At 61.3% G+C, this 57,671-nt stretch carries 30 protein-coding genes (2 of these 30 running past the window's edge); 9 read left to right on the forward strand and 21 right to left on the reverse strand.

The genetic code is table 11. The annotated features are described in order from the left end of the window. Positions 1-457 carry the 5' portion of an acyl-CoA thioesterase gene (locus O9H32_RS13000; protein WP_406627310.1) on the reverse strand. The gene continues 158 nt to the left of window position 1, outside the view, so only the first 457 of its 615 coding nucleotides appear in the window; its start codon is at positions 455-457; its stop codon lies off the left edge, out of view. Between the two features lie 161 nt (positions 458-618). On the opposite strand from O9H32_RS13000, the gene O9H32_RS13005 reads away from it, so the two are divergent. Continuing rightward, positions 619-1,521, forward strand: a complete 903-nt coding sequence (locus O9H32_RS13005) for a LysR substrate-binding domain-containing protein (RefSeq protein WP_406627311.1) — start codon at positions 619-621, stop codon at positions 1,519-1,521. Positions 1,522-1,950: 429 nt separating this feature from the next. Here the strand turns inward: O9H32_RS13005 and O9H32_RS13010 are convergent, their stop codons facing one another. The 3 genes from O9H32_RS13010 to O9H32_RS13020 all read right to left on the reverse strand — a co-directional run bounded on the left by O9H32_RS13010 (position 1,951) and on the right by O9H32_RS13020 (position 29,654). Continuing rightward, positions 1,951-27,498 (reverse strand): non-ribosomal peptide synthase/polyketide synthase, encoded by a 25,548-nt coding sequence (locus O9H32_RS13010; RefSeq protein WP_269866524.1) that lies wholly within the window; start codon positions 27,496-27,498, stop codon positions 1,951-1,953. 211 nt (positions 27,499-27,709) lie between these two features. After that, complete coding sequence (locus tag O9H32_RS13015; RefSeq protein WP_269866525.1) at positions 27,710-28,519, reverse strand: zinc metalloprotease; 810 nt, start codon at positions 28,517-28,519, stop codon at positions 27,710-27,712. A gap of 343 nt (positions 28,520-28,862) precedes the next feature. Then, the gene (locus O9H32_RS13020) at positions 28,863-29,654 is read right to left on the reverse strand and encodes a helix-turn-helix domain-containing protein (RefSeq protein WP_269866526.1); all 792 of its coding nucleotides are present in this window, start codon (positions 29,652-29,654) and stop codon (positions 28,863-28,865) included. 219 nt (positions 29,655-29,873) lie between these two features. On the opposite strand from O9H32_RS13020, the gene O9H32_RS13025 reads away from it, so the two are divergent. Beyond that, positions 29,874-31,568 (forward strand): M3 family oligoendopeptidase, encoded by a 1,695-nt coding sequence (locus O9H32_RS13025; protein WP_269866527.1) that lies wholly within the window; start codon positions 29,874-29,876, stop codon positions 31,566-31,568. Positions 31,569-31,715: 147 nt separating this feature from the next. Here the strand turns inward: O9H32_RS13025 and O9H32_RS13030 are convergent, their stop codons facing one another. Both O9H32_RS13030 and O9H32_RS13035 read right to left on the reverse strand, forming a co-directional pair. Continuing rightward, complete coding sequence (locus O9H32_RS13030; RefSeq protein ID WP_269866528.1) at positions 31,716-33,131, reverse strand: sugar phosphate nucleotidyltransferase; 1,416 nt, start codon at positions 33,129-33,131, stop codon at positions 31,716-31,718. A gap of 29 nt (positions 33,132-33,160) precedes the next feature. Further along, positions 33,161-33,967: a DUF6492 family protein gene (locus tag O9H32_RS13035; RefSeq protein WP_269866529.1), complete on the reverse strand. Its 807-nt coding sequence runs from the start codon at positions 33,965-33,967 to the stop codon at positions 33,161-33,163. A gap of 334 nt (positions 33,968-34,301) precedes the next feature. Between O9H32_RS13035 and O9H32_RS13040 the strand changes: the two genes are divergently transcribed. The 5 genes from O9H32_RS13040 to O9H32_RS13060 all read left to right on the forward strand — a co-directional run bounded on the left by O9H32_RS13040 (position 34,302) and on the right by O9H32_RS13060 (position 41,295). Next, positions 34,302-34,595: a hypothetical protein gene (locus O9H32_RS13040; protein ID WP_269866530.1), complete on the forward strand. Its 294-nt coding sequence runs from the start codon at positions 34,302-34,304 to the stop codon at positions 34,593-34,595. A gap of 223 nt (positions 34,596-34,818) precedes the next feature. Then, entirely contained in the window at positions 34,819-35,625 is an 807-nt protein-coding gene (locus O9H32_RS13045) for a hypothetical protein (protein ID WP_269866531.1), read from the forward strand. A 325-nt stretch (positions 35,626-35,950) separates the two neighbouring features. Continuing rightward, positions 35,951-37,225 (forward strand): chitinase, encoded by a 1,275-nt coding sequence (locus tag O9H32_RS13050; RefSeq protein WP_269866532.1) that lies wholly within the window; start codon positions 35,951-35,953, stop codon positions 37,223-37,225. 247 nt (positions 37,226-37,472) lie between these two features. Beyond that, the gene (locus O9H32_RS13055; protein ID WP_269866533.1) at positions 37,473-40,382 is read left to right on the forward strand and encodes an S-layer homology domain-containing protein; all 2,910 of its coding nucleotides are present in this window, start codon (positions 37,473-37,475) and stop codon (positions 40,380-40,382) included. 22 nt (positions 40,383-40,404) lie between these two features. Then, positions 40,405-41,295: a GNAT family N-acetyltransferase gene (locus O9H32_RS13060; protein ID WP_269866534.1), complete on the forward strand. Its 891-nt coding sequence runs from the start codon at positions 40,405-40,407 to the stop codon at positions 41,293-41,295. Between the two features lie 145 nt (positions 41,296-41,440). On the opposite strand, the gene O9H32_RS13065 is transcribed toward O9H32_RS13060, so the two are convergent. Further along, positions 41,441-42,538, reverse strand: a complete 1,098-nt coding sequence (locus tag O9H32_RS13065; protein WP_269866535.1) for an AI-2E family transporter — start codon at positions 42,536-42,538, stop codon at positions 41,441-41,443. Between the two features lie 158 nt (positions 42,539-42,696). Here O9H32_RS13065 and O9H32_RS13070 point away from each other — a divergent pair, with 158 nt between their 5' ends. Both O9H32_RS13070 and O9H32_RS13075 read left to right on the forward strand, forming a co-directional pair. Beyond that, positions 42,697-43,476, forward strand: a complete 780-nt coding sequence (locus tag O9H32_RS13070) for a TrmB family transcriptional regulator (protein ID WP_269866625.1) — start codon at positions 42,697-42,699, stop codon at positions 43,474-43,476. A gap of 76 nt (positions 43,477-43,552) precedes the next feature. After that, positions 43,553-44,350, forward strand: a complete 798-nt coding sequence (locus tag O9H32_RS13075; RefSeq protein ID WP_269866536.1) for an inositol monophosphatase family protein — start codon at positions 43,553-43,555, stop codon at positions 44,348-44,350. Positions 44,351-44,480: 130 nt separating this feature from the next. On the opposite strand, the gene O9H32_RS13080 is transcribed toward O9H32_RS13075, so the two are convergent. The 14 genes from O9H32_RS13080 to O9H32_RS13145 form a co-directional block, all read right to left on the reverse strand. Next, positions 44,481-44,720, reverse strand: coding sequence for a hypothetical protein (locus O9H32_RS13080; RefSeq protein WP_269866537.1), 240 nt, complete (start codon positions 44,718-44,720; stop codon positions 44,481-44,483). 30 nt (positions 44,721-44,750) lie between these two features. Next, positions 44,751-46,142, reverse strand: coding sequence for an MATE family efflux transporter (locus tag O9H32_RS13085; RefSeq protein ID WP_269866538.1), 1,392 nt, complete (start codon positions 46,140-46,142; stop codon positions 44,751-44,753). A 79-nt stretch (positions 46,143-46,221) separates the two neighbouring features. Continuing rightward, complete coding sequence (locus tag O9H32_RS13090) at positions 46,222-46,947, reverse strand: GNAT family N-acetyltransferase (RefSeq protein ID WP_269866539.1); 726 nt, start codon at positions 46,945-46,947, stop codon at positions 46,222-46,224. Further along, positions 46,944-47,096, reverse strand: coding sequence for a hypothetical protein (locus O9H32_RS13095; RefSeq protein WP_269866540.1), 153 nt, complete (start codon positions 47,094-47,096; stop codon positions 46,944-46,946). The genes O9H32_RS13090 and O9H32_RS13095 overlap by 4 nt, the downstream gene beginning before the upstream one ends. A gap of 111 nt (positions 47,097-47,207) precedes the next feature. Beyond that, positions 47,208-48,920, reverse strand: a complete 1,713-nt coding sequence (locus O9H32_RS13100; RefSeq protein ID WP_269866541.1) for an alpha-keto acid decarboxylase family protein — start codon at positions 48,918-48,920, stop codon at positions 47,208-47,210. A 154-nt stretch (positions 48,921-49,074) separates the two neighbouring features. Then, on the reverse strand, positions 49,075-49,269 hold the full coding sequence (locus O9H32_RS13105; protein WP_269866542.1) for a hypothetical protein: 195 nt from the start codon (positions 49,267-49,269) through the stop codon (positions 49,075-49,077). Positions 49,270-49,388: 119 nt separating this feature from the next. Continuing rightward, positions 49,389-49,769: a hypothetical protein gene (locus tag O9H32_RS13110; protein WP_269866543.1), complete on the reverse strand. Its 381-nt coding sequence runs from the start codon at positions 49,767-49,769 to the stop codon at positions 49,389-49,391. Positions 49,770-50,052: 283 nt separating this feature from the next. Continuing rightward, positions 50,053-50,346 carry a DUF2325 domain-containing protein gene (locus tag O9H32_RS13115; protein WP_269866544.1) on the reverse strand — a complete coding sequence of 98 codons (294 nt, stop codon included), beginning with the start codon at positions 50,344-50,346 and terminating at the stop codon, positions 50,053-50,055. Between the two features lie 411 nt (positions 50,347-50,757). Then, positions 50,758-53,058 carry an ATP-dependent helicase gene (locus O9H32_RS13120; RefSeq protein ID WP_269866545.1) on the reverse strand — a complete coding sequence of 767 codons (2,301 nt, stop codon included), beginning with the start codon at positions 53,056-53,058 and terminating at the stop codon, positions 50,758-50,760. Positions 53,059-53,290: 232 nt separating this feature from the next. Beyond that, the gene (locus O9H32_RS13125; RefSeq protein WP_269866546.1) at positions 53,291-53,467 is read right to left on the reverse strand and encodes a hypothetical protein; all 177 of its coding nucleotides are present in this window, start codon (positions 53,465-53,467) and stop codon (positions 53,291-53,293) included. Positions 53,468-53,539: 72 nt separating this feature from the next. Beyond that, entirely contained in the window at positions 53,540-54,640 is a 1,101-nt protein-coding gene (locus O9H32_RS13130) for a stalk domain-containing protein (protein ID WP_269866626.1), read from the reverse strand. Between the two features lie 390 nt (positions 54,641-55,030). Continuing rightward, entirely contained in the window at positions 55,031-55,327 is a 297-nt protein-coding gene (locus O9H32_RS13135; protein WP_269866547.1) for a hypothetical protein, read from the reverse strand. Between the two features lie 288 nt (positions 55,328-55,615). Next, complete coding sequence (locus O9H32_RS13140) at positions 55,616-56,881, reverse strand: MFS transporter (RefSeq protein ID WP_269866627.1); 1,266 nt, start codon at positions 56,879-56,881, stop codon at positions 55,616-55,618. 203 nt (positions 56,882-57,084) lie between these two features. Then, on the reverse strand, positions 57,085-57,671 hold the final stretch of the coding sequence (locus tag O9H32_RS13145) for an aminotransferase-like domain-containing protein (RefSeq protein WP_269866628.1). It continues 802 nt past the right edge of the window; only the last 587 of its 1,389 coding nucleotides appear in the window; its start codon lies off the right edge, out of view; its stop codon occupies positions 57,085-57,087.

The following is a 57,671-nucleotide window of genomic DNA, read 5'->3' on the forward strand; positions in this document are numbered from 1 at the left end:
GTGCGGTATTGTAAAGCAGCTGTTCTTCGTCGGTTTCGGCAAGCACCGCCGGCACTTCTGCCGGCTTGTTGTCTTCGCCCAGTGCCACGAACGTCAGGAACGAAGTGGCGCAAGTCTTGCGCTTGCCTGTCAGCAGATCTTCCGTTACGACACGGACGAACACTTCCATCGACGTCTTGTGGGACCACGTGACGAAGGCGGACAAGCTGACCGCATCCCCTTTCTTCACGGGATGCAGGAAGTCCACGGAATCCGTGGAGGCTGTCACGACGGGACGGCGGGCATGGCGGGTAGCCGCAATCGTTGCGACGTCGTCGATATAAGCCATCAGCTTGCCGCCGAAGATCGTACCGTGATGATTCGTATCGGGCGGAAGAACGATAGAGTCTTTTATGGTAAGGGACGCCGAGGCGGCCTGGGCGGGCAGTGTGGAGAATGGAAGAAGAGTATCCTTGATGTTGTTCACTTGGAAGCACCTATTTTCTGTTTGTTTTTTGAACAGAGCCTAGTTTACTCCTCCATGGAGTATAGGTAAAATACATATAACGAATAGTTTACATTCCTTTTCACTATACTTCAGGCGAACAGCCGAACGTACCCATGAGAGGAGCACCCATGATCGATCTAAGGCATTTGACCTACTTTGTGGCCGTGGCTGAAGAGGGCAGCTTCACCCAGGCCGCCCGCCGGCTCCATATCACCCAGCCGTCCTTGTCCAAGATGGTGCGGCTGCTCGAGGAAGATCTCGGCGCCCAGCTCATCGACCGCTCGGCCAAACAGATCCAGCTGACCGATGCGGGGCTGCGCATCCTGCAGTCAGCTAAGGGGATTCTGCAATCGGTCGAAAGCATGGCAAGCGAGCTGGAGGAAGTCGTCTCCTTGAAGAAAGGAACGCTGCGCCTCGGCATCCCTCCGATGATCGGGGGGTATTTTTTGCCTTCCATCATTGAAAGCTTTCTTACGGAATACGGGCAGATCCGCCTGCAGGTGATGGAACAGGGAGGCAAAAGCCTCGAACAGGATGTGCTCCAAGGCGAACTGGATTTCAGTATGGTCATTCTTCCCGTGAAGGACGAAGACAAATTCCACATCCTGCCCTGTATCAATCAGGATCTATATCTGGTCGTCCATGCGCAGCACCGCCTGGCCGCCAGAGATGCCGTCCGGCTTAGGGATCTGGAGCAGGAGGGCTTCATCCTGTTCCGCGAAGACTTCACCCTGCACCACCTGATCAAGGAGCAGTGCAGAACGGCGGGCTTCGAGCCGCGGGTCGTCTTCGAGAGCTCCCAGTGGGATTTCATGACTGAGATGGTCGCCGCCAAATACGGGATCACGCTCCTGCCCGAGGGCGTCTGCCGCGGGCTCGATCCACGCAGGTTCGCGTCCATTCCGGTAGTACACCCATCAATCCCTTGGCAGCTGTCCATGATCTGGCGGAAGGACAAATATATCTCGTTCGCCGCGCAGGAATGGATCCGCTTCGTGGAAGCCGGGCTGCAGGTGAGTCCAAGCGGGAAATAAGTCGCGTTCCTGGAACCCGTTCCAGCAGAACGTTTTCTTTATAATGGAACCCGGCGCGCAGTCTCTCCCCCAGCCTTTTTCTACAGCCACTCTACTCAGCCTCTCTCCTGCGGCAGCCACCCCGGCCCATCTTCCCGTGAATATAGTCTTTCCAACTCAGGAGGAGCGATGAATGAATTTCCTTCCATCTCCACGCTACACGCCCATGCAACGCAACACGGCTGGGATGCAAGATAAACGGCTTCGCCGTTCTTTCAGGACGATGCGCGCTTATGAGATATATAAGATTACAGGATCGAGCCCCGGCGAGATATAAATTCTTATTTATCAAGAAATTTTTCAAGAAAGACGAAGGGCTGCCTCGCGGCAGCCCTTTGCTCCTTACTCTATTTGACATGACAGGACGCCCGGCGCGGATGACGCGATTGTTCACTCCTGCCTTGGCGGCACGATGGTTTGCCCGCCTGCTTGTATGGCCTGTTGTGCCCAATCCAGGTTATCCGCAAGGAAGTCCGCGTGGAGCATGAGGTTATGCGTTCCACGGCCCTGACGGATGATAAGCTCGCCGTTAGTCATCCGCTGCCATTCGGAGGCCAGCGTGTCCCACGTATGCCGCTCCTCTGCCTGGCCTTCGGGCTCCGCCCGGATGAGCAGCACATCAGCAGCGATCTGCCCCGACTGGACCAGGGACATCAGATACGCCTGGAAGCCCGCCTGCCTGGAGCGGATCTCGTCCAGTATGCCTTCGGATTCCAAGATATCGGGCCCCGCTCCATGAGAGAGCAGATATTCCATCAGCTCATCCTCCGCCAGCTCCTCTGCTCCGGCAGCAGCTTCCATCTCAGCTTCCTTCCCTGCTTCCATCCCAGCCTCCATCCCGGCTTCCATTACCTGAAGCCGCGGGTACGCATCGAAGAGAATCAGGACCGCAACGGTTCTCCCCCGCTTCTCCAGCTCCTTCGCCACCTCGAAGGCCAGATTTCCGCCTCCGGAATAGCCGGCCAGACGGATATCGTCGTGCGGCTGCTTCTCCATGATGACAGAGGCGTACCGCGCAATCCGGTCGTCTCCATCGATATAGTCGAAGGCGAGCACCGCCGTCTGTTCCCGCAGCTCATGGGCCAACCCTGCGAACACGAGACCGAAGCCGATCACCGGCGGGAAGCAGAAGAGCAGCTCTTCCCTGTCTTCGTTCCATACCGTCCAAGGGCTGGCAGACGTATGTCCGAGCAGGTGTCCGGCGAGCCCGCGGACCGTCGGGAATCCGAAGGCGGCCCCGATGCCAAGCTCCGCCCGGAGCTCCCGGTTGACGCGGCCGACCATCTCCAGCATCCGCATGGAGTGGCCTCCGAGGTCAAAGAACGAATCGTGCATGCCGACGCGTTCGACGCCGAGCACCTCCTGCCAGATCGCGGCGAGCTTCGCTTCCAATTCGCTGCCCGTAGGCTCATAGGTCCCGCCGGTTGGCAGCGGCTGCGGCGCAGGCAGCGCGGCCCGGTCCACTTTGCCACTTGGCGTCAGCGGCAGAGACTCCAGCTGCATGAAGGCGGATGGAATCATATACGCCGGCAGCACGGCAGCAAGTGCCTGCCTCAGCTCTGCCGCGGATATTCCACGCTCCGCCGTGACGTATGCACACAGCTCCACGGCTCCACGGCTGTCCCGGTAAGGGACAACCGCCGCCTCCCGGAGTCCGGTGCAGCGCAGCAGTTGATCTTCGATCTCGCCGGGCTCGATCCGGTGGCCCCGGATCTTCACTTGGTTGTCGATCCGCCCCAAGTATTCGATCGTACCGTCCGGCAACCACCGGGCGGCGTCTCCGGTCCGGTACATGCGCTCCCCGGCCGCGAACGGATCCGCGGTGAATCTTGCTGCGGTAAGCTCGGGCCGGTTCAGGTAGCCGCGCGCCAGCCCCGCACCCGCGATGCAGAGCTCGCCGGCCGTGCCGACCGGCTGCAGGACATCTCCCGGCCCCAGAATGTAGATCCGCGTGTTGCGCAGCGGCCGTCCGATCGTAACCGGGGAATCTTCGTGCAGGCCTGACGAAGGTACAGTCCATGCCGTGGCGCACACCGTCGTCTCGGTAGGTCCGTAAGCATTCACGTAAGTCAGATGCTGCGACCATAAGTCGATCAGTTCCCTCGGCGCGGCGGAACCGGCCGTGATCAGCAGGCGCAGGGACGGCAGGCGGGCTGGATGCAGGTGGACGGCATAGGTCGGCGGCAGCGTAAGCACCGTCAGACCGGCCTCCGCCGCGTAGCGTTCGAATGCCCCGGCTTCGCGGATCGTGTCATCGCCCGGGATATAAAGGGCGGCTCCGGTAAGCAGCGCCATGCCGATCTCCCAGACCGAAGCGTCGAAGGAGACGCTCGCGAATTGGCCGATCCGGTCTTCGGGACGGATGCCGAGATCCTCGGTCCAATAAGCGGACAGATTCGCGAGGCCCCGGTGCTCCACGACCGTACCCTTGGGCCGGCCGGTCGTACCCGACGTGTAGATGAGGTACGCCGCGGAACCCGGCGAAGCCCCCGTCTCATCCAGCCAATCCGTCTCTTCTCCGGCGAAGTCGTCCTCGGCGTATACCGTCATCCCGCTCCAAGGCAGGCTGCATGCATCCAGGACGCTGCGCCGGGTAACCATAATAGCGATGCCGCTGTCTTCCATCATATAGGCGAGCCGCTCGGCCGGATACGCCGGATCCATCGGCAGGAAGGCGCCGCCGGCTTTGAGAATACCGAGCAGGCCAACGACCTGCTCCACGGACCGCCCGAGGAACAGCCCCACAGGCTGATCCTTCGCCACGCCCAGCCGCCGCAGCCGCGAGGCGAGTGCGTCGGCCCGCCGGTCCAGCTCGCGGTAGGTCAACACCTCTGCGCCGCAGGCCACTGCCGTCCGGTCCGGATGGCAGGCCGCCTGTTCTTCGAACAATTCATGAAACGTGAGACTCCGCGGGTAAGCTCCTGCCGTATCGTTGAACCCCCCGAGCAGCGCTTCCCGCTCCCGGGCGGTAACAATCTCGTAGGACGAGAGCACCCCTTCCGGATCGAGGGTAACCGCGTCGGCGAGCTCCAGCAGATGGGCCGCCATGCGCTCGACTGTCTCCTGTTTGAACAGCGCGGTGCTGTATTCGAACTGGCAGTGGAGGTTGTCCCCATCCTCCGACGCCACCAGCGTCAGGTCGAATTTGGCCACCGTATGCTCGGCCGGATAAGGCTTCATCGTCAATCCGCCCAGCACAGTTTCCTTCTCTTCGGTATTCTGCAGGACGAGCATCGTATCGAACAGCGGGTTGCGGCTCGGATCTCTCGGCGCCTGCACAGCCTCCACGAGCGCTTCGAACGGATAATCCTGATGCTCATAGGCGCCCAGAGCGGTCTCCTTCACTTCCTGCAGGTACGCTTGGAAGCTTTTGTTCCCTGCCGGGCGAACTCTCAGTGCGAGGGTGCCGACGAACATGCCGATGAGCGGCTCGAGATCCGCGTGAGGCCGGCCGGCCACCGGCGTGCCCACCACCATGTCTTCATCCCCGCTGTACTTGAACAACAGCAGACTGTAGACGGCAAGCAGGACCATGTGCAGGGTCGCTCCGCCTTCCAAGGCGAGCCGCCTCAGCCGGAGGCTCCGCTCTACGCCGAGCTCGAAGCTGACGAGCCGGCCTTCGAAGCTCTGCCGTGCTCCTCTTGTATAGTCTGTGGGCAGCTTCAGGACCGGAAGTTCCCCGCGGAACCTATCCAGCCAGTAAGCCTCCTGCCTCTCCATAACCTCGCCCGCCAGAGCTTCCTGCTGCCATACTGCGTAATCTTTATACTGCAGTCGCAGGGGCGGGAGTTCCTCACCGGCGTACAGGGCGGCGAATTCCCGGAATAGAAGGTTCATCGAAGCGCCATCCGATACGATGTGATGCATATCGAAGAGCAGCAGATGGCGCCCAGGCCCCGTCTCCAGCAGTCCGGCCCGCAGCAGCGGCGCATCCTCCAGATCGAAGGGGCGGACGAACCGGCGCACGGCCTCCTCTATCTCCAGATCACCTGCAGCGCCGGCTGACATGTATTCCGGAGCGAACTCCACATCCGCCCGGATCCGCTGAACAGGCTCGCCATCCGCGAGGCTGAAGCCCGTACGCAGAACTTCATGGCGCCGGATCAAGCCGCGGAATGCGTCCCCGAACCGCTGCGGGTCCAGCGGGCCTTCCAGCAGCAGAATGCCCGGCATGTTGTAGGCGAGCTCCCCTTCCGCCAGACGGCTCAGGATATAGAGCCGCTTCTGGGCCGAGGACAAAGGATACGACTCCCGCAGGTCTGCTTGGCGGATGGATACATAGGCAGTCCGCTGCATGCCATCCACCGCTTGGGCCATCGCCGCAAGCGTAGGTGCGCGGAATACTTCGCGGAGCGGAAGATTGCGCTGCAGCTCTTGGTAGATTCGGGCCGCCAGAGCCGCAGCGCGCAGCGAATGGCCGCCGAGCTCGAAGAAATTGTCGTTGATGCCGGGCGCCTGCTCCACTCCCAGCACTTCCTGCCAGAGCTGCGCCAGTCTCGCTTCCGTACCGGTGCGCGGAGCCGCGTATTCCGCTGAACTCCGGGAGGCCGTAAGCGGCTTGGGCAGCGAAGCGCGGTCGATCTTCCCGTTCACCGTAAGCGGCATCCGCTCCAGCTGCACATAGTAGAGCGGGATCATGTAAGCGGGCAGCTCTGCGGCCAGATGCCCGCGCACTTCTTTGGCCTCCAAGGGACGGCCGGCCGTATAATAGGCGCAGAGCTGCGTCTGGCCGCCATCGTCCCGGCAGGCGGTCACCACCGCTTCCCCGAGGGAAGGGATCCGGGCGAGCGCACGCTCGACTTCGCCGGGCTCGATCCGGTAACCGCGGATCTTCACTTGGGTGTCGATCCGCCCGAGATACTCGGTACTGCCGTCCGGCCGCCTTCTCGCCAGATCGCCTGTCCGGTACATGCGCCGGCCGGGGACGAACGGGTCGGGGAGGAATTTCTCCGCCGTCAGGTCGGGACGGTTCACGTAGCCTCTAGCCAGCCCCGGCCCGGACAGATACAGCTCGCCGGCCGCGCCTACGGGCAGAAGCTGCCGGTCATCGTCCAGCACATAAGCGGACATATTCGGGATCGGCCTGCCCAAGCTGACCGGCTCGCCTCTGCGGCACTCGCCCGCCAGCACATCCACGGAAGCTTCCGTCGGTCCGTAATGATTGAAGAGCCGGTAGCCTTGGGAGAGCAGTTCTTCCTTCAAGGTTTCTTCCAGGCGTTCCCCGCCGCTGATCAGCGCCTGCAGGGTGCCGATCCTCTCTTGTCCGGTGAGCAGCGCCTTCAGCAGCATCGGCGTCATGTTGAGCAGGGCGATGTCATGCCTGGCAACATAGGCGCGGAGGAGCGATGGCGTAAGCAGCGTCTCTTTGCGCACGCAATGCAGGGCTGCCCCGTACAGCAGCGTGCCGAACATCTGCTCCAGACTCGGATCGAACGTGTAGTCGGTCGTCAGCATGACGGCTCGGGACAGATAAGGGGCAAACGTCTCATGGAACCAGCCGATCGTGTTGAGAATGCTGCGGTGCTCGATCTCTACGCCTTTGGGCCTGCCGGTTGTGCCGGACGTATAGAGAATGTAAGCCCGATCCGAGGGGCTCGCGCCGGCTTCGGGATTCGGCTCATCCGCCGATTGGAGTTCCGGCGCATCGAGCATGAACTGCGGGTAGGCTTCCGGAATCCGCTCCCGCCACTCGCTCTGCAGGACGGCAGCTCCTGCACCCGCATCCTCCAGCATATGGCGAACACGTTCTTCGGGATGCTCTGGATCGAGAGGCACATAGGCGCCCCCGGCTTTCAGAATCCCGAGGATGCCGACGATCATCTCCGCCGAAGGTGCGGCCATCAGTCCCACCGGGATACCGGCCCTCACACCGCTGTTCCGCAGAGCCTGTGCCAGCGCATTCGCCCTGCCGTTCAGCTCGCGGTACGTCAGCCGCTCTCCTTCGAAGACGACCGCCACCGCTTCCGGCGTACGCAATGCCTGATCCTCGAACCGTCCGTGCAGCGTCGTCTCCCCGCCAAGGTCTGCGGCCGGGCCCGAGGACAACTCCAGCATCCGGGCCGTTTCTTCCTCCGTCATGAGCCTCAGCGATGAGATGTTCCGCTGCGGATCCGCCAGCACTTCATCGGTAAGCTGCAGCAGATGCCGGGCGAACCGTTCTATCGTCTCCTGCCGATACAGGGAAACCGCATATTCGAACGTGCAGAGGAGGTCTTCCCCGTCTTCCTCGGCGGTAAGCGACAGATCGAATTTGGCTGCCGCCGGCTCGCCGCCGTAAGGCCGGAGCCGCAGAGACTCGAGCTCCAGCCCGCGGCGCTCCGCGGTCTGTAAGGCAAACATCGTATCGAACAGCGGGTTGCGGCTCGTGTCCCGCTGTAGATCAAGCTTTCCGACCAGCGATTCGAACGGATAATCCTGGTGTTCGAACGCCCCAAGGGCCGTCTCCTTCACTTCCTGCAGGTACGCCAGGAACGGTTTGTCCCCCGACGGGAAGCTGCGCAGCGGCAGCGTGCCGACGAACATGCCGAGCAGCGGCTGAAGGTCCGGATGCACCCTTCCGGCCACTGGCGTCCCGACGATAATGTCTGTGCCTCCCGCGGTTCTGGCCAGCAGGGTGCTGTAGAGGGCCAGCATCGTCATGAAGAGCGTCGAACCCGTCCGCGCAGCGAGGCCTTGGATTCCCTGCGTGCGCTGCGCCCCCAGACGGAATTCGAACGTGCTCCCCTCGAAGCTGCGCACCGCCGGTCTTGCATAATCCGCCGGAAGCTCCAGTACCGGAAGCTCTCCCCGGAAGAGATTCAACCAGTAGCCTTCCTGCTCCTCCGCCTTCCGGCTTCCCGCCCCTTCCTGCTGCCATACGGCGTAATCCTTGTACTGGATGCGCAGGGGTCTCAGCTCTTCCCCGGCATACAAGCGGGCGAACTCTTCCGTCAGGATGTTCATCGAGGCCCCGTCCGAGATCAGATGGTGCTGGTCCAACAGCAGCAGATGCCGCTCCGGTGCCAGCTCCATCAGGCCCGCACGGAGCAGCGGTGCCTGCTCAAGGTCGAACGGACGGACGAACCGGCGGATGAGGCCGCGGATGGCACCATCCTCGCCGTCATCGCTGAGCTCTGGACGCATGATGCGTTCCAGCCGGAACGGCGCTTCCGCCGCAATGCGCTGAACAGGTTCGCCGTCCACCAGGTGGAAGCTGGTGCGCAGGGCTTCGTGTCTGCGGATGAGACCGAGGAAGGCGTTCTCGAGCCGCTGCTCATCCACTGGGCCTTCCAGCGTCAGGACGCCGGGCATGTTGTAGCCCAGCTCTCCGCCTTCGAGCTGGCTGAGGATATACAGCCTCCTCTGCGCGGATGACACGGGATAGGTTCCGCGCGCACCGGCCTGCGGGATCGCTTCTTCCCCAGGGCGGCCCGTCCGCTCGATGACCCCCGCCAGCCCTTCGATGGTCGGGTTCGCGAAGATCTCCCGCAGCGATACGCCGAATCCCAGGTCCTGGTGGATCCGGGCCGCCAGGGCGGCTGCCCGCAGCGAGTGGCCTCCGGCCTCGAAGAAATCGTCCCTGATGCCGATCCTCTGCAGGTCCAGCACCTCCTGCCAGATGCGGGTCAAGCTCTCTTCCAGCGCAGTGCGCGGCAGGAGGATGTCCTCGCGGTCATCGCTCTCCTCCGCCGGCGCCGGAAGCGCCCGGCGGTCCAGCTTCCCGTTCGGCGTCAGCGGCATACGGTCCACACGGAGATAATGGGCCGGCAGCATGTAACCGGGCAGCACCGCGGCGAGGCTCTTCCGCAGCTCGCGCGGCGAAAGCTCCTCATCCGATGTATAGTAAGCGCACAAGCGGGCTTCGCCGCCATCTTCCCGGGCGAGCACGGCGCATTCCTGGATACCCGGAAGCGCAGCCAGCCGGGCTTCCACTTCCCCAAGCTCGATGCGGAACCCTCGGATCTTCACCTGCGTGTCGATGCGGCCTAGGTATTCGATGGTTCCGTCCGGGAGCCAGCGGGCCAGGTCACCGGTCCTGTACATCCGGGCGCCCGGCTCGAGGGGATGATCCGCGAACTTCTCGGCCGTCAGATCGGGGCGGCCGAGATAACCTCTGGCGAGCCCGACGCCCGCGATGCAGAGCTCGCCCGGGATGCCGACAGGCAGCAGCTGTCCGTGCGGATTCAAGATATAGACCCGGTGACCGGCGAGCGGCCGGCCGATCGGGACCGGGAGGTCGCCCTCAGCCGCTTCAGGCACCGCCACGGAGGCGTCCCAGATCGTCGTGCAGATGGAATCCTCCGTCGGGCCGTACGCATTGAAGTACGACACCTTGTCCTTCCACCGGCGGACGAGCTCCCGGGAAGAAGCCGAACCCGCCGTGATCAGAATCCGCAGGCTCGGCACCTCTTCGGGCGTCAGATAGACGGCATAGGCCGGCGGCAGCGTAGCCACGCTGATCGCATGCCGGCCGATGAACGCCCGGAGCAGCCGGTAATCCATCACCTCTTCCGCCGAAGGCAGATAGAGCGGGGCTCCGCAGAACAGGGCCATCGTCATCTCCGAGATCGACGCGTCGAAGGACATGCTGGCGAACTGGAGGATCCGGTCGTACGATCGGACGCCGAACGTCTGATCGAATGCCTTTTGGAAATGAAGAATGCCGCGGTGGCCGACCATGACCCCCTTGGGCCGGCCGGTTGTGCCGGAGGTATAGATGACATAAGCCGTATCCTCCGCATCCGGAGCCTGTCCTAGCTCCGACTCCCGCAAATTCGCAGCATCCCCGTCATACGAGCTCTCTTCATCGAGCAGGAGGCGCGTACCGCCGAATGCGGCGCCTATCTCCCGCCGGCGCGTCAGCAGCAGCAGCTCCGCTCCCGAGTCTTCCAGCATGAACGAGATCCGCTCCTGCGGATAATCCGGATCGACTGGGACATAAGCCCCTCCGGCCTTGAGTACCGCGAGGATGCCTGTGATCGTCTCGGCCGACCGGTCGGCGAGAATGGCCGTCCTCCGTCCGGGACCGGCGCCCTTCGCCCGAAGGGTTCTGGCCAGCCGGTTCGCTCTCGCGTTCAGCTCCCCGTAAGTCAGCTGAATCTCGCTGGAGATGACGGCCGGCGCATCCGGCGTTCTCGCCGCCTGTCTTTCGAAGAGTCCGTGAATCGTCTGCTCCTGCAGATCAGGGACCGCCTTGCCTGGTGCATTAAAATCTTCGACAATTTCCGTAATCTCCGGCGCCGTCACCCATTCCAGGGAAGCGATGCGGTCCTGCGGCCTCTCGAGCACCGCATCGATCAGCCGGATATAATGGGCCGCCATCCGCTGCACAGTCTCCCGCTTGAACAGAGAAGTACGATATTCGAGGGAGCAGGCGATATCTGCGTCCGTCTCCACCGCATTCAAAGTGAGATCGAACTTGGCCGCCGTGAAGTCGGACGGGTAAGGCGCCAGCTGCAGTTCGGCCAGCTCCGGTTCTCCCCGCTCCACATTTTGCAGGGCGAACATCGTATCGAACAGCGGGTGGCGTCCGGTGTCTCTGGCGGCCTGCAGCGCCTCCACGAGCTCTTCGAACGGATACTCCTGATGGTCGAGCGCCTGAAGCGTTCCTTCCCGAATTTCCTGCAGGAAGGCAAGGAACGGCTTCCCGGCGTCCGGCCGGCTCCGCAGCGCCAGCGTGCCGACGAACATGCCGATCAGCGGCTCGAGGTCCGGGTGCGGCCGTCCTGCGGCCGGCGTGCCTACGATGATGTCTTCCTGTCCGCTGTACTTCGACAGCAGCACGGCATAGACGGCGAGCAGTACCATGTACAGCGTAGTTCCGGTCGAGGCAGCCAGATCGCGCAGCGCCAGGCTGCGGGCTTCGCCGATGACAAAATCCACCGCCGCCCCCCGGTGATCCGGCTGGGGAGTCCTGGCGTAATCGGCCGGCAGGTCCAGCAGCGGCAGTTCGCCGCGGAACACCTCCAGCCAATACGCCTTCTGCCTCTCCATCGCCTCGCTGTTCATCCCTTGGAGCTGCCAGGCTGCATAATCCTTGTACTGAATGTCCAGCGGGGGAAGATCCTTCCCGCCGTACAATGCCGAGAACTCCCGGATGAGAATGCCCATCGATGTCCCGTCCGAGATGATATGGTGGGTATCGTACAAGAGCAGTTGCCGGTCACCGGCAAGCGGCAGCAGTCCCACCCGCAGCAGCGGAGCCTGCGCCAGATCGAACGGCCGCACGAAGCTGCGGAGCCGGTCCTTGACTTCTTCGGCCTCTTCCCTACTGCCCTCCAGCGGCTGCAGCCGTTCGATGGACCATGCCGGTGCCGGATGGATCCGCTGTACGGGCTCCCCGTCCCTCATCTCGAATCCCGTGCGCAGCGATTCATGCCGCCGCACGAGGGACCGGAACGCTTCTTCCAACCGGTCCGGATCCAGCGCCCCATGGACCGTTAACACGCCCGGCATGTTGTAGCTGAGTTCCCCGCCGATGAGCTGGCTTACGATATACATCCTTTTCTGGGCTGAAGACACGGGGTAATACGCCTGCTCCGCTATCCGCGGAATGCTGCGGTAGGCCTGCCGCTCTCCCCTCTGGAGAAGCCCCGCCATGCCTTCCAGCGTCGGATACCGGAAAATGTCACGCAGCGTGAGGTGGCCGTCCAGCTCCTTATAGATCCGGGAAGCGAGGGCGGCTGCCCGCAGGGAGTGTCCTCCGATCTCGAAAAAGTTGTCCTTGACGCCAATGCTCCCGCGTCCCAGCAGGTCCGCCCAGATGGCCGCAAGCTGCCGCTCCAGCGCGGTGCGCGGGGCTTCAACCTCTCCCGCTTCCCGGCTGGTCCACTCCGGAACTGGCAGGGCGCTCCGGTCGATCTTCCCGTTGCGCGTCAGCGGAAGCCGTTCGAGCCGGATGAAGCAGGAAGGGATCATGTAGCCCGGCAGCTCCCGCAGCAGGGCGGCACGGATCTCCGCCTCTCCAGGCCCGCGGTCCGCGGAGCCCGTAGTATAATATGCCGCCAGCGCGAGCTCCCCTGCGGCATCCTCCCGGGCTACGACTACGGCTTCTTCGACCCCGGTCACCCGGGAGAGATGGGCCTCCACTTCGCCAAGCTCAATGCGGTGGCCCCGCAGCTTCACCTGATGGTCGATCCGCCCGATATACTCCAAGGTCCCGTCCGGCCGCCAGCGCGCCAGATCCCCCGTGCGGTACAACCTTCCGCCGGGAACCGGCCCATGCGCCGTGAACTTCTCCGCCGTCAGCTCCGCCTGGCCCAGATAGCCGAGAGCCAGGCCGATGCCTCCGATGCAGAGCTCTCCCGGCACGCCGACCGGCTGCAGTGTCCCTTGTGCGCTTAGGACATACAGAGATGTCCCGCTAAGCGGACGGCCGATCGGCACCCCGGCCGCGTCCGCTTCCAGCTCGTTCACTTCATACCAGGTGGCGAACACGGTCGTTTCCGTCGGCCCGTACACATGGATGATTTTGCCTGGCCCCAGATGCTCCAAGGCTCTGCGCACATGGGGGACGGAAGCCCGCTCCCCGCCGAACAGCACCTTCCGTACGGAAGCGAGGACCCCGATATCCGCCTCGGCCAGCGCATGGAGCAAGGCCGTCGTCATGAACAGCACGCTGATCGCTTCCCCCGCGAGAATCCGGCCAAGCGAGCGCATATCGAGCAGGTCTTCCTTGGCGATCAGAACCAGAGCGGACCCGTTCGTCAGCGCGCCCCAGATCTCGAAGACCGACCCGTCGAAGGCGCAGTTCGACAGCTGAAGCACCCGGTCCTCTCCGCCGAGCTCAATGTAATTCGTTCCCCGGACCACCCGCATCACATTCCGGTGGGTCGTCAGTATCCCTTTGGGACGGCCAGTCGTTCCCGAGCTGTAGATCACGTAGGCGGGATTGTCCGGCGACGATTCCGTCCGGAGATCCGACGCCTCCCCCTCATAGGAGGCGGCATCCTCCAGATCGATGCAGGGCAAGTCAGCCTCGGCTAACGCCGGCATCATGCTGTTCTGTACGAGCAGCAGCCTCGCTTCCGAGTCCTCCAACATGAGGCGGATCCGTGCCTCCGGATAATCCGGATCGACCGGCACATACGCCCCGCCCGCTTTGAGGATCGCCAGCATTCCCACGATGGTGTGGATGGAGCGGCCGGCGATCAGACCGGCACGCATGCCGCTGCCAAGACCGCAGCCCTGCAGCGTCCGCGCCAGCCGGTTCGCCCGGCCGTTCAGCTCCCGGTAGGTCAGCCGCTCGCTGCCGAACACCACGGCAACCGCCTCCGGCGTCCGGGCCGCCTGCCGCTCGAAAGCCTCGGTCAGCGTGACCGCCCACTCGGCTTCGTCCCCGGCAGCCCTGCCGTAATCATACAAGAGCTGCGACTCTTCCTCCGGCGTCATCATACCGAGGGACGACAGCGGCGACAGCGGCTCTCTCACCACCGACCGGATCAGCTCCTGGAAGTGGCGGGCCATCCGCTCGGCCGTCTCCGGACGGAAGAGGGCGGCGGCATATTCCAGCGTGCAGGCGATGGCGTCCCCTTCTTCCAGCGCACTCAGCGTCAGATCGAACTTGGCCGCCGGCGCTGCGACATCGGCAGGCTGCAACAGCAGCCCGTCCACATTCAGCTCCCTTCTTTCCGTATTTTGCAGGGCAAACATCGTGTCGAACAGCGGGCTGTGGGAAGGATCTCCTGCCGCGCCCAGCTTGTCGACCAGCGCATCGAACGGATAATCCCCATGCTCGAACGCATCCAGAGCGCTGTCCCGCACCTCCTCCAAGTAAGCGAGGAACGTCTTGCCGCCCGCCGGATAGCAGCGCAGAGCCAGCGTATCCACGAACATGCCGATCAGCGGCGCAAGATCCGGATGATCTCTCCCGGCGGACGGGCTGCCTACGACGAGATCTTCCGCCCCGCTGTACTTGGACAGCAGCGCCGTATAGACGGCGAGCATGACCATGTACAAGGTGGAGCCGGTGCGGGCAGCGAGCTCTCGCAGTCCCCGGCTCTCCGCCGCTCCGATGGTGAACCGTACAGCGCCGCCTTCATAGCGCTTGACCGCCCCCCGCGGAGCGTCCGCCGGCAGTTCCAGCACCGGCAGGTCCCCGCGGAACACCTCCAGCCAGTACGCTTCATGCGCCTTCATTGCGGGGCTCTGCAGACCTTCCTGCTTCCACGCCGCATAGTCTTTGTATTGAATCGCCAGCGGCGGCAGTGATTTCCCTGCATACAGGGCCGAGAACTCGTCGATGAGGATTCCCATCGAGACGCCGTCCGAGATGATGTGGTGCATGTCGAAGAGCAGCAAATGGTTGTCAGCGCTTAGTTCGAGCAGGCCTGCCCGCAGCAGCGGAGGCTGCTCCAGATCGAACGGGCGGACGAACGCGTCCAGAACCGCGCCGGTGCCGCCCTCTGAACCGCTGACCGGCTCCAGGAGCTCTACATTAAAGTCCACTTCCTCCCGGATCCGCTGGACCGTCTCCCCGTTCACCGTGCCGAAGCCGGTACGCAGCGTCTCATGGCGCCGGATCAGCTCCCGGAAAGCGTGCTCCAGCCGGTTCTTGTCGAGCGGCCCACGTACGGTCAGCGCCCCCGGCATATGGTAACTGAGCTCGCCGCCCTCCCAGTGGCTGAGGAGATACATCCTCTGCTGGGCGGACGAGACGGCGTAGTAATCCTTCTCCGGGGCTCTCGGGATGGGCGTGTAAGTCTCCGGGGCCAAGCTGCCGAGCACCCCGGCCAACCCCTCGATCGTCGGATACCGAAAAATCTCCCGCAGCGGGAGCGCGCAGTGCAGCTCCTTCGCGATCTTGGCTGCCAGCGATGCCGCCCGCAGAGAATGCCCCCCGATCTCGAAGAAATTGTCGTGCACGCCTACGCGGCTGACGCCGAGCACCTCTTGCCAGATGGCAGCCAGCCGCTCCTCGAGCGGAGACCGGGGTGCAGTATACCCGGCTTCTGCCGGTGCCCCTGCGGCGTCCTTCTCCGCCGCCGGCAGCGCCTGCCGGTCGATCTTGCCGCTTCGCGTCAGCGGCATCCGCTCCAGCTGGACGAAGAAGCCCGGCACCATATAAGCCGGCAGCACGGCGGCCAGCGCGGCCTTCAGCTCCCGCGGGGGAAGCGGCCGGTCGGCTGTCACATAGGCGCAGAGCGCCTTCTGCTCCGCTTCCCCGCCGATTGCGGTCACCACGGCTTCCCGGACGCCCTCGAGGCGCAGCAGCTGCGTCTCCACCTCGCCGAGCTCAATGCGGTACCCGCGGATTTTGACCTGGTGATCCATCCGTCCCATGTATTCGATCGTGCCGTCCGGCAGCCACCGGGCCAGATCCCCTGTGCGGTACATGCGCTCGCCCGGGAAGAACGGATCATCGGTGAACTTCTCGGCCGTCAGCACGGGGAGGTTCAGGTATCCCCGGGAGAGGCCATCTCCCGCGACGCACAGCTCGCCCGGCACGCCGACGGGCAGCAGCCGGCCGAACCTGTCCAGGATATAGGCCCGCGACTGGCGGATCGGCCTGCCGATAGGTATCGCGGACTCGAAGGTGTCCCGGATCGGATAGACGGTGGAGAACGTAGTGTTCTCCGTAGGGCCGTAGCCGTTCACGATCAGGAGCCCGGGATGCGCCTCCCTTACTTTGTTGATGTGTACGGGCGACAAGGCATCCCCGCCCACGATGAGCGTCCGCAGTCCCGCGAAGAGGCCGGTATTCATCTCCACGAGCTGGTTGAAGAGCGGCGAAGTCAGCCACATGACCGTTATCCGCTCCCGCCGCACGGTCTCTTGGAGCAGAGCCCCGTCGAGAATCGTGTGATCCTCCACCAGATGCAGGCTCAAGCCGTTCAGCAGCGCTCCCCAGATCTCGAAGGTCGAAGCGTCGAAGACGACCGCCCCGGTCTGCAGAATCCGGTCCTCCTCCCGGAATTCGATGATATCGGTATTCCGGACGAGCCGCACAACGCTGCGGTGCTCGACCATCACCCCTTTGGGCAGCCCCGTCGTACCGGAGGTGTAGAGAATATAGGCCAGCGCACGCGGGTCTTCGGCCGCAGCAAGATTGGACGAGTCCCCAGCAGGCGACTCCTCTTCAAGAGGCAGGCAGACAAGGCCCTGCATCAAGCGTTCCTGGCTGCGGCTCTGTACGAGGAGCAGCCGGGCGGACGAGTCCGCCAGCATATAACGGATGCGCTCCTCCGGATAACCGGGATCGATGGGCACATAGGCGCCGCCCGCCTTGAGCACGGCGAGCAGCCCGACGATCGTGGCGGGCGTGCGCCCGGCCATGACAGCGACCGGACTGCCGGCCGCGACGCCATGTTCCTGCAGCCTGCGGGCCAGCCGGTTCGCCCGCTCGTTCAGCTCCCGGTAGGTGAGGCTCCGGCCGCCGAACACGACCGCTTCCCGGTCCGGCCCCTTCGCCGCCTGCTCCTCGAAGAGGCGGTGGACGGCGCTGCCGCTCGGATACTCGCGCTGCGTATCATTGAAGCGGCCCAGGATGAGCTCCCTCTCCGCCGCCGTCAGCGGATCCAGCTCCCCGGGCAGCGCATCCGGCCGGCTGGCGGCCTGCTCCAGCAGCTGCAGCAGATGGCCCTGCATCCGCTCGATGTCCTCCCGGCCGAACCGCGCCCCATTGTACTCCCAGACAATCCCAAGCTCCGCTCCCGGAAGAACGATGACGTTCAAATCGTAGCTCGTCCGCTCCTCGGCAGATAAGCCGGTAACCGTAAGGCCCGTGCCCACCAGCCCGCCAGGCTGCCCCAGCAGCTCTTCCGCCGGATAGTTCTCGAACGCCAGGATGTGGTTGATGAGATCCTGCCGAAGTTCCGAGCCCGTCTGGATTTCATACAGCGGGTAAGTCTCGTAAGCGCGGGAAGCCAAGGCTTCTTCCTGCACCCGCTTCACGAGGGCGGCGAAAGACGTAGTGGCATCGCTGCGCACGCGGACCGGCACTGTGTTGATGAAGAGGCCGATCATGCGGTCCACGCCGGCCATCTCCGCCGGTCTGCCGGACACGACGCTGCCGAATACAGCTTCGCCGCTTCCGTTGTAATACTGTAGCAGCAAGCCCCAAGCCGCCTGGAACCAGCTGTAGAGCGTCGCCCCGCAGCGCTTCGCCGCCAGGTTCATCCGTGCGGTCAGCTCGCTGCCCACCGTGCAGGAGACACGCTCCGGCCGCAGCACCGGCTCCGCCGACGACGGCCGCATGCCGGGCAGCAGCGTCTGCCCTTCGCAGCCCGCCATGTAATCGGCCCAATAGGCGGCCGCCGCGTCCCGGTCCTGGTTCTCCAGCCATTCGATATAGCGGCTGTAAGGCGGAACCTGCACCCGCTCGGGCATCCGCTGTTCCTGCAGGGCGGCATAGGTGCCGAACACTTCCTCCAGGATGAGCGACAGGCACCAGCCGTCCATCAGAATATGATGGAAGCTCCACAGGAAGCGGTACGCTTCCTCACCCGAGCGGAGGATGGTCAGCCGCATGAGCGGATCGGAATCCAGACGGAAGCCCCGGGCCCGGTCTTCTTCGGCATAGGCTGCAAGCTCGACTGCCAGCTCCCCGGCGGACAGCTCTCTCAGATCCGCATAGTGCACTTCGGCGCAGCGTGCGCGGAATACCGCTTGAACCGGCTGCGCGCCGGGACCCATGCGGATGCTCGTCCGAAGCACCGCATGCCGGTCCACCAGCATCTGCAGGCTCCGGGTAAGGAGCACGAGATCAAGCGGACCTTGCAGATCCACCGCCGTTTGTTCGAAGTAGGCGGGTGACGTACCATCCATCATATGATGGAAGAACATCCCCATCTGCATCGGGGTCAGCGGATATACATTCTCCAGCTCCCCGACCTGCCGGACCTCGGCCTCGAAGGCTTCCAGCTCCTCCATACGCCAGCCTCTCACGAGCACATCGCTTGGGGTAAGCTCAGCCGCTGCCTGTGCGCAGCAGTGCGCGATCACTTCTTCCACAGCGGCGTGCAGCAGCCCCGCCAGCTCTTCGATGGTCTCCCTGCGGTACTCCGTACGGCTGTAAGCGATCTCCAGCTCGAGCCGGCCCCCCGTGGTCATCCCATTGATATCGAGTCGATAGGGCCTGTTCGCGCTGGGACTGACCGCTGTGCCGATCCCATAAGGGGAGAGCCCGAAGCCGCTGCCCTCCAGGTCCTGGTCGAACTGGCCCAGATAGTTGAAGGAGACCTCCGGTTCGGCGGACGTCAGGGTTCTGTGGCCGGACATATACTTCAGCAGGCCATACCCGAGGCCCTTGCGGGGAACGGCCCGCAGCGTCTCCTTCACAGTCTTGATGCGCCGGGACAACGATTCTTGCTCCCCGGCTTCCAGCAGGAGCGGATACTGGCAGGTGAACCAGCCTACCGTCCGGGCAATGTCGATGCCGGGGGCCGGCAGGACATCCCTGCCATGCCCTTCCAGGTTGATCTTCAACCGCTTCACACCGCCCCAGCGCTGTACCGCCACTCCCAGTGCGGTCAGGAGGATGTCATTGGCATCCGTCCGGTAAGCGCGGTGGGCTTCCTTCAGCAGCCGTTCTGTTACGTCTGCCGCCCATCTCACCTTCACCGTATCGCTGTCGCTTATCAGCGAACCGGAAGAAGTCCAGTCGCTCCGGTCCACCGGAAGCGGATCGGCCGGCGCCGCCTCGATCTGCTCCCAATACGCCCGCTCCGCTGCAGCAGCTTCGCTGCGGGCCTCCCGGTTCATCTCCAGAGCCCATTCCCGGAACGACGTCGTCTTCGGCATGAAGCGGATCGGCCGCTCATCCAGCGCCTGCCTGTAACCCTCGGCCAGATCCTCGAACAGGATGCGCCACGATACCCCGTCCACGGCCAGATGATGAACGGCGAACAGCAGGTGGTCCCCATCCGGACATTGGAACAAAGCGAGCCGCATCAGCGGACCTTCGCCGAGGTTCATCTCCCTTTGAACGGCTTCCGCTTCCGCCTCTATCGTCGCAGCCAGGTCTTCAGCCCGGTCCAAGCCGCTGAGATCCAGAACCTCCAGGAGGAAGCTCTCGCCCTCCCCGATCCCCCGGTTATATAGAACCGGGCCCTCGGAAGCATTACGCCAGACGAGCCTGAGCGCATCGTGATGTACAGCTACCGCCTCCAAGGCCCTGCGCAGCGCATCCACCTGGAAGCGCTCCGGCCGGAAGAGCATCACGGCTTGGTTGTAATGCTGCGGTTCGGACAGTTCCTGCTCCCGGAACCAGTGGAGGATCGGGGTGAAGGGCACTTCCCCGGACACCTCGCCCTGATCCGCCATCCGTTCCGCTGGCGTCAGGCACAGCGCGAGCTCCGACGCCACCGGGGACCGGAATAGATCTTTGATGTCGAGCCGGTAGCCGGCCTGCCGGAGCCTCGAAGCGACCTGGATCGCCTTGATGGAGTCCCCGCCCAGGTCGAAGAAGTGATCGGTGCTGCCGACCTCGGCGCAGCCCAGCACCGACTGCCACACTTCGGCCAGCGCCCGCTCCTCGGGGGTGCGGGGAGCCGTATAGACTGCCGGCGCCGCAAGATGCATGTTCCCCTCGGGAGCCGGGAGCGCGCTGCGGTCCACCTTGCCGTTCGGCGTGAGCGGCAGCCGCTCCAGCAGCACCCAGTGGGCCGGGATCAGATGGGCGGGCAGCCTGCCGGAGAGCGAGGCGCGCAGCCCGCCGGGATCCAGCGCATCGTACGGCACCACATATGCGCACAGCGCCTTCTGTCCGCTTCCGTCCTCCCGTGCGGCGACGACGGCTTCTTTCACGCCTTCCGCTTGGAGAATCGCCGCCTCGATCTCGCCCGGCTCGATGCGGAAGCCGCGGATTTTGACCTGGTGGTCCATCCGCCCCCGGTAGTCGAGATTCCCGTCCGGCAGCCATACCGCCAGATCGCCTGTCTTGTACATGCGTCCGCCCGGAACGAAAGGATCCTCCACGAACCTCTCCCGCGTCAGCTCCGGCCGGTTCCAATATCCCCGTCCGACGCCGCTTCCGCCGATATACAGCTCGCCCGGAACGCCGACCGGCTGAAGCGCCAAATGCTCGTCCAGGAGGTACATACGGGTTCCCGGCAGCGGCCTGCCGACCGGCAGGCTGGAGAGAGGCTCGCCCGTCCCTTCGTAGAAGCAGGAGTCGATGCAGGCCTCCGTCACCCCGTAGCTGTTGATAATCCGCATCGTGCTGCCATAACGGGCCTGCAGCGTCCGGAAGGCATCGGGCGGGCAGACGTCCGAGCCGAGGACAAGCACCTTCAAGAAGGCGATGTCGAGCCCGTTCTCATATACATAATCCATCAGCGGGAGCACCAGGGCCGGCGTCGACTCGAAGAAGGTGATGCGGTGTCTGGCCATGAGCTCGTAGATGCCCTGCGGGTCCATACGGACCTCCGCCGGGCATAGGATCAACCGGCCTCCGTGCAGCAGCGCCCGGACGAAGTCGCCCGTGAACACGTCGAACGAGAAGCTCGCCCACTGCAGGACGCGCACGTCCCCTCCGCTTAAGCCGTAGACTTCCTTCCAAGCCTGTGCGACCGCGGTCAACTGCCGGTGCTCGATCATCACGCCCTTCGGGAGTCCGGTCGTCCCCGACGTATAGATCATGTATGCGAGATGAGACGGATCGCAGGCCGGCTCCGGATTCGAAGCGTCCTTATCGTAGACGGAGTCCTCATCGAGCAGCAGGGTCGTCCCCCCGAAGACGATGCGTTCCTGTAGAACCGTCTGCGTCAGGAGCACGGCGGATCCGGAATCCTCCAGCAGGTAGCGGATCCGCTCTTCGGGATAGCCGGGATCGACGGGGACATAAGCCCCTCCGGCCTTGAGGACGGCGAGTATCCCGGCCGCCAGATCGGTGCCGCGGTCCGCCAGGATCGCCACCGGCTTGTCCGGTCCAACCCCATGGCGCCGAAGCGTGCGGGCGAGCCGGTTGGCCTGCTCGTTCAGCTCCCGGTAGGTCATGAGGCCATCGCCATAGATCACCGCCGGCGCATCCGGGGTGTTCTCCGCCTGCTCCTCGAAGAGGGCGTGAACCGCTCTCCCGGAGGACGCGCCGCTCAGAGCCCGTTGTTCGCCGAAACGGCCGAGAAGCTCCCTTCTCTCCTCTTCCGTGACCAGCGCCAGCTCCTGTACCCGCGCCGCCGGGTTCCCTGCCATTTGCTCCAGCACATGCAGCAGATGCCCGCGGATCGTCTCCACGGCCGCACGGTCGTAGGCCAGCGCATTATATTCGAAGAGCAGCCGCAGGCTCTCGCCCGGAATCACCGTCAGGTTGAAGTCATAGTTCGTCTGTTCCGCGAGGCTCACGTTCGTGATTGCTAGTCCCGGGCCGCGCTCCCCGCTTCCCTGCCGGACCTGCTCCTCCACCGGATAGTTCTCGAAGATCATCAGATGGCGGACCAGATCCTGCTTAGGGGCGCTGAGCGACTGAATCTCATGCAGCGGGTACGTCTCGTACCGGCGGGAAGCGAGCGACTCCTCCTGCACCCGCTTCAACAAGTCGGCTGCCGGAAGTTCCGGAGCGCTGCGGACCCGTACCGGCACCGTGTTGATGAACAGACCGATCATGCGCTCGATCCCCGGCATATCCGCCGGCCGCCCGGAGACGACGCTGCCGAAGACGGCGTCGCTGCCTCCGTTGTACTTCTGGAGCACGATGCCCCACGCGGTCTGCAGCACGGTGTGTAGCGTCACCTGGCGTCCCACCGCCAGCTCATTGAGCTTCTGCGTGAGGGAACCTCCCAGATCGTGAACGCAGCGTTCGGCTTCGTATCCCTGCCACGTACCCGCTTCCCGTTCGCCGGGCAGCCGGCTCCCTCCTTCATAGCCTTCCAGATATTCGCTCCAATAGCGCGAGGCTGCTGCGGCATCCTGCCGGTTCAGCCAACGGATATAATCACGATAGGCATAAGGGTTGGGGCGATCGTCCAACGGTCTCTGCTCGAGGAGAGCCGAATACGTCTCGAATACCTCCTTGGTGATCAGGGACAGGCACCAGCCGTCCATCACGATATGGTGGAAGCTCCACAGGAACCGGTACCGCTCTTCGTCCGTGCGGATGACCGTCAGACGCATCAGGGCATCGTGATCCAGCCGGAACCCTCTGGCCAGATCCTGACGCGCCAGCTCGTCCAGCACGGTCGCCCGGTCCTGCTCCGCGGTTCCCCTCAGCTTTTCCCTCAGATCATGATACAGGAATTCCCCGCCATCCCTTCGGAACACCACCTGAAGAGGGCGGTCCTGCCCGCCGGCGAATACGTTCGTCCGCAGAACCGCATGACGCCGCACGAGGGCGTCTAAGCTGCGGGCGAAGGCTTCGAGATCCAGCGCACCCTCGACATCGAAGGAGGCCTGCTGGAAGTAGGCCGCAGAATCCGGTTCCAGCAGGGACTGGAACAGCATGCCCTGCTGCATAGGCGTGAGCGGATACACATCCTCCACTTCTCCGAGATGCCGTACGCTTCCAATGAACCGTTCCAGCTCTTCGATACCGATCCCCTCTGCCAGCACGTCGCTTGGCGTGAGCTCCGTACGCTCCTGGGCCGCGCAGTGTGCGATCACCTGCCGGAGGCTGTTCTCCACCGCAGCCGCCAGCTCCCGTATCGCAGCTTCGCTGTACTCCCCGGTACTGTAATCCAAGCTGAGGACCAGCACCCCGTCCCGGATCATCGCATTGAAGTCAAGAACCGCCGTCCTAGCAGCGAGGGGGCTCTGGAAGCTTCCGGCCGGGTAGGGCGATATCTGGAGGCCCGAGCGTTCCAAATCCTGGTCGAACTGACCCAAGTAATTGAACGATATCTCAGACTCCGCCGGCGGCAGGGCCTGCAGCGGATGCGTCTCCTCCGCGCCTGCGCCGAATTCGCCGGAGAGATATCGCAGAATGCCGTATCCGATGCCCTTGCCGGGGACCGAACGGAGCCGTTCTTTGAGCCGCTTGATGCGCCTTGCCAGCGGCTCCTGCGAACCCGTGTCGAGTACGACCGGATACCGGCTCGTGAACCAGCCCACCGTACGGGTGACATCTATGGACGGCAGGATGGGCTCCCTGCCGTGGCCTTCCAGCGTAACCTTCACATGCGCAATGCCGGACCATGCGCCCACGGCCATCTCAAGGGCCGTCAGCAGAAGATCGTTGATCTCCGTCCGGTAGGCCCGGTGCGCTTCCGTAAGGAGCTGCCGGGTCTCTTCCCGCGTCCACGAGATCGTGACGGTCCGACTGTCGCCCACCAGAGGGCGTACGTGTGTGATATCCCTCGGAAGCACAGACGTCTCCTGGCTCATTACACCGAGCCAGTAGGCCCGCTCCTGCTCTGCCTCTTCGCTTAGGGCATACTCGGCAAGTCCCTGCGCCCAAGCCTGATACGAATCGGTCTTGGCCGGGAACGTAACGGGTTTCCCCTTCACCGCCTGCGCATACCCGGCCGCCAAGTCTTCGAGCAGAATCCGCCAGGAGATTCCGTCGACGGCCAGATGGTGCACCGCGATCAGCAGGTGGTCTCCGTCCGGGCAGCGGAACAGGCCCAGCTTGACCAGCGGGCCGCCCTCCGGGTTCATGCCGCTGTGGATGCGGTCCGTATGCTCCCGGATGGCTTCTTCCAGGCCGCCGGAAGGTTGCTCCGTGAAGTCCAGCACATCCAGGGTGTACAGCCCATCTTCCCCGCTCCCACGGCTCCAAGCTTCCCCGATGCCTTGGTCCAGGCGGAACCGGAGGCGCAGCGCGTCGTGATGCGCCGTCAGCCGCTCCACTGCCATCCGCAGGGCGCTCACCTCATACCGCTCCTCCCGGAACAGCATCACCGCCTGATTAAAATGGCGGGCCTCCGCGAAGGACTGCTCCGCAAACCACCGCTGAATCGGCGTCAGCTTGACCGCCCCAAGGACTTCCCCCTGATCCGCGGTTCGGCTGACCGGGGTTAGACGCCCCCCGAGCTCAGCTACCGTTGGATATTGGAATAAATCCTGCATCTCCAGCTTGTATCCCGCCTGCAGCAGCCGCGACGAGACCTGGATCGCCTTGATCGAATCGCCGCCGAGATCGAAGAACCGGTCCAGCCTGCCTACCGGTCCGCTCCCCAGCACGCTCTGCCAGATCGAAGCCAGGAGCTCCTCCGTCTCCGTCTGCGGAGGTACGTATGCCGCTTCGGGGCGCGCTTCGGCGTGAGGCTCGGGCAGCGATTTGCGGTCGATCTTGCCATTCGGAGTGAGGGGCATGCGCTCCAGCTGCATCAAGTAAGAAGGCACGAGATAGGGAGGCAGCTCCAGCGACAGCCGATCCCGCAGCGCATTCACGTCCAGCGTCCGCTCTGCGGTCACATAAGCGCAGAGAACCGTGTGACCGCTGCGGTCCTCGCGGGCTGCGGCCACCGCTTCCCGGATGGACGGCTCGAGCTTCTTCAGGTTCCATTCGACCTCGGCCGGCTCGATGCGGAACCCCCGGATCTTCACCTGCTGGTCGATGCGTCCTAAGTAGACCAGGCTTCCGTCCGGCAGCCACTTCGCCAGGTCCCCGCTCCGGTACAGGCGTCCGCCGGGCTCGAACGGGTTGTCCACGAACTTCTCCGCCGTCAGCTCCGCCCGGTTGAGATAGCCCCTGGCAAGTCCCGTACCGGCAATGCACAGCTCGCCCGGTATGCCGACCGGGACGGGCTGGAGCCCCTCATCCACGAGATAGACCCGGTGGTTCGGCAGCGGGCGTCCGATCGGCACTTCGCCGGTACCCGCAGGAAGATCATCGGCTGACCAGATCGTCGTGCAGATCGAATCTTCCGTCGGACCGTAGGCATTGTAGTAGCGGACGTGATCCTTCCACGCCAGGACCAGATCCGCAGACGCCGCGGAGCCTGCGGTAATCAGCCGCTGCAGCGGCTGCATTCTCCCGGGATCAAGATGCACGGCATAAGCCGGCGGCAGCGTTGCCGTGGTGATGGCGTGCTCCGTCACATAGTCCTCGAAGGCGTGATAATTGCTCATATCGGTGGCCGAAGGCAAATAAGCGGCCGCTCCGCTGAACAAGGCCATATAGAGCTCCCAGGCGGATGCGTCAAATGAAAAGCTGGCGAACTGCAGGATCCGGTCTTCTTCGCCGATCCCCAAAGCATCACGGAAGAACGGCTGCAGGCTGCACAGCCCCCGGTGCTCCACCAGGACTCCCTTGGGCCGGCCGGTCGTTCCCGAGGTATAGATCACATAGGCGAGGGAGCCTGGCGCCGCTGCCGGCGGGAGATTCGAAGCGTCCTCCGGCAGGGTTATCTTCTCCCCCAGCAGAACCTGCTGGCCCTCGAACGGCACGGCACCCGGGAGTTCCTCCTGCACGAGCAGCAGCTCAGCGCCCGAATCTTCGAGCATGTACCGGATCCGCTCCTCCGGATAGCCGGGGTCTACCGGCACATAGGCTCCGCCCGCTTTGAGCACGGCCAAGAGGCCGACGATCATCTCCACCGAACGCTGCGCCATCACGGCGGCAAGCCCGCCTTCCCGAAGCCCTTGCGCTTGAAGCTTCCTGGCCAGCCGGTTGGCTCTTTCATTCAGCTCCCGGTAGGTCACCCGCTGCGGCCCGCACACGACAGCCGTCCGATCCGGCGTCCGGGCAGCCTGCTCTTCGAACAGGCCATGTATCGTGCTCTCCTGAGGATAAGGGTACGATGTGGCGGTGAAGCCGCGAAGCAGCTCCGCTTCTTCCTCCTCGCACAGCAAAGACAGGCGTGCAATGCTCCCGCCGGGCTGCCCAGCCATCCGCTCTGCGATCGTCAGCAAGTGGCGTCCCATCGCCCTCATCTCATCTTCTGTGAACAGCTCCACCCGGTAATCCAGGTGCAGGCGAAGCTCCTCCTCCTCCGGGTAATCTTCGACCCGCAGCAGCACATCGTTGCTCTCATGGCCGCAAAAATGGTTGTGCATCTGCGCGCGAAGCCCGCCGTACACCGTGGACTTCATCGGCCGGTATTCGATCGCAGCCCCGAACAACCGCTGCAGCTCCGGCGTTCCGTGAAGCTCTCTCAGTTCTTGAATAAGCTGGTTATACGGGTATTTTTGGTGGCGCAGCATGCCCGACTGCTCCCTGGATACCTTGGCCAGCAGGGTAGGAATATCCCACTGGGGGTCCACTTCCAGTCTAGCGGCCACCGTGCTTGCGTACATGCCGATCCGCTCTTTGTCTCCAGGCCCCGTACGGTTCGCATAGATGGTGCCGACCGCCAGATCCCGCTCTCCCGTGGCTTTATGAATATAGACCGCGAAGACGCTTAAGAAAAAGGAGAAAAGGCTTACATGCTGGACTTGGCAGTAGTCCGCCAGCTGCTTATACAGCGCCGAATCCACCGCTAACGTATAACGCGCGGCCTGTGTACTGACCGTCCGGGACCGGGATGCCTTCAGTTCCCTACCTTCCGGGAGCGTGCGGAATCGGTCCAGCCAGTAGGTCCGGTCTTTCTTCTGCCGCTCCGAAGCTTGGTAGGCCCGCTCCGCAGGCAGGGCATCCAGGAACCCGGCCGCCGGGATCTCCCCTTCCCCGGGCGGTTCGGCGTAGTACTGCATGATCCGGTGCCCGACAAGCCCCAGCGAGATGCCGTCGAAGAGAATATGATGCGCCCGCAGGTGCACCCAGTACTCTTCCCTGCCCACCTGCAGAATCACAAAGGCGTAGAGCTCGGCATCCATCCAGGCCATAGGGGTCCGGTTATAGTAGTGCAGCCACTCTTCCGCCCCTTCCGCTCCGCCCCGTTCGCTAAAATCGAGCCAAGGCGCATCAGGCAGTTCGGACGGCTGCAGGATATATTGGCGGGGCTCCCCGTTCTCCTCCGTAATCCGCAGGTGGAACGCATCGCTCCGCTGTATCACCTGCCGGATGGCCTGCTGCAGTCGTGCGGGCTGCACACTGCCCCGGATTCTTACACTGCCGGCCACAAGCGCTGCCGTCGTCGAAGGGAACAACTTCTCCATGAACCAAATTCTCTGCTGGGCTTCCGTAAGCGGCAGTAATGTAGTCATCTCCGTGTTCAATTCGTCTCGCTCCTCTAGGTATACTCGCATCATGAATAAATCATAGCACACGCCTTTTCACTATTAAGTTGGTATACTATAATTTAACATTTCCTTTGCACTTTCTTGACCATACGGACAAGCTCCAGCTGTTCAGAAGCACCCATACAAACAGCCTGGGACGAAGATCATCTCCGTCTCAGGCTGCAGGCAACAGGCGTCAGTCCCTGCGTAACCGGGCAGCCTGCTTCTTCAGCGTGCCGGAACGCGGAATCGGTATTCCAGGGTTAGGTCTGCGGTATACGGGGGGCTGGGTCCCTCCGTCCGGCAGGATCGTCCTCCTGGCGGAGTCCCCCAGCCGGCAGTTCTGCAGACGGCTGCTTCTCGAGGCGGCCGCACACTGGGCGGCGGTCAACAGGCTCCGGGCGGCAACGGCGACCGGATACATCAGGTTGGTGGTATTCTCGGGCGTTAGGGCCACATGGCCGAGGCCCAGCACATGCCCGATCTCATGGGCAAGCGTCGTCGGGGAGAAGCCGTTCGTCACGACGACGGCAGGACCGGAATTCGTGCTGAACGGCGCACAGCCGATGGAGCCTCCGACCAGAGGGCCTTTGACATAGTACACGGCAATGTCCGTGGTCAAGGCGTCCGGTCTGTAGCTCAGCCATGCCCGGAAATAAGGATGGAGATTGTTAAACGGCGTAGAATCGCAGGGCAGCGTACCCGGGTTGACGATAGGCCCCGTCTGGAAGCGCCGGAACGAGGGGGCTCCGCCCGGTGTACGGAAGCGGATCGAGAAATAAATGCCGCAGCTTCTCCATATGCGAATCATCCGGTTCACATGATCCGTGAAGAGGGCCTGCGTCAGTATGGAATCCGGAGCGGCATACACCGAGAGCACCAGGCAGCGAACCGTCGTCTGGGAGGTTCGTGCCGGCTTCGTACGGCTGCAGCTCTGGCATCCGGCTGCGCTAAGGGGAAGGGGCCGGCGGGCCTTGATCTTCGGCAATCTCTTCTTCAGGTTCATCGTTATCCCATCCTATCCTGGTAGAATAGAATAAGATATTCATAGCTTCGGGGTGCTGCTTGTACGATTCTACCGGGATGGAAGCTGACAGAAAGAACCCAAGGGTTGTGGGCTTATATCCGGCCGGCCCACGGCGAATAAGGCATAGGCTGGCGCCTATGCCTCCCGAACCTTCAAGAAGATCTGCTGATGTTGTCGTCCGGCCCCGTTCTATTCGAGCTCATACGGCGGTGGGGATTGTATTGCTTATCCATTAAAGATAAGTTCGGGCAACTATGCGGAATGCGGCCTTAGGCAGTATGTGTTGTGTTGGAGGAAACATGTTATGTAACTACACAAGGAGTCAGCGCTTTCCTTGGAGAACGCCGTGAAGGAAACGGTTCATAAGCAGGGGAAGCGAGATCAGAATGGGCGGATCGTCCAAGCGCGGCGGATACAGCACGACCTGCTGGTGCGGTACACGGGTGTGGGGTGTGACGACGATCGGCTCCTTCGAACGGGTGCGCAGGGTGGTCTCCGGCAGCAGGAACTCCATCGTCCGCATGCCCCAGGATACGCTGGTAGCCATGAGATAATACGTACCGGGCTTTACGCCCGTAAAGCTGAATCGGCCGAGTGACGGCAGCACGGTGCCGTACAAGGGAATGCCCTCCGGAATCGGCCTCGCGAATAAACCGATGAGAATCACGCCCTCGAAGGGCTCTTCCGCCCGGATACTCCCTTCTATACGATCCGCACTTGCGGGCAAGGACTCCGCTATATCCCAATCCGTATAGCTGCGCAAAGTGCGTAAGTGGGCGGCGGCCTGCTGGGCCGAATTGCGGAATTCGGACGGGGTCATCCCTACCCGTTCGGTAAACCGGGTAGTGAACGTGCCGAGACTCTGCTGCCCGATCTCGAGGCTGACGTCCCGCACGCTTAAGTGGGTGCGCAGCAGCAAATCCTTGGCCTTCTGCAGCCGGAGGGACGAGATATAATACTGCGGAGGCAGGCCGGTCTTCTCCTTGAACAGGCGCGTAAAATGATACGGGCTGTAAGCGGCATGACCGGCCAGCCGGGAGAGCGGAAGCGGCTCGTCGATATGCCGGTGAATGAACGTAATAATCTCATCAAGCTCGGAGGACTGCCCTGTCATTCCTATCCCTTCTTTCCGATAAAGCGTATACATAATTCAGTCTGCTCAAGAACAATCGTTCGTGTTTATGTTACCATAAATTTCTTGAAGAGGGAACAAGCTGCCGGCAAAAAAGTATGGGTGTACTCTCATTTCACTGATTTTCACCCTGTGTCCGCCTGCCCGTTTGGTGTATACTTGCAGCAGGAAAACCATTCCATACGGAAGGAAGATATCCCTATGAAATTTGAGGAATATACATACGAGCGCCCCGATCTCCCCGCCCTGGAATCCCGGTTCGCCGAATTGCTGGAGGACTTCCGCCAGTCGGCGGACGCGCAGGAGCAGGAGCGCATTCTCCGTGAGCTGAACGCCCTGCGCTCCCGGTTCGATACGGCCGCCACGCTGACGGAAATCCGCCATTCGGTCGACACCAAGGACGCCTTCTACAAAGCGGAGCAGGAATTCATCGACGAGGCCCGTCCCGTGATCCAGAAGCTGGTGACCTCTCTTCACGAAGCGCTTGCCCGCTCCCCCTTCCGGGAGGAGCTGCAGGCCCGCTTCGGCCGTCAGCTGTTCGCCCTGGCAGAAACGTCGCTGAAGACGTTCCGGCCCGAGGTGCTGGAGGATCTGCAGAAAGAGAACAAGCTCGTCAGCGAGTATACGCAGCTTATAGCTTCCGCGGTCATATCCTTCGACGGCCGCGAACTGACACTGCCCGAGCTGGGGCCTTATCTGCAGTCCCCGGACCGGGACGTGCGGCGGCAGGCGAACAAGGCGGCCTATTCCTTCTTCTCGGCGAATGAAGCGCGGTTCGATTCCCTCTTCGATGAGCTCGTCGGGGTCCGGACCGGGATCGCCCGCAAGCTCGGCTTCGACAGCTTCACCCCGCTCGCCTATGCGCGGCTCGGCCGGACGGACTACGACCCGTCGATGGTAGAGAAGTTCCGCGAAGGCGTCGTGCGGTCGCTCGTGCCGCTTGCCTCCCGGCTGAAGGAGAGCCAGCGGGAGCGGATCGGGGTGGACCGGCTGCGCTACTACGACGAGAGCTTCCAATTCCCTTCCGGCAATCCGAAGCCCAAAGGAGATCCGGCATGGCTCGTGAAGCAGGGGGAGACGATGTACGACGAGCTGTCGCCGGAGACCGGCGCGTTCTTCCGCTACATGGCGGAACACGGATTGATGGATCTGAACAGCCGTCCGGGCAAGGCGGCCGGCGGCTACTGCACGTATCTCTCCGAATTCGGCTCCCCGTTCATCTTCGCCAACTGCAACGGCACGGCCGGCGACATCCAGGTGCTGACCCATGAAGCGGGCCATGCCTACCAGGTATACTGCAGCGGCAAGCTCGAGGTGCCCGAATACCACTGGCCTACCCTGGAAGCGGCCGAGATCCATTCCATGAGCATGGAGTACATTACCTACCCGTGGATGGAGCTCTTCTTCCGGGAGGATGCGGACAAATACCGCTACTCCAATCTGGTGCATGGCCTCACGTTCATTCCGTACGGCTGCGCCGTCGATGAGTTCCAACACTGGATCTATGCGCAGCCCGAGGCCTCGCCGGAAGAGCGCAGAGCCGCCTGGCGACAGATCGAGCGCAAGTACCTCCCCCACCGCGACTACGAGGATAACGAGTATCTGGAGCGCGGCGGCTTTTGGCACAAGCAGGGCCATATCTTCCGCTCGCCCTTCTACTATATCGACTACACGCTGGCCCAGCTCTGCGCCTTCCAATTCTGGAAGCTGCACAGCGAGCAGCCCGGCGAAGCCTGGGAGCGTTATAACCGGCTGTGCAAGCTGGGCGGCAGTCTCCCCTTCACGGAACTGGTCCGGGAAGCGGGCCTTCAGTCCCCGTTCGATCCAGCCGCCGTGGAGGCGGTGATCGGCCATCTGGAGGGCTGGCTGGGCCGTGTGAACGAGAGCGAATTGTAAAGTGCAGCTGCGCCGGTCAAGACACCCGCATGGCATCGTATCTGTGGCCGCCGCTGCGGGACCGGCCATCCATCCAACACCAAAGAGCAGGAGCCGCGGGGCTTCCTGCTCTTTGGTGTGTGCTCGTTACTGGAGCGGCGGTCCGGGTTACGGTAGAGGGGATGCATCCGCCGGGTCTTCCGGGTCTTCCGGGTCAGGCGATTCCGGCAGTACAGGCGGATCCCATTCCATTCGAATCCGGAGATGATCGGTGCCGCTGGACGGTTCGCCGAAGTGTATCTGCAGGAAGAGAAGGTCGGACAACGCCTTTACGGCATGCGCACAGCCTGGAGGAAACTCGATCCTGTCCCCGGCCTTCACCGTGTGTAGGACTCCCTCCCTGCGCACTTCGCCCTGCCCGTCCAAGACAATAATCGTCTCGGAGAGAACCGTGTGCAGGTGATAGCTTGTATGCTTCCCGGCAGCCAGCCGAATCCGGGTCGTGCAGGTCTCTCCCCTCTGGGCGGACGCCGTATGGTCGATGACCGTTTTGGACCCCCAGCGTTTCTCCACATAGCGTACTGACCGCACCGCCTCCTCCTTCTCGATCGCCTCTTTGACCAGATGGCTCTGCGATTTGTCCGCTACAAGGATCCCGTCCTGGCTGGCAGCCACGATGAGATTACTGGCGCCGATCACATGAATCGGTATCGGCAGTTCGTTGACCAGCTGCGTGCCCTGCGCCAGCCCCGACACGCTTCCTTGACCCAAGACAGGACTGCCGAACTGGGACGCGAGCGCCTCCCAAGTACCCAAATCCGTCCACGGGAGGTCGTACGGAACGACCACCGCATGGGGAGTTTGTTCCGCCACCTCCCGGTCAAAACTGAGTTCGTGCAGCCCCTCTACCAAGCGGCCAAGCTCCTCCACTGTCCAGGGAAGCCCTCTCTTCTTCAGCTCTGACAGCAAAAATCCCAGCTTGAACGCGTAGACACCGCAGTTCCATAACGCCCGCCTGCGGATCAGGCGCTTCGCCTCCGCTTCCCCAGGCTTCTCAGTAAACCTCGCGATGGGGTAATATTCCCCGCTCTCTCCCTTCTTCGGGACGATATACCCGAATTGGGCCGACGGTTGGGTTGGTTGGGTACCGATTAGTGCGAGATCCGCTCCGGACCGGGCCAGTATGTCAGGAAGCCGCCTTATCGTATCGAAGAAGCCGGCCTCCGCGAACAGATCGGCAGGCAAAAAACAGACGGGATCGTCCGCCTGCGCCTGCCCGCTTGCGTACAGGTGAACGGCAGCCAGAGCTACCGCGCAGAACGTGCCTCTGCGGTGAGACTCGCTGAGAACCGGAATCCGGCTGCCAATCTGGCTAAGCGTGACTTCCGTCTGGCTGTGATGGGAGACGAGCAGGGCCGACTGCAGCAGCCCCGCGCCGTCCAGCTGGCGGCAGATCCGCTGAAGCATCGACTCCCTCCCGCCATCGGGCCCCTGCAGCAGCGGGAGAAACACTTTGGTACGCACCCCGTTGGACAGGGGCCACAGCCGTTTGCCGGAGCCTCCCGACAATAGGATGGTGTGCAAGCGTATGACCTCCTTACCGGCTGCGTGCTTTAGCCGCGTTTGTATATTTGGCGCTGGTGGAACGAGACGGAACGGAACTTCCCGGCAAGCCGGCGGACCCGCTTCCCGGTCAACCGCGAAGGATGGGATGACCATGATTTGTTGCGGGAAGTACGGAGGATGCACCGCTTCGGATTCAAAGCGTACACATAGTTCCCGTACGTTTCGAATTCGGAGAACCCGAACTGCTTCCGGCGGTCAATGGAGCGGTAGACCGCTTTGTACCACGGCATGCCGTGGCGGCGCTCGATATTCCGTTTGAGCCGCTTCAATTTGGCCCGTTCGAAGAGCATGTAGTGCGTCACCAGGGAACGGGGAGCGGTAGTTTTGCGTCCCATGAGCTTCCGGTAAGTACGGAAGTATTCGGGCTGGCTCCATTTTCGGCAGTAGAATACGGGTTTGTTCCCGATCCGGAACCGGTGCGGACGAATGAAGACCGTATCGGCGTCCACGATCAGGAAGCTGCGCCTGCTGACCGTATCCCCGTTCATCTTGAGCAGCTGCTGGTAGAGCCAGCCGGAACGGTCCCATGTTCGAGAACGGTAGTGGATGTTCTTCTTGGTGAAGGGCAGTACAGTGTTCTCGTGTACGAACCGGCAGCCTTTGCGCGCGCACAGGGCGCGGATCCGCCCGCTGTCCGGCGCAACAATCAGGATCTGCCCGATCCTGTGCTGAACATACTTGCGGATGCCGTCAATCACATAAGGCAGGGTGTGCAGGTCTTTCTCGATGGCGGGAATCAAGACGTCGATGACCGGTCCGCTTCGAGAATGCGGGGCTGTTCGTCGGGTATTCATCCTCTCAACTCCAATGCTCGGATATCCAAGATTGCGCGGATTACTTGAATATCGTATGAAAGAGAGCACGGATAGGAAAGGTACATGTGTCGGTACGGCCGTGGAATGCGGTCAGATGCCGAGGTACCCCCGGCCGGCGGACGGAAGCAGCAGCCAGGGTTCCGGCTTCAGACGGCTTCAAATACGGGGGGACCCGCGTTTGCCGGTCTTTAGGTGATGCGCTATACTGGAGGTATTATACAGGTTTTTCCAGGCCGCTTGTCCGTCGCAGATCCGCTTCCTGCGGCATCCGCCCGGTCCACCGGCCGCCCGAATAGGAGATGAGATGGGAACGATGGCACATTTGAAGGAGAGCCCCAAACAAGCCGAAGTCCGGGCCCTGCACAACGAGCTGTGGTCCAAGCTTCAGGACATGGACGAGGATGCGGCCGAAGCCTACGCCAAGCGCTGTCTGGATCATGCCGGTCAAAGTGAGGCCTGGATTCTGCTCTCCCGGCTCCGTGTACGCTTATCCGGCAGCTGCGAACTGCTGACCCGCAAGTCCTTCTGGATTTCCCTGCTTGGAGCCGTGCTGCTGGGTCCCACGGTCCTCCTGCTGCTGGTATGGGCAGCCTTGATCACGGAATAGCCGCGCGCGCTTCACGGGTGCCCCGGGTACCCCGGATGTCCCTCCGCAGGGGCATGGCAGCACCCGATTCGGATGGCCGCGTCGGATTCAACTGCACCGCTTGGGATTAGCGCGAATCAAGCCGCTTAGTCTACGCCAAGTCTTACCGATTTCCAAAAAGAATTCCAGCATCGCCTCTCCTTCAGCGGGCATGCTTACACCTCATCTGCGGGAGGCAGGAAGAATGGGTTCGCTCGATACCAGGTGGCGCAGCCTCCTGAATAAAGTTCGCCTGCACCTGCGCAGCAGGCTGAAGTTCAGCCTCGGGACCGTCCGGTTACGGGCCAAGTCCAAAGACGGCTTGTACGCCGATCCCGCGGTACGCAGCCGGGAGCTTGCTTTCCTGGACCGCTATGACTTCGGCCGGTGGCACGAGATTCTCGGTCTGCTCGATTACCGGTTGAACCTGTACCATCTCGACCTGCTGGAGAGCTGCAGGCCGTTCATCGACGCTCTGCCGCTGCCCCGGATCCGGGCCATGGATGCAGGCAGCAGAACCTTCTACTATCTCCCCGCCCTCTACCATTATTATCAAAGCATCGGGGCGGTGGAGTCGGTTCACGGCGTGGAATTCGATGCCTATCGGCGGTATAAGAGCGGCTACACCGCTTATGATTATGCGCAGGCCTATCTGAGGGCATTGGATTCCCCTGCGGCAGCCTATCTGTCTATGGATTTTTTGGCTTACGAATCCAGCTATAACGTCGGCACCTTCTTCTTGCCGTTCGTGACGGAAGAGCCCTTGCTGCACTGGGGGCTGCCGCTGGACGCGTTTCTTCCCGCCCGTCTGATGGCTCATGCTTACGAACGGCTCGAGTCGCCGGGCATTCTCATCATCGCGAACAAGGGAGCGGAGGAACAAGATCAGCAGCACCGCATTCTGTCCTCCCTGCGCATCCCCTACCGGGATCTGGGCCCGTTCACCTCCGCTTTCTACGCCTATGACGTCCCGCGCTACCTCACGATCGTGACGAAGCCCGGATCCGCCTAATAGCGGCATCCGCCGCCGGCCGGTGGTGGACCATCTGTTCCGTATAGCTTCCGGTCTTTATCTGCTTTAGGGCTGCCAGATTCCATGTTTACCGATTATCCTGCCCACAGAGGCCCGGCTCAGCCGTCGGCCTCTTTTTGTGCCCGTCAGGCGTTTGAACTGGGCTCGAGCTCAAATTAAATGTTACATATCATTAAAATATTTTATTTAATATTATATTACAAATATCTACATGTACTAGGTGAATTAGACTATATACAAATATACTCATATTTTTAATAATGAGTTTGTCAGCACATTTTATAACCTAAAGGAGATTCGAACCATGTTCCAATGGAAATTCCCCTTCTCAAACAAATGGGTTCATCAGGCGATCTGTCTGGCACTCGGTACGGTTCTGCTGATTCCCGCCCTTCCGCTCTCCGCTTCAGCCCAATCTGCATTGGCAAGCGAAAGCACCCTACATGCCTCAATTGATGAGAGCGCTTCCGAGGCATACCGCCACGGTCGCAAGCATGGTCAAGGCAGCTCGCTCGAAGTAGGCCAGAGCCGTGTGCTGCACGGCAAGGAGATCCGCAAGGAATGGGGAGGCATCGACCGCGATTATTCGCCGGAGCAGGCCGTAAAAGCCGTGAAGGCGGCAATTCCCCAGAAGGATTACGAGGAGCTCTTCCCCTACCGGCTTGGGTCGGCGGAATGGCACAAGGCCGCACAGGGCAAAGAGTATTACCGGGCGGACCAGACGGATTATTTTTCCTATGCGAATTTCATCGCTGCGGTGACCGAAGCGGCCAATATCAAGTATAAGGTCAGCTACCGCAAAGGGAGCCTGACGGCGCAGGAGATTCTCCGCCTCGACAAGACGACGGGGAAGGAAACGCTCGTCGCCCGCTCCTCCGACTTTAGCTCCAGGGAAAACCGGAACAAGCGGATCGAAACCGAGATCGTGGATTACGGCACGTTCCTCAAGGAAGGAAGCGTCACAGACCGCAAAAGGGAGCTGGCCGCGCTCTTCGCGAATCTGGCCCATGAGACCGGCGGCGGCTGGGACACGGCACCCGGCGGACCGCTCCGCTGGGGATTGTTCTGGAATGAGAATATCGCCGGCCGGACCGGCCAGAATCCTTCTCCGTTCGTAGACCCCGCGTCGAGCGAACTGTATCCCGGCTTCCCGGGCAAGCGCTACTATGGGCGCGGGCCGATCATGCTCAGCTGGAACTTCAATTACGGGCTCTTCAGCTCTGTGATCTACGGCGATAAGAATGTGCTGCTGCAGAATCCCGAGCTCGTAGCCCAGGACGGCAAAGTCGGGTTCATGACCGCCATCCTGTTCTGGATGACGCCTCAAGCTCCCAAGCCCTCCGCGCACGATGTCATGGCCGGCAAATGGAGGCCGAGCAGAGAAGAACGAGCCAAGGGGCTGACGCCCGCCGGCTTCGGCATCACCATCATGGTGCTGAACGGCCTCGAAGCGAACCTCGGCGAGACGGACGGCAGCCCGGTGAAGCGGCGCGCCGGACATTATCGCGATATTACGGCGAAGCTGGGCGTCGATATTACCGGCGAGAAAGTCGATACGCTGGGAATGCAGCCTTTTTAGCGTCAACCCGGCGTCTGCCGCCATAGTGGCGGGTGGACGGACGTTCCCCTTCCTTATATTCCGAAGCCTGCCGTTCTCCATGCGGCGGGCTTTTTTAATAGATAAGAATGTATATCCCGCCAGGGCTCGACCCTGTACTCTTATCTATCTTATTTCCCGCAAATATCGACAGAATCTAACATTTTCGCTGTCTGTTCACGATAGTAATAGAAAATGCACTTATTTGAACTTTCTGGAGGGTTATGTTTTGAATAAAGAATGGACCCAATGGGCGCTAACTACGATGATCCTGAGCATGTCGGTAAGCCCCGCTTCGGCTTGGGCCGCCGATCCGGCCGCAGCCGTGAAGAGCAAAAACATCACATTCGGGGACCTCGCTCAAGTTCCGTCCGGCAAGCTGGCGGCTATCCGGGAGGCGGTCGACCTGGGACTCATGTCAGGCTATCCGGACGGGCAGTTCCATCCGGATCAGACGCTCACCCGGCAGGAATTCGCGCTGCTCCTGGCTAGATCGTTGAAACTGCCCGTAACCTCCGGCTCCAAGGCTTCCTTCACCGATACGCAGGGCGCATGGGGCGCAGCTTCGATTGAAGCGGTCCGGGCTGCGGGCCTGATGACCGGAGACGGCAGCGGCTCCTTCCGGCCTGCCGACCCGATCTCGCGCGAAGAACTCGCCGCGGTATTCGTACGCTCCGTCAAGGGACAAGGCATCAAGAGCAGCAAACTGAAGCCCACTGCAGACCAGGGCAGCGTAAGCGATTGGGCACTCTCGGCTGTGGATTCCGCACGGAGCCTGGATCTGATCGGTCTCGAAGGAGGGAGCTTCCAGCCCCGCGAGAAGGTCTCGCGGCAAGATATTGCCGGTCTGCTCCTGAATGTATTCCAGTCCGCGGGCCAGTCGGCCCCGATTAACGGAATCGACGGAGATATCGTCACCATCGGCAGCACCCCTTACCTGATCGATTCGAAGTTGAAGCCGCTGTTCTCTGATAAGAACGCACCCGCCTTAACGGACGCCGTTCTTGCCTATTCCTCCGTCAACCGCAGTATCGGCAGCTTGTCGGATCTCGAGATGGTCAGCCAAGGGACCGAGGGCCGCCCTGTGCTTCTGGATGTGACCGGCATTCCATTCACGGGTACGCTACGGCTGTCTGGCGACCATGTCGCCGTGAAGGGCGATTCCCTGAGCCAGGTGGTCATCAAGAAAGGGGCGGCGCATGTGGAGCTGAACGCGGCCGTACAGCAGCTGGACGTGCTCACCGGGAAGCCTCTGCAGCTGACCGGCCAAGGCAGCATTCAGAAGCTGACGTTCTTAGACGCGGGTGCGAAGCTCACGCTGGGCAGTGGTATCCGGATCGATGCCGTCGTGCTGCCGGAGCATACGACGCTGGCCCAGATGATCGCCAACTACAATGAAGTCAAGAACCAAATCGTAAGCAGCAACGAGCCTGTCCTTCCGCCTTCCGGCGGCGCTTCCGGTTCTTCATCCGGCAGTTCATCCGGCTCGGGCGGTTCTTCGGAAGCACCATCCGGGACGCCATCCGATATACCATCCGAAGCACCATCCGGGACGCCATCCGATATACCGGCGGAGTCGCCATCCGAAGCACCGGATGAGACGCCTGCGCAGCAGGTCAACCACGCTCCTTCACTCTCCAGGGAGCTGCTGGCGCGCACCGGCCCGGCCGGGATGGAGGACAGCTTGGATCTCTCCGGCCTGTTCCTGGACGAGGACGGGGATGAGTTGACCTACAGCGCGGGCTCCTCGGACAGCGTAGTCGCGAATGTGTATGTCAGCGGAAGCCGGCTCACGGTCCGCCCCTTCGCTCCCGGCGCCGTGACCGTAACGGTCTATGCCGCCGACAACCGCGGAGGCAGCGCCGCAACCTCGTTCGGGTACACGGTAAGCGAAGATGTATACAAAGATTCGCTGGGCTCGCTCATCGCAAGCGCGCACGTGCTCCTTACGAACGCAGCTATCGGTGCGCAAGCGGGACAGTTCCCTGAGGCGGCCGTAGTCGAGCTGACCAGAGCCATGGAAGCCGCCAGAGAAACGTACCGGGATTCGGAGGCAACGCAGCGCCAAGTGAATGAAGCGGTAGATGCGCTGACATTCGCCATCCGCGTCTTCGAGGATGCGGAGATCGCGGCCGTCGACCTGACCGCCCTGTCCGCCAAGATGGCCGAAGGATGGACGGCGTGCGAGACGGCCGTACCGGGCATCCTGGTCGGACAATATGCGGAGGGCTCGATCGCAGCTCTGTCCGCTGCCGTCACCGCCGCTTCCGGCGTGCATGACAACCGGAACGCCACGCAGGAGGAAGTAGACGGGGCGCTTGCCGCACTCACCCAAGCGCTCGCCGCATTCCAGAGCTCGGCCATTGCGCCGATGGACTTTACGATGAGCCCTGAACCGACTCTCTATATCAATTCCACGTCAGGAACAGATGTCCTTATCACCGACGGACGAAGTATGCCTCCTTTGAGTTATTCGTATAACAAGCGGAATCTCAAGAATCTGCTGAAAATCAAGCGCGGCAATACAGAGCAGACGATCGAGTACAAACCGGCCTCGAACGCTTTTGCGGTAGTCAACTATGACACGCCGCAAATTCCGGCGACATTAGCCGAATTGACGCTGGAGAGCACGGATCCGCAGCAGTTGACCCTCTCTCCCGGTACCAGCGGCCCAGGAGTCAATATGCACCCGTCGACATCTTTGCAGGACGGCGACGTTGTGGATATCGAACTGCACTTGAGAGAGACCGGGCTCTCCGAATCCCAGGACCGGCTCCTTCACGTAGTAGTCGATAATACGAGTCCGGTCTTTACGGACCGAAGCTACAGCAACGGCCGCTTCACCCTCGTTCCCAGTGAACCGCTGGTAACGACGATGCTCTTTAACAATCTCCAAGCCGCAGTCGAGGGTTCCGCGCTGGGAGACTTTACGGACACGGCGTCTCTGCAGATGAATACGGACTATACTGTGGCGATCTCGCCGGACGGCAGGCTGCTTACGATCGACTTGACGGATATGGGCAAAAGCAAAGTGGCTGTCACCGCCGGCAGCAAGTTCCGCATCACAATGGGAGCTCTGACCGACTACGCCAACAACCCGCTGAACGAACAGGTAATTGTGGGTGTGGACTCGTACTAAACCTTGGCGTGGAGGCCCTACTATGATCGCTTACCAGGAATTGGACCACGAATCGTACTCTGATTTCCGCCATCTCTGCCCCCCGGAGATTCATCCACTGCTGCAGCAGCCTCCCGGAGGGACCATTCTCATCGGCGCGTACGCCGGCGGGGAGCCTGCAGGGCTGCTCGCAGCCCGGGGCGGTCTCCCCGGCAAGCAGGCGCGCTTGCTCTCGGTCGCGGTTCTGCCGGACGCGAGGCGCAGGGGAATCGGCACGGGTCTTGTACGCAAGCTGGAGGACATCCTCGGCCCCCGGGAGTCCCCCTATCTGCTTGCGGAATTCGTCACGAATACGGACGAATCCGACCCGCAGGAGGCCGGAGCCTTCCTGACGGCCGCCGGATTCGCTCTCCCGGTACCCGGCATCGCCGTCCGCAGCTCCGCACTCGCGCCGCTTCAAAGGGTGCCCTGGATGAAGCTGACGCTGCCGGCCGCCTTTACCTTGTCGCCCTGGAGCTCCTGGACGGAGGACGAGCGGCAGGAGGCAGCCGCCGGGGCCGGCTCGGCTTATCCGGAGATCCTCTCCCCTTTTGCCGAGGAGGAGGAGATCGATCCGGCACGCAGCATGCTCCTGAGGCATAACGGCAAGGTCGCCGGCTGGATGGTGCTTGAGCCGTTCGGCGAATATACGGTGCTGCTCAAAACGATGTTCGTCTACCCGCCCTACCAGCGCATGGGACGAGGTCTGGCCATGGCCGCCGAAGTACTGCGCCGCCTGTTCGCCGAAGGCTTCTACCGCAGCGGCATTTATTTCGCCGAAGCGGATAACGAGGGCATGATGGCCTTCGCCAGACGGCACCTGGAGTATCCCGGACTCAAGAAGGAAACCTTGTGGCGAACGTATAAGGGGCTTGGTCCTACGGCAGGTGGATAACCTTGCCGCCGCCCTTGTCCAGCAGCAGAACGAACAGACCGGTGCATCCCGCCGGTCTGTTTGTCGTTCGCCCCTAGGCCGAAGGACAGCCTGACCACGGGCAGGCTGATCCGCCGGCGGCCCGGACCTGCGGGCATGCCGCAGGTCACGGAAGCATCTTCCCTCTGCGCCTCTCAAGCTGGTTCGTATGATGGAACTTGTAGATCCGGTAGCTTTTGAACAGAATGATCTTGCCCACCGCGTAGACCGGAACGGCGACGAGCAGTCCGACGAACCCCGAGATCGCCCCGGCCGCCACCACCAGCATGATGACCGTCAGCGGATGAATATCCAGCTTGTCCCCCATGATCTTCGGCTGCAGGATGTTGCCTTCGAGCTGCTGGACGACAAGCGTCACCAGCGCCGCCTTCAGCGCCATCACGGGGCTTACCGTCAGGGCGATGAACAGTGCCGGGATCGCCCCGATGAACGGCCCGAGGAAGGGCACCACGTTCGTGAACATCGCGAACAAGGCCAGAATGAAGGCGAAGTCGAGACCGATGAGCAGGAACCCGAGATAGATGAATACGCCTACGAAGGCCGCTACCAAAGCCTGGCCCTTGACATAGGCCGAGATCGTATAGTCCATCTCCTGCAGCATCCGGGTCAATTCGCTCTTATATTCATCCGGGAATGGCTTCACGACACGCATCGGGAAGCTGCTGCTGTCCCGCAGGAAATAGAACAAGATAAAGGGCACGAGCGTCAAGGTGGTGGCTGCGCTCGCGAAGGCGGATACAATGCCGCCGATATTGTCCTGCGCCCAGGTGATGAACGAGCGCAGCGTGGAGCTGATCCGCTGTTCGATATCCTGCATGGAGAAGAACGTTTGATTTTCTTGAAGCAGGTCATCCGTTTTTTTCGTCGCTTCTTGAATGCTCTCCTGCAGATTGCCCGCCAGATCCGTGAACTGCTGCTGGACCAGCGTACCGAGGTAGCTGCCGGCCGTAGACATAAGGATCGTCAGGAGTGCGAACAGGAACAGAATGGCCATCGTGCGCGGCATCCTTCTCCCCTCCAGATAATCCACGAAGGGACGGAACAAGTAGAACAAAAAGCCGGAGATGAGAACGGGAATGAAGAGAGCGGAGAAGATCTGCCCGAAGGGCGTCAGGAAGTAGCCGATCTTACCGAGCAGGAAGATGATCAGGAGCACCAGAATCGCCCCTGCCGCATATTTGAAGAAGTTTTCGCGATACCACATGGACATCCCCCTACATGCTCTTTTACCTCTTACATTACCTTATGGGAACGACCTTGAAACAAGGGCGCGGAGCACCTCTTGACTTTCGGGAAATCGGTAGTAAACTGTAGTAGTATTCATCAATACGCATAAACTTGACGACAGGGGGTGCCGTTCACCTGATCGATGAACTGCGCAAGATCGGCTTGAACGATCTCGAAGCCAGGTGCTACCTGGTACTGCATGAAGAGCCCGGCATCTCGGGATACGAGGTCGCAAAGAAGGTATCGGTGTCCCGGACGAATGTGTACGCGGCCTTGCGGGCCTTAACGGACAAGGGCGTATGCCGGATGATCGAAGGGGAACCCGTGATCTATGAGGCGGTGCCTGCCGAACAGCTGGTTCGCCTCCTGAAGGCGGACTTCGAGCAGAACTCCCGCTCCCTGCTCGGGCAGCTGAACTCCCCGCCCCGCGCTGCCAAGCCGTTCTACAGCTGGCATGGGGAGAAAGCCGTCGGCACGGCGATCCGCCGCTGCATCGCGAATGCGCAGAAGTGCATCGTAGCGGACCTGTGGGCGGAAGACCTGCCCTGGGCGGAAGAAGCTCTGCTCCAAGCCGAAGAGCGGGGCGTCGCCGTCACGGTGGTCTCCATCGGCGAATGCCGTACTCCTTTGAAGCACGTACTCTTCCATAAGCGCAGCGAGACTTGGGCGGATACGCTCCCGCGCAAATTCTCCCTGCTGTGCGATTCCCGTGCATCGCTGCTCGGCAGCTTCGGCAGAACGCTGAAGCCTTCCCTGCTGGAGACCGAACATCCGGCGCTTGCGGAGCTGCTCCGCAACGGGTTCTATCACGATCTCGTCATGGAACGGATCGAGCGCGATTTCGGGGAAGCGTTGGATGCCGAATACGGCCCGCACTACGACAGCATTATCGCCCCCTACAGGGATATCCTGTGAACTTCCGCAGGCTTCCCTCTTTTTTCGGCCTCTAGTTAGTCGTATTATACAATACTCCTTACAAGGAGAGATTCCTATGATTCACGTCCATATCCAAGACATCCACGACTCCTTCGTACGTACCGGCGCGCTGCTGCTGGAGCGGAACGCCTCCCTGCAGCCTCCGGCAGACCGCCAAGAAATGTATACCCGCTTCACGGAGACGAACGATTGGGCGGAAGGCGAGATCCGCGCCTCCCTGGGGAGCATCTATCCGGACGTCGGCTGGTCCGATGCCGAACTCGACTTCGGCAAGCAAAAGCAGCCGGAATCCCAGGGGGCCTACTGGGTACTCGACGCGGTGGACAGCGTCATGCACCTGCACCAGGGCATGTCCCTCTGGTCCATGTCGCTGTGCCTGATCGAAGACGGGGAATCGGTCTTCTCTGCGGTGTATGAGCCCTACCGGCGCGAATTCTTCCATGCCGTGCGCGGGGGCGGCGCCTTCCTGAACGGAACCCCGATCCGGGTCTCGGGCAAAAGCAGCCTCTCGGAAGCCATCCTGGCGACGGCTCCCCCCGCCGTCCAGGAACCCGATCCGGCCGTGACGGAGGCCGCGGCCCGCAGCTACGGCAAGCTCCTGCCGGAGGCGTTCCTCATCCGGATGATCGGCTCCGTCGCCCTCCAGCTGGCTTATGTGGCGAGCGGCAGGATGGACGCCTACTGGGAATACGGCGATTCGCTCTACAACTGGGCGGCCGGCGCGCTGCTGGTGGCCGAAGCCGGGGGCAGCCTGAGCGATACGGCAGGAGAGCCGTTCACCTGGGGCTGCCGCGGCATCATCGCCGGACCTGAGCCGCTGCGTGAGGGAATCCGCGAACTGCTGAGTCCGTGACACGCCGAAGACCGGTCGGGGCTCAGCCCAGACCGGTCTTCTTCTACATCTAAGAATTATATCTCACCGGGGCCCGATTCGAAGCCGGTACCCTTGTAGGAGCGATAGACCTGCTGCCTGCTGACGGCCGCTACGCTTCCTCCACCACTTCCCAATCGATGCGGACCAACCGGTCCACCCAGGAGCGGATGTTGATCTCGATCGCCTGCTCGATCTCCTCGTCCGTCAGCTCCCCCAGCTTCGTCTCTTCAATGACGAGCTCTTCGCTTCGGACGGATTCGTCTCCGACCGACAGCTCCACCTTAATTCGCATTGACTCTCCCCTCTCTTCGGACTCCGGCTCCGGCTCCATCTCCACCTCCATCTCCATCTTTGCCGGATTCGCACGGTCTTCACTGCCTTAGGCTCCCTGCTCCGCAGGAAGGCCCGGCGCCGCGGACGGCTGTACGAAGGCCTTCCCCTCCCAAGCCCGGCTTCTCCACCGGAGCAGCATAATCAAGCCCCTCAGCCATTCGTCCACCGTGAAGGCGATCCAGACCCCTAGCAGGCCCATGCCCATCCGGATGCCGAGCACATAAGCCAGCGGCACGGCCACCCCCCACATGGAGAGTATACCCATAAGCACCGGGAACCGGGCGTCCCCCGCCGCACGCAGGGAATTGATCACCACAAGATTGAACGTGCGGCCCGGCTCCAGGATGATCGACAGGAGCAGGATTCCCGATCCCATGGCGATGATCTCGGCGTTCGACGTGAACATGCCCATGAGATCCTCGCGGAACAGGGCCGTAATCCCGACTACGGCTGCGGTCAGGAGGAATGCGAAGCGCAGGCTCTTCAGCAGCTTATGATAAGCGGCCTTGGTCTCTCCCGCCCCGACCATATGGCCGATGATGATCTCGGTGCCCATCCCGATCGCCATGCCGAGCGCCATGAAGTAATTCGATACGTTCATGACGTACACATGGGTGCTCAATGCGGCGGTGCCGATCAAATTAATGAAGCTGACGATCATCATGTGCTGCGACTGCCAGGACAAGTGCTCTCCCGCGGACGGCAGGCCGATATGCAGAATTTGCTTGACATAGGTTCCGTTAAAGGCAGCATAATCCCGCAGCCGGATGGGCGACGGAATCCGGCGGTACAGGATAGCGACCAGTACGGCGAGGCCGATCAGTCTCGAGACGACCGTAGAGACCGCGGCCCCGGTCACTCCAAGCTCCGGCAGCCCGAAGTGGCCGAAGATCAGCACATAATTGCCCGCCACGTGAATCAGGTTGACGCCCAGCGTGACGAACATGATCTCCCGGGTATGGCCGTTCGAGCGGATGACCGAAGAGATCGCGTAGGACAGCGCCTCCACCCAGATGAAAGAGCCGATGATCGTCAAATACTGCTTGGCGATGGCGGTCTGCTCCGGGGCCAGGTTCATCAGGCGCATCAGCGGCTCGCCGAAGACGACCAGGCTGAGACTGATGATCACACCGAAGATCAGATTGATGGTGATCGCTAGGGCCGAGATCCGGCTTGCTTCCTCCTTGCGGCCGGCTCCGAGGAACTGGGCGACGGCCACGCTCGTTCCAATGCCCACGAAGCCGAACATGAGAATACAGAAGACAATAATTTCGTTCGCCAGGCCGACAGCTCCGGTGACCTGGTCCGATATGCGGCTGAGCATATAGACATCCGCCGTCCCGAGCATCATTCTCAGCACGGAATCGACGAAGATGGGCCAAGTAACCGCGAAGAGGCTTAAGGTTTTCCAAGTAGGTACGGATTCGGTTGTGTTCACGGCTTATGCTCCTTGATCTCAAATGCCCCTAGTGTAGGTTACGCAAGCGGTTGCAGTCAATGATCTTTCGAACCGCCGCTCACTTCCCGCACTTTCTCCACAGGGCTTTGGTATAAGCGGTGCGCATGCCGGACCGCTCCATATTGGCGTGGCTGCCCGAACCGAAGCGGGCTTGTCCCACGACCAGGCCGCATGCCTGCCGGGCGGCTTCCTCGAGCCTCTCGGCGATCAGAGCGCTTTGGCAGCCTCTCTCCCGAAAGGAAGGCAGTGTCGCTGCCGCCGCCAGGGACCCGGCGCCGTCCTTCACATGCAGGACACCGACCGCCGCGGGCTGTCCGTCATACGAAGCAAGATAAAAGTGCCATCCAGGCCGGTCACAGAGGATCCGGTTATTGGCGGCTACCGCTTCCCGCAGGAAGTCCGGCATCCCGAAGGCAGCCACGTAGATGTCACCGAAGAGGGAGAACTCGTCCGAGCCGAGGGGGCGGACGGAAATTCTCTCCGGCCGTGAAGCGATCCGGTTGACTTGGCCCCGGTCAGGCCCGCTAACAGAGGTATGTGATGAAGCGTGCAGTGGAACGTATAACGAAGCGTGAAATCCATAGTGCACGTATCCCCGTTCGGCCAGTGCGCCGAGAAGCTCCGCTCCCGTATCCCAAGGCACGATATCCAGCCGGCAGGCGGCACCATGCTCCGCATAGAAGGCCAGAATGGAATCGAGCTCATCCAAGCTCTCGTTCGATCCAAGCCCTTCATTCGTAAGCCCGCGCCCGGAATTGAAATACGGATCCGGTATTCCTTTCACAATAAACGCCGTGGCGCTGCCGAACCCCAGATATGAACCCCTAGCGGATTGCCCGCCTGCTCCGCAAGGGCCCCGAGCCGGGACGCCAAGGTCTGTGTCTCGGCTTGCTCGACCCTTCGGATGGTTGTCTCTACCATGGACCTGCTCACTTCTTCCGCCTCCCCGCAATGCCAGTTATATGCTCTGATGACACCATATTCTGGCTGAAGAGGCTTACCCAGCAGAGAGACTGCGATTTGAAATTTGCATTCTCCCTGCCCTCACTTCTGTTGCCGCGCCTGCTGTTTCAGATACGCCCGCTTCTTCCGCAGAAACGCCGGGGCGTCCATCGGATCCGCGGCGATGAGCTCGATCACGCACAGCCGCTCCGCGCACTGCACCTGAGCTTCCTCTATCGCGGCATCCAGCTCGCCGATCGTCCGCACCTCGGCCGTATAGGCCTCCCCGCCGAAAGCCTCTGCCAGCTTCGTATACGACCACCGTGGAATTTCGTTATACTTCTGATCCTGCGTCTTCACGTTCAAGTATTTCTCGACGGTGTAGCCTCCATTGTTCAGCACGAACAGAATCGGACGGCAGCCGTACGCAAGCATGGAGCTGACCTCCTGAACCGTCAGCTGCAGCGAACCGTCCCCCGTGAAGAGCAGCACCCGCCGCTCAGGAGCCGCCACGGCTGCCCCGAAGGCCGCCGGCGTAGCGTAGCCGATGCTCTGCCAGCCCCCCTGGTGAATGTATGTCGCACCCTTCGGAAGCCTGACCTCCGCCATCCCGTACCCGAGGGTCCCCGTCTCGGCTACCACGATGTCGCCTTCCTCCAGCATCCGCTCGAACCTTGGATAATACGCTTCGCTTCGAAGCGGTTCGTCCGGTCCCCCGCTTGCTTCAGCGTAAGGGAACGGGGCGGCCGGCCGCTTCTCCGGGCACTTCCAGCCGGATTCGCGCAGCGTCCGCAGCATCTCGGCCGCCGGGACCCCGGCGTACACTTCTTCGCCGATCCGGACTTCATGCGGCTGAATATCGATCAGCCTGCCGGCATCCAGCGGCGCGGTGAAGTTCGCCGTATTGCCGTCCGAGCGCACCAGCCCCGCCGCGATCCGGATACCGGCGCCTTCTACGATCTCCCGTACCTCATCGCTGCCGAAGAGGCCTCCGTAGATGCCGATATAGTTCGGATGCCGTTCATCGAATCCCCCCTTCCCCAGCATCATCGAGGCTGCGGGCGCATTCAGCGCTTCGGCCAGACGCTGCACCTCCTCCTGCAGGCCATAACGGAGCACAGGCAGATCCGTGAGTATCGCCGCGCTCCCCGCCTCTTCGAGCAGACGCAGGGCATGGGCGGCAGCGGCTTCCAGCGAGCTCCGGTTCGTCTGGTTCTCCTCTTGCAGCTCCTCCTCCCGCTGCACAACCGGCTGCTCCACCAGATCGATGGCCACGACAAGATATACCGGCTTCTGCCCTTCCTTCGCGATGCGGATCGCCTTCGGGATCTCGGCGGCCGCATTGTCCGGCGTCAGCACGGCGGTATAAGCCGTCAGTCCTTCGTGCACCCGGAGGAACACGCCGAAGTCGCCGTCCAGCAGCGAGTGGTGCATGAGCCGGTGCTCCTGCTGGGCGGATGATTTCGGCGAGCCGACCACGTGGATGACCGGCACGCTCTCGCTGCAGGAGCCGGCGATAGCCCCCGCCGCGCTCATCTCGCCTACACCGAACGTGGTGATCAGCGCCGCGAGTCCTTTGACCCGGGCATAGCCGTCGGCCGCATAGCCTGCATTGAGTTCATTGCGTCCGTTCACGAACGTGATGCCCCCGTACTGCTCTAGCGTATCGAGCAGCGTGAAGTTATAATCCCCGGGCACCCCGAAGATCTCGGTGATTCCCTCCCTTCGGAGGCAGTCGAACAAATACCGGCCCAGCGTCGCCCCTTCTCCCGGGGTAGGGACCAACCTCTCTGACGAACGGGCATGTATGGACATGGTTCTCTCTCCTCTCGGTTCTGTTATCTTCTTCTATTACCCGATTTCCCTATCTTCTTCTATGTACTTGGCGCAATGGCACGCCACAAAAAAGAAAGCACAACCCTCAGCGCTGCTGAACGCAAGCGAGGCGTGCTTCCTTATTAGGGTTCACTTATCCTGCATCGCATGCGATCCCCCAGAAGGAACAGGAAGCGCGAGGGAATTGATTCGCACCTACCTGTACGCTGCTACCGGTAATCGCCACGATCTTGCCTTTTTGAATCTGCTGCCTGCCGATAAACACCAAGATCTCGGATTGGCAAACCAGCGCCGTGCAGAGCTGGATATCATTGACCAATGGCTTCAAGCCCATCACCTCCGTTAGATGTTTATCGACAAAATCCTACCGCTTCTTTACTCTTTTGTCTCACGCTTTCAAGTCCTTTATCAGATAGATAAGAATATAGGATCGAGCCCTGGCGAGGGCTACCTGGAATGATCGCCGGGTCCCTTCGCTTCGTTTGGTCTTCGGGCCGCCAATCCGGCCAAGCCGATCAGCCCGAGCCAACCCGGGCTGAACCCCGTGTGCCCCCTGCCGGCCTCTGCCGTACGGTAAGAGGCCGGAGAGTCTCCCGTGTCACCCCAGCGGCCGTCGGCCCACCGGTCTGCGCCGGATCCGTCCACTGCAGCCCCCCGGAACCGCTCCCCCTCCTCCGTCCGGTGCGGCGGTACGGTCTTGGCGAAGCTCGTATCCCCCAGCGTTGGATTCGTTCCGTTCACATCTACCGTTTCCCTCTCCTGAGGAGGGAGATCCCCCGTACCGGGTGCTATCATGAGCGCCAGAGCCAACCATGCCGTTTTGATCATTATCCGCCCGCCTCTCTCCCTGGCAGATCCCCCTGCCGGTATCTTCCGCTAGGGTTCCCGGCGGACGGAAGATCTATCCTCCCCTGGGAATCAGGATGCAGTCCGACAACACTCCAAGCAGGGAGCATCGTCTTCCCCGGAGGGAGCGGCCAAGACAGGTTCCAAGCCCGAATAGACCCTGGTCCGGCTGATCCGGTCAGAGTCTATTCGGGCAGTCATGATGGAGCTGTTCTATCATTGTCACCAACCTTCGGGAGGAATGAATGAGGGACTTTCTCTACGCTTACACCAGCTGGAGCGCTTTTTCCAAAGCCCCTGAGGCACCGAAGCCGTCATGGTAATCGATCTTCTTGCCTTTCTTCTCCGCAAGCTCCCGAACCGCCCACATGGAGGTATGCTTGATCGCTCCTTTGAGCACGATGATCACGTCGGCCTGGTTGATAATCCGCTGGAAATAGAGATCCACCGGGCCTCCGCCCGTTTTGCCGTCATGGTGCTCCACGTGCAGTCCCCTCTTCTCCCCGAGCTTCTTGAAGGTGCCGGTCTGGCTTCCTCCTATGATTGCCACTCTCTTCATAATCCTGTCCTCCTTTATTCGATTGTCCCGGTGCTTCCCTTGTCTGTTGAATTTATCTTACCTCAATTACCATAAAAGTCAATAAGAATTATCGGAATTAAATCCAACCGACTCCCAGCCTATATACAACGGGGCCCGACCGCTTCATCGCTGCCCGGCGGGCACTTGAAATCGGCAGAGTCGGCGGCGGCTGCCCTTGGGCGAAGGACCGTTATCATATTTGATATACTCTCCGATATTTCATGCCAAGAGACCGGTATCGCTCCGATACCGGTCTCTGCTCTACAGCCTGAATACCCAACTCCCGCAGAGAGCCTCCCGCGGGGAGCACAACCCCTTCGGGTGCTTCCCAGCAGCGCTCCGCGCGAACTTCCGAACACCGGGGCCGCACCTCCCCGTCCTGCGGCTCCATCAGCTCTTCTCGAGCTCGAGCAGGCCCATCTCGAGGCAGGTGGCGACCGAGAGCACCTTGTCACCCGCTCCAAACCGCACGTGGATCCGTTCCGCGCCGGTGCGGACAATGGAGCCGGAGCCGAAGACGGCATGCTTGACCTCGGCGCCCAAGGTGAGCTCGGCCGCATGCCGGACCGCATTCGGATTGTTCCGCCGCCGCTGGGGCGCCTGCACGGCGGCGGCTGCCTTCCTGGTGCCGGCCTCCTTCGCGGCAGCAGGCCGACTCGCCGGCGATTCCTTCCCCTCCGGGCGCTTCCCTGCACTCACGCGCTGCTCGGGATTCATGATCTGCCTGACCTCCGTGACGAACGGGGACTCCTGCACCTTCTCCCCATCCCTCTGCCGGTAAGCGATCAATTCCAGGTGCCGCTTCGCCCGCGTCATGCCGACATAGAAGAGCCTTACCGACTCTTCCATCGACAGGGCGGCCTCTTCCGCGCTAACCCCCTTGCGATCCTCGGACGAAGGAATGACGCCGTCAATGAGATCAATCATGTACACGCGGTCGAATTCCAGACCCTTGGCACTGTGGAACGTGGAGAAGGTGACCGCATTCTGGCCTTTCTTCCGCTTCGAGCTCTTCAGGACCGCTTCCAGGTGCTTGAGCCGGGCGGCGAACTCTTCCATCGTCGCCAGCGTATCGGCGATGTCCTCCAGCGTATTCAAGATCCCGATGAGGGATTCTTTGCGGAAGCCGAGGCGTTCGCACAGCCGCTCCAGCGCCTTCTCATACCCCAGCCGGGTGCGGATTAACCGGATCGCTTCTAGCGGCGGCATGCCCCTCATCTGAAGGAAACGGTCCCTGCACTGCGCGATCGCCTTAACCTGATAATCCTTCAGGGGCACATGGTTCAAGAGGTTATCGAAGACCGACTCCCCGTTCTGAATGCCGCTTAGCTGCGCCATCTGGGCCTTGGTAATATAGCCGCTGCACTTCGTGTGGATCCGCTCGAGCAGATCGGCCCGCTTATCGGTGAAGGACATCCGCATGAAGCCGAGCACATCCTCCACCACCCAATGGGAGAAGAAGCGGTTATCGGAATCCTTGATGAAGAACGGAATGCCCGCCCGATCGAACTCGTTGATGAGGGAGATCGAGGACGCGTTATTGCGGTAGAGCACCGCGGCTTCGTTCAAGTCCGGCAGCCCCTGGATTTCGTGAACGAGATATTTGGCCTGGTACTTGTAATCGGAGAAGCTGCGGACCTTCGCCGGACCTCCCGCCTTATTGCGGGTGAACATGTTCTTGTCATACCGGTTCTTGTTGCGCTTGATGAACCGGTTCGCCACGTCGACGATATCCCGGCTCGAACGGTAGTTCTGCTCCATGAAGAGAATCTTGGCGGACGGGTACGCATCCTTGAAGTTCAGCAGGTAAGCCGGCTCGGCCCCTCTCCAGCTGTAGATCGACTGGTCGTCGTCAGCCACCACGCAGAGGTTCTTATGCTCCCGGACGAGCTTGCTGATGATCGCATGCTGCACGACAGACGTGTCCTGACTCTCGTCGGTGAGCACATAGTCGTAGCGCTGCTGGTACCGGCGCAGCAGCTCGCGGTCCCTCTCCAGAATATCGTTGCCGATCGTCAGCATGTCGTCGAAGTCGACCAGCAGCCCTTTGCCGTGACCCGCCCGCTTGTATTCCTCATAAGCCAGCAGCACCCGGTGGGCCTGCGGCACGTCCGACTTCACGGTCTCCCACTGATCATGGGGCAGCATCTTATTCTTGATAAGGGAGATATACGTGGTGAGCTCGTCCATCTGCTCATCGGTGATGAGTTCGCCGGTGACCGTCTTGAACAGATGCCGCAGGATGAACTTCTTGTGCAGCGGCGGCTGCTCTCCGTCCCCGGTGCCGCCTTTCCCTTCCTCTTCCTCTTCGCTCAGATCGACTTGGCCTTCGATAAGCTGGAAGAGCGTCCTCGTCTTGCGAAAATGCTCCCGAAGCACTTCGAAGGCCAGGCTGTGGATCGTCGAGAAATTTACGGGAGCGAGGTCCGGGAAGAACCTGGCATACCGCTCCTTCATATCGGCCGCCGAAGCCCGGCTGAAGGTGACTGCTTTGATCCGGGATGGCTCCACGCCCATCCGCTCGATGAGGTAGCCGATCCGCATGATGATCGTCGTCGTCTTGCCCGAGCCGGGCGATGCGAGCAGCAGCAGCGGGCCTTCCGTCCGGAGCACGGCGGCTCTTTGAACTTCGTTCAAGGCGACGCCGAGCTCCCTTTTTTTCATCTCAAAAAAATCTTCCTTATGACGCATGCCGTGCAACCTCACTATGCCTAAATCTATGGAGATCATTCCATGGATGAACATCTTCTATTCTCGGTTATATGTACCGCTGCGCTTATTATACCACCCGATGACCGAAACGTCAGTTCCCCTGTGACAACAATGACGGCTAAAGATCGCGGCCATGACAGGATCGGGCCCTGGCGGGATATACATTCTATACTAATCAAAAAGACCCCGGCCACAGCCGGGATCTTCCTGTTTACTTGCGCAAATTATGTTGGTCGATCAGCTTGTTCTGTTCGTTCGGCGCAGTATGCGTACCGGTCGCTTTCTCATGCTTGCTTCCCGCAGCCGCCGTGCTTTCGACGAATGCTCTCATATCGGAACCTTCGCCTTCTTTGCGTACAGCATTTCCCTTCGTCGTCTCGGATGCCATCGTCCAGCCACCTCCTGATTGTGGGACATACGGTGTATTACCCGGATCGGAAGCGGCACAAACAAGCACCTCTTACTTGAAAGCGGAATATGGAATGATAAATTCCGGCATCCCGGCAGCATAGGGGGTATATTCATACTGCTGGAAATAAATGACGATGCCTTCATGGCTCAAATAATAATTGCGGTCCGGCTGAATGGTCTCGAACGGCGTAAGGAGATAAAGCTCCGTATCCTTGATATTGTTCTGGATGGTACGGTTGATGATGGAGACATAATCCGGGTGGTCCGCCGCAGCGGCCTTCAGCGTGAGAAGCTCCCCTGTCTTCAAATCGAACGTATAGCCGCGGCGGGCAGTACCACCGTGCGCCCCGCCTGTATACTGGTATTGATCCACGTACAAGCTCAGCTTTCCCTGCTCATTGGATGTAACCGTGTAAGAGCTGCTGAAGAGGGACGGAGGGATCTCTACTTCAGGACTTTCACTCTTGATCTCCTGGTTCCCCTTCTCCGCCTCCGTGACGATCTTGATGCCTTCGGCCACGGCCGCTTCCCCCTGGGCCCGGAGCACATCGTTCATCTTCTTCTGCACCGCAGCATCCGCGAAGCCTTCCACCTGCGGATATTGGACCTCCACCATCGGGTTCCCGCTGTCCGCGGTGACCGTGACGACGCTCAGTTGGTTCTCCTGAATCGTCTCGATCCCGATCTGCTTCGCGGCTTCATCATACGTGACCCCATAGCCGAGACGCTCAAGCAGGAAGCGCAGCGGCACATACAAGGAACCGTCCTGCAGCAGCGGCCACTCCCCATACATTTTACCACCGTTCAAATTATAGGTGCCGTTATCCGGGTTCACCTTCAGCGTCCGGCTGCGTCCCGTTACGGAAGCGGTTCTTTCGGCCTCGTTCCATTCGACCGCAAGCCCGAGCCCTTCGGTCAAGGCGCGCAGTCCTATGTATGTGCTGCCTTCGGAATAGATGACGGGAATCACGGCCGTCTTGCCATCGATCAGGATGGTTTGCTGGACGACGGGCAGGCTGCTTGGCGCGGCGGCCGCGGTGGTTACCTCTGCGGCTGCGGCGCCGGGCGGATTCAGGCTTCCCCCCGCGGCAAGCAGCGCCGAGAACGCAAGGGTCAGCAGGGTCTTTTTACGTTTGGATGGATTCATCATGGTTATCACTACAGCTACATCCCTTTCGGTGGCGAATTCAGGTGCCGGTTCCCCCTCATTATATTCCTTCATGGCCCAATTGGAAATGCGTAAAAAAAAGGATGGCCCTCAAAGAAGCGAAGGGGCTGCACCCTGTGCCAACACGCGGCCGGCCCGATTCGACCGTTGCATTACCGCTTCCGGAGACCCTTACGCCGGGGCAGGATTCGCAACTGAGGATCCTGGGATGTAAAGGAAATAGCGCCTCCCCCCGGCATCGCTCCATAACAAAAAAGACAACGATCCCGCCCCAAACATAGGGATAGATGTCGTCTTATTGGGTAACGCTCCGCTATTCTAATAGCTCGCAAGACTTCCAGCGTCCGCTACCGGACCGGGGGAATTGCAAGTTCAATTCACCTGCGGAACGGGCATCGGCGCCGGCATCAGGATGCTCTCGATCCGCTGCTGCAGCGTGGGTAGCTGGCCTTCCTGACAGAAGCCCTGGCATACTTGGACGCGCCCGGACTCCAGGTTCGTGCTGCGGATCGGCTGCCCCAGGGTGCTCTTGTGAATCGTCTTCACATTCCCTGTCGGCAGGCGCAGGATAGAGAACACCTGATTGTCGATCATCGGCGTATGCTGTTTGTACATGAAGCCGACTTGATTCTCCTGCAGAACCCCTACCACCTCAAATAAAATCCCCATCGTTATATCTCCCCTTGCATGATTGTTGTGATTTGTATAACCGTAGGATACCATTGACCGGCCCCCACAGCGTATGATGCTTCTCACAATCCCTGCAAAAAAAGTCCGTTTTCTCGGAGCCGGAAGAAAAGGCCGGCGCGTGGCGGCAGAATTACGAATTTCATGAGAGAGGGTCGATGCCTGAGACGAATCAAGAGCCGGCCGCGGCGCCAAGCTTGCCTCTATACCTGCAGCCGTACCGGACTGGGCCATGCCTTTAAGAGGTCACAGCGTTCGGGATTCCTGTCATCATCCCCTCCTCCGGGACCACATGACCATCGGTATAAGTAGCAAGGACAGGAAGCCTCCGGCCAAGGAGAGAGTCGAATAGCTGGACTGAGCCACTACCATGCCGGACAATGCGCCGCCGGATGCTCCAGCCAGAGCGATAAGAACGTCCACAGCTCCTTGCGTCTTCGCGCGTATTTGTGGAGGCGTGGCATCGACGATCGCTGCTGTCCCGCTAATTAAGCCGAAGTTCCAGCCCAATCCCAGAAGTGCAAGCGCAGCAATGAGCAGGACCATAGAGTCCCCGGGTGCGAATGCAGCTAGTAAGCCAGCCAAGAGCAGGATAACGCCGGAGGCATACGACATTGGCAACCGTCCGTACTTATCGACGAGAATGCCCGTTAGCAGCGAAGGCAGAAACATCGCGGCAACATGGATTCCGATCACGACCCCCACCTCTCCAAGTCCGTGTCCGTGATGCTTCATGTGAACCGGTGTCATGGTCATAATGCCAATCATGACAACCTGGGTTAACACCATCACCGACGCACCGACAAAGATTCCCCGTTTATTCATACCCGCTTCCAGCGTAGGCGATTGCTGTGTATTGTTCTGGCTCTCTTGTACACGCTGAACTTCTGCAATGGCTCTGGCCACGAGTAAAGGATCCGGCCGCAGGAACATGAGCAGGACTAATCCTGCTAAAATGTACGCAATCGCTGCCAGCATAAAGGGACCGGATAACGCCGGAGCCCCCAAGGATGTTGCTATCCGACCTGTCATAGTGACGAGATTCGGTCCGGCAACCGCACCAAAGGTCGTGAAGACCATAGCCGTACTGATCGCTTTGGCCCGCCCTGTTGGGAGTGCCAGATCCGTACCCGCGTATCTGGCCTGCAAGTTGGTAGCCGTCCCTGCTCCATAAACCAGCAGCGAAAGAAAGAGCAGCGCGATATTATTGAAAGCGGCTGCCAGGACGACGCCTGCAGCACCAAGTCCGCCGGTTAAGAAACCCGCTGCCAGCCCCGCACGGCGCCCCAAGCGTTGGGACAAGCTGCCGACGATGAGCGCCGCGGCAGCAGAGCCTAACGTAAACAGTGCAGTCGGAATGCCGGCATAGCTGTCTGTTCCGAGCATATCCTGTGCAAGCAGCGCCCCTACCGTGACCCCCGCAGCCAATCCTGCCCCGCCAAAAATTTGAGAGGCGATAACGATGATCATCGTTCTTCTGTGCAGCTGACGCTGCTTCTCAGGGGAATTCACATATGGCGCCAATGATTCTCCCATGCTTTCTATTTTTTCTTTAACGAATGCCGTCTGGCCTGGCATGTATCCACTCCCCCTCTACGGTCCAATCCAATGCTTTCATAACTATGGAGAACGGCCCGGAACCCAGTGGATGCCGCCATCCTTTGTTCAAGATTTGCCCCATCATAACACGCACGAAAAAACCATACAATAATATAATTGTATGGCAAACAATATTCATATTAAGTCAGCTTATGAAGTAAACATTGAAGGATCGCTAATCCTTCCTCCAGCTCTTCGAGTGTTTCTGGTGCGCAGACGGCAATCCTTACCGCCCGCTCCGGGGAACTATTCCCCACTACAAATCGTTCGGCCGCATACACTTGTACCCCCTGCTGTGCGGCCAGCCTTTCGAACTCGGCACCTGTAACCCTGCCTGGTAACAGCAGCCAACGGAATATGCCGGTTTCAACCCCTGCACACGGATAGTCTGCCAGATACCGGTTTACGATTTGGTTTCTGCGCATGGCTTGTTCCCGATGACTCTCAATGATGCTTTCGAATTGGTTGGATACGATCGTACGTGCTGCCAGTTCTGCAAATAAGGGCGAAACGGATACATTGAAATTATACAGAGCTCTCGTAATGGGCTCCTTGAAGGAACTCGGAACGGCTGCATAGGCTAGTCGCAGCCCCGGCGCGATCGATTTGGATAAACTCGCAATGTAGATGGCCAGCTCTGGGGCGAATGATGCGACGGCTGGCAGAGGCTTCTCACACAGGAGGCTGTAAGACGCATCTTCAATAATGAACTGATCATACTTTTTAG

It is taken from the genome of Paenibacillus caseinilyticus (assembly GCF_027533645.1).
GTDB classification, from domain to species: Bacteria; Bacillota; Bacilli; order Paenibacillales; family NBRC-103111; genus Paenibacillus_G; species Paenibacillus_G caseinilyticus.

Bases quoted from the DNA above. Each gene is read 5' to 3' on its own strand.
- O9H32_RS13010 (WP_269866524.1), bottom strand. From the start codon at position 27,498: ATGACTACATTACTGCCGCTTACGGAAGCCCAGCAGAGAATTTGGTTC.
- O9H32_RS13015 (WP_269866525.1), bottom strand. From the start codon at position 28,519: ATGAACCTGAAGAAGAGATTGCCGAAGATCAAGGCCCGCCGGCCCCTT.
- O9H32_RS13020 (WP_269866526.1), bottom strand. From the start codon at position 29,654: ATGACAGGGCAGTCCTCCGAGCTTGATGAGATTATTACGTTCATTCAC.
- O9H32_RS13025 (WP_269866527.1), top strand. From the start codon at position 29,874: ATGAAATTTGAGGAATATACATACGAGCGCCCCGATCTCCCCGCCCTG.
- O9H32_RS13035 (WP_269866529.1), bottom strand. From the start codon at position 33,967: ATGAATACCCGACGAACAGCCCCGCATTCTCGAAGCGGACCGGTCATC.
- O9H32_RS13040 (WP_269866530.1), top strand. From the start codon at position 34,302: ATGGCACATTTGAAGGAGAGCCCCAAACAAGCCGAAGTCCGGGCCCTG.
- O9H32_RS13045 (WP_269866531.1), top strand. From the start codon at position 34,819: ATGGGTTCGCTCGATACCAGGTGGCGCAGCCTCCTGAATAAAGTTCGC.
- O9H32_RS13050 (WP_269866532.1), top strand. From the start codon at position 35,951: ATGTTCCAATGGAAATTCCCCTTCTCAAACAAATGGGTTCATCAGGCG.
- O9H32_RS13060 (WP_269866534.1), top strand. From the start codon at position 40,405: ATGATCGCTTACCAGGAATTGGACCACGAATCGTACTCTGATTTCCGC.
- O9H32_RS13065 (WP_269866535.1), bottom strand. From the start codon at position 42,538: ATGTGGTATCGCGAAAACTTCTTCAAATATGCGGCAGGGGCGATTCTG.
- O9H32_RS13075 (WP_269866536.1), top strand. From the start codon at position 43,553: ATGATTCACGTCCATATCCAAGACATCCACGACTCCTTCGTACGTACC.
- O9H32_RS13080 (WP_269866537.1), bottom strand. From the start codon at position 44,720: ATGGAGATGGAGGTGGAGATGGAGCCGGAGCCGGAGTCCGAAGAGAGG.
- O9H32_RS13100 (WP_269866541.1), bottom strand. From the start codon at position 48,920: ATGTCCATACATGCCCGTTCGTCAGAGAGGTTGGTCCCTACCCCGGGA.
- O9H32_RS13110 (WP_269866543.1), bottom strand. From the start codon at position 49,769: ATGATCAAAACGGCATGGTTGGCTCTGGCGCTCATGATAGCACCCGGT.
- O9H32_RS13115 (WP_269866544.1), bottom strand. From the start codon at position 50,346: ATGAAGAGAGTGGCAATCATAGGAGGAAGCCAGACCGGCACCTTCAAG.
- O9H32_RS13120 (WP_269866545.1), bottom strand. From the start codon at position 53,058: ATGCGTCATAAGGAAGATTTTTTTGAGATGAAAAAAAGGGAGCTCGGC.
- O9H32_RS13125 (WP_269866546.1), bottom strand. From the start codon at position 53,467: ATGGCATCCGAGACGACGAAGGGAAATGCTGTACGCAAAGAAGGCGAA.
- O9H32_RS13130 (WP_269866626.1), bottom strand. From the start codon at position 54,640: ATGATGAATCCATCCAAACGTAAAAAGACCCTGCTGACCCTTGCGTTC.
- O9H32_RS13135 (WP_269866547.1), bottom strand. From the start codon at position 55,327: ATGGGGATTTTATTTGAGGTGGTAGGGGTTCTGCAGGAGAATCAAGTC.
- O9H32_RS13140 (WP_269866627.1), bottom strand. From the start codon at position 56,881: ATGGGAGAATCATTGGCGCCATATGTGAATTCCCCTGAGAAGCAGCGT.